We start from the raw sequence: 56,039 nt of genomic DNA on the forward strand, positions 1-56,039 counted from the left end.
CACCGCCCAGCCGTCCTTCCAGGTCAAGCACCTCGCCGCGCAGGCGGGGGTGATCGCGGAGGAGGCGGCCAAGCTGACCGCCCGGCTGCGGGCCCGGCAGGGCGAAGGCGTGGTCGACCTCACCGAGGAGTTCACCACCCTCACCCTCGGCGTGCTGGGCCGCACGCTGCTGGACGCGGACCTGTCCGCGTACGGATCGGTCGGTCACGCCTTCGAGGCGGTGCAGGACCAGGCCATGTTCGAGATGGTCACCCAGGGCATGGTGCCGCTGTGGGCGCCGCTGCCCAAACAGCGGAGGTTCCGGCGGGCCCGCGCGGAACTCCAGGAGACCGTGGAGCGGCTCGTCCGCGACCGCGGCGCCACCGCCGACGGGCTGCTGGCCCGGCTGATCGAATCCGCCGGGCGGGAACCCGACACCGGCCTCGCCCGGCAGCGGCTGCGCGACGACCTGGTGACCCTCCTGCTCACCGGACACGAGACCACCGCCAGCTCACTGGGCTGGACCTTCCACCTCCTGGACCGGAACCCGGAGGCCGCCGCGCTGGTACGCGCCGAGGCGGAGCAGGTGCTGGGGGACCGCGACCCGGTGTACGAGGACCTCACCCGGCTGCGCTACACCGCGATGGTGGTCCACGAGGCCATGCGGCTGTACCCACCGGTGTGGATCCTCACCCGCCGGGCGGTGAACGCCGACGAGGTCGGCGGATACCACGTGCCGGCCGGCGCGGACGTCCTCGTCTGCCCCTACACGCTGCACCGCCATCCCCGGTTCTGGGACGACCCGGAGCGCTTCGACCCGGAGCGCTTCGACCCCGGACGCCCGGTGGACCGGCCCCGGTACGCCTACATCCCGTTCGGTGCCGGGCCGCGGTTCTGCATCGGCAACAACCTCGGGCTGATGGAGGCCGTGTTCGTGACCGCAATGGTCACCCGTGAGCTGACGCTCAGCACGCCGCCGGGGCACCGGGTGGTCCCCGAGGCGATGCTTTCGCTGCGGGTCAAGGGCGGGCTGCCGGTCCGGGTGCGGGCCGCCGGCGGGTGATCGCGCGAGCGCGAACGCGACCGCGAATGCGACCGGGAACGCGACCGGGAACGCGACCGCGAAGGTGAGCACAACGCCCGGAGGGCGGGGACCCGAGGTCCGCGCCCCCCGGGCGTTCCCGGTGTCAGCCGGCCACGCGCGTCAGCGCGTTCAATCTCATGTCCAGCAGCGCCAGCAGCACGGGGGGATCGAGCGCGCGCATCGCGCGCAGCCGCACGTCCGCCGGCTTGAGAAGCGTGTTCGAGCCCACCGTCACCGGCCCGTAGGTGCCGATGGAGGGAGCGCCGTCCGAGCGGATGCCGTCCAGCTCCTCCATCCCGTACGGGACCGACTGCATGAGGACGTACCAGGTGCCCTCGGGGACGTCCTCCAGGACGTAGGGCCCCGGCCGGTCGAGGACCGCGCAGCGCACCGGCTGCCCCTGCGGGATGCACTCGGGGAACAGGCCGATGAAGACGTGGCCCGCCTCGCCGTCCTCCGGGGGCAGTACGGTGCCGCGCAGCGACACCGGGCGGGTCCGGCCGCCGGGGGGAGGCCCGGCGGGCTGGATCTCCTCGGTGAAGCCGCCCAGCCGACGGTATGCGGACGGGGCCATTCCCACGGAATTCTTGAAGCGTGAACTGAAGGTGCCCACGCTCTGGTAGCCGACCAGGTTGCTGATGTCGGCGATGTTGAGCTCCGTGGTCACCAGCAGGTGCTTCGCGCGCTCCAGCCGCAGCGCCGAAAGGAAGCGCCCGGGAGTGATCCCGGTGGCGTTCTTGAATATTCGGGTGAAGTGGAACTTGCTGAATAGCGCGGTCTTGGCCATCTCATCGATGGTGAGTTCCTGCCCGAGGTTTTCCTGCATGCTGCTGATGACCCGGGTGACGGCGCGTTCGATGGTGGTTTCCATATCCCCTCCGTGTTCGGCCCTGTAGTGGTATGCGGTTCCCCCTGTGCGTCAATGCCCCTTCGGCCGCTCCACCTCCCTGGCGATCTGCTGCCAGACCTCCGCGCATTTCCTGGCGAGCGCGGCGACGCTGTCCGTGCAGTGCGCGGGAAGCGCGTCGAGCTGGTGGTGCCAGTCATCGGTCAGAACAGGCTGGGTGTGCAGCCAGCGCAGCAGCTGCCGGCCGGCCTCCGTGCTGCGCAGCGACGGGTCCCGGCTGAGGCTGCGCAGCACCTCCGGGAAGGCCCGGCAGGGCAGCGCCGGCGCGGGCCCGGGTGCGGACGGCGCCGGTGGCGCGCATAACTCCTGCGCCGCGGGCGGGACGGCCGGTACGGGCGTCTCTCCGCGCCGGATCCGGCCGCGGATGCTGTGCGCGGTCCCCACCGAGACGCCCGCGTCCCGGGCGATCTCCCGCAGTGGCGCGTCCGGCCGTTCGGCGATGAGCTGCACGGCGCGCAGCCGGCCCCGGGTGCCGTCCAGCGGGTAGCGCCGGCCGTCGGCGCCGATCCGGCTGTTCAGGTGCGCGGATTCCGCGCCTGAAAGCCTGCGCACGGCGGCCACGGTCTTGCCGGACAGCCCGACGCACGCCGCGACCGCCCGGTCGGAGAGCTGCGGGTCGGCGGCCAGGATGCGCCGGGCCGCCGCCTTGCGGTCGGGCAGCGACAGCGGCAGGCCGTGTGCGATGTTCTCCTGCACGCCCCGCCGGAAGGCTTCGTCCTGGCTGCCGTCGAAGAACAGGGCCTCGATGTCGTGACGGCCGCGCAGGACGGCCGCGTGCAGGCGGTGCATGCCGTCGATGACGCGCATGGTGGCGCGGTGCACCAGGATCGGCGGGAGGGTGTCGGGCGTCTCCGTCAGCCGGCGGATGTGTTCGGTGTCGATTCCGGCCAGCCGCGGGGAGTCGGCGGGCCGCAGCCGTGCCACGGGGACCCGGTCGGTCCGCGGCGGCGGGACGGTGTGGAGACGGTACGCAGCACGCGGCGGATCAGCGCTTGTCACTGGGGAACCCCCGAAGGCATATGCGATGGAACGTCGGTATGGCAGGACCGAAACGTAAGCAGTTGTGCCGTGTTCGTGGTTGTTCTGTGACTTGTCGGGAGCGTAACGGTCCGGCGGTCTATGGCCAAGACTTACCGAGGTTTTTCTTCGGAGGGGTTCGCAACCTGTGAGTTGCTTGACAGGACTAACTGCTCATAAGTTATTGAAGCCTAAAACTAAATGAGCTGGCGGGAGGAACTGCCGTGGAACCGGAAGGCGATCTCAGGACATCCCGGACGCCGACACTGGAGGCTTATGCAGACACGATTGTTCCCGGTGAAAAGCGCTGGCCCGGCGATGCGGCGATCGCCGGCGCGGCCGACGGTGGCGGAGCCGTCGCGGCCGGTGCGATCGAACTGATGGAGTGGGACGCCACCGGTCTGACCGAGGGCCTGGACGAACTCGCCGATCTCCTCAACCGGCACGCGCGCACATACGCGGACGGGTGCGGACTCGCTCTGGACACGACACTCCCGCCGTTTGTCGCCCTGGATTTCGGGCAGAGGACAGCCTTGGTGGCGGAGCTGACAGCGCCGGGCCACCCCGAGAAGGAATTCTGGGTGCTCCTGACCCTCTTCAGCAATATGGCTTACGACTCCGCGGCGCATATGCACACCGCAGATGCGATCGCCCAGGGCCACCCGGGCCTGGCCGCGATGGGCGTCGTACCGCCCGGCCCGGACCGCCTCTGGCGCTATGACCAGCACTCCTACGGCCGACGGCTGGCCCGTGTCCACCCCGACACCACCCCCTCAGGGAGCCCGGCATGAACAGTGCGGAGCAGACCGACGTCCTCGTGATCGGCAGCGGATTCGGCGGCGCGATCGCCGCCTACCACCTCGCCGCCGGCGGGGCCGCGGTGACCGTGCTCGAACGCGGCCCCTGGCTCACCGCCGAGGACGCCGAGCACGACTACAAGCTCGGCTCCTCCTACACGCGGGGCTTCGACTTCACCGTCGGCGACGGCATGAGCATCCTCGGCGGCAACTGCGTGGGCGGCGGCAGCGTCGTCTACTTCGCCTCCATGCCCAGAGCCCCCCGCTTCGTCTTCGAACGCCGCGGCAGCATCGGCCGCCGGATGTGGCCGGCCGCCATCAGCCGCGACACCCTGGACCCCTGGTACGACCGGGTCGCCGAGGCTCTGCCCGTCACCCCGCAGGACTGGCACGACGTCACCTACGCCGGCGGGCTGTGGGCCGCCGCCTGCGACCACGCCGGCCGGACCGCCAACCCGCTGCCCGTCGCCATCGACACCGCCGCCTGCGTCAACTGCAACTGGATGATGGCCGGCTGCCGCTTCGACGCCAAGCGGTCCCTGCTCCTGAACTACCTGCCCGCCGCCGTCGCCCACGGCGCCGTGATCCGCCCGCTGCACGAGGTGCAGTCCATCTCCCGTACGGACGGCGGCGGTTACCGCATCCACTACAACGTCATCGACGACGAGGACTACCGGATCACCACCGGATCCGGCGTGATCGACGCCAAGATCGTCGTCCTGGCCGCCGGGGCCGGCGCCACCCCCGTCATCCTCCAGCGCAGCGAGGCCGGCCTCGGCCCCATGCCGCACGCCGTCGGCCGGTACTTCTCCGGCAACGGCGAACGGCTCAACACCGCGGTCATCAACGAGGACCGGGTCGCCGAAGTCCTCGGCCTGTCCCGCGGCGACGGCGCACCCGCCTACGGCGCCAACCCGATCGGCCGCGGCCCCACCGTTGCCAGCTGGGACCGCCTCGACGGCTCGCTGCCCGAGTACTCCCGCTACTCCCTGGAACAGCTCTACTTCCCGCCCGGCCTCGGCACCATCCTCGCCCAGGCCCCGGACGCCACCGACGGACCCACCTGGTTCGGCCGGGACAAGAAGCGGATGCTCTCCCGCTGGAACTCCTGGCTGACCATCTTCACGATGAGCGAGGACGACAACGAGGGCGTGTTCGGTCCGCCGCCCGCCACCGGAAACGCCATGCGCATCTCCCAGCAGATGCTCGGCCGCGGCAACCTGAGATACCAGCCCACGGCCAACACCCGGCACGGCTGGGCCGCCTCCGACGCCGAGGTCAAGGACATCCTCGAACGCGACGGCATCGCCCGGGTCCGGCCCTGGACCAACGACGTCGTCGGCGCCTACACCGTGCACCCCCTCGCGTCCTGCCGGATGGGCGACGACCCCGCCACCTCCGCCCTCGACGACCGCAACGAACTCCGCGGCCACCCGGGCATCTTCGTCACCGACGGCTCCGCCGTCCCCGGCGCCCTCACCGTCAACCCCGCCATGACCATCGCGGCGGTCGCCGAACGCGCCGTGCCCGGCATCGTCCGGGCCGCCCGGGAACGCGGCGTGACCGTCCGCTACGGGGCACCGGCCCCGGACGGCGCCACCAGCGGACGACGGGGCGTGCTGCCCCTGATCCGCACGTGAACCACCGCACCGGGCTCGACCTGCTCCCCGTACGACGGCTCGTCCGCACCGCGCTGCGCGGGGCCCTGGACCGGACCCGGTACGTCGCCGTGGTCCGGCCGGAGCACGCCGAGGGCACCGTGGCCGCCGTCTACGCCCAGGCGGAACGCGACTTCGGCGTGCTCGCCCCGCCCATCGCCCTGCACGCGGCGGCCCCCGACATCCTGGCCGCCGCCTGGGCACTGCTGCGCGAGACGCTGCTCGTGCCCGCCGGGGTGGACCGGGCGGCCAAGGAAGCGGTGGCCAACGCCGTGTCCGAGGCCAACGCCTGCCCGTACTGCGTGGAAGTGCACGGGGCGATGGTGCGCGGCCTGACGAGTCGTGAGGGACGGCCCGGCGGCGCAGGCGGCGCCGCCGGCCCGGACGGGCGGATCGGGCGCTGGGTGCGGGGGAGCGGCGGCGGCCACCCGGCCGGCCCGCCCGGGACCCCGGAGGAACTCCCCGAGTACGCCGGGGTCGCGGTCACCTTCCACTACCTCAACCGGATGGTGAGCGTCTTCCTCGACGACTCGCCGCTGCCGGCGGCGACCCCGGCGGCCGCCCGCGGCACCGTCATGCGCCTGGTCACCGGGGCGATGCGGCCCCGCGACCCGGCCGGCCCGCCGCCCGGCGCCGCCCTGGAGCTGCTGCCGGCCGCGCCGCTGCCCGCGGATCTGGCCTGGGCGGCCGGAAACCCGTCCATCGGCGGCGCGTTCGCCCGCGCCGCGGCGGTCATCGAGGCCGGCGGCGCCCGGGCGCTGCCGCCGGACACCCGCGAGCTGGTGCGCGCCCGGCTGGCCGTGGCGGACAGCACTGACCCGGGCCCGAGCCGGGCCTGGGCCGAGGCCGCCGTACGCACCCTGCCCGCTGCGGACCGCCCGGCCGCCCGGCTGGCCCTGCTCACGGGGCTGGCCGCCTACCAGGTCGTACCGGACGACATCACGGCGTTCCGGGCGGCGGCGGACCCGGCCGACGACCGGGCGCTGATCGAACTCACCGCATGGGCCGCCCTCACCGCGGCCCGCCACGCCGGCCGACGCCTGACCTGCTCCGCAACGGACGAGAAGACACCGCGGTCCCCGTGACCCAGGCTGGACCGGGCCGCCCCACTCACAGCAGAGAGCGAGAAAAACGCATGTCCGATCTGCAGAACGTGCTCAAGGACCTGACCACCGCGGCCGACGACACCGAACGGATGGTGGCCGACCTCACCGAGGAGCAGTGGGCGCTGCCGACCCCGGCGACCGGCTGGACGGTTGCCGACCAGGTCGCCCACATGTCCTTCATCTTCCGCCTCGCCGGCACGGCGGCCTCGGACCCGGCGGCCTTCGCCGCCATGACCGAACAGGCCAAGGGCGACTTCAACGGCGCCGTCAACGCCGCCCTGCACGCCTACCCCCGCCACGACCCCGCCGCGCTGCTGACGCGCTGGCGGGCGGAACGCACCGCCTGCATCGACGCGCTCGCGGTCGTCCCGCCGGGCCAGGTCGTGCCCTGGCTGGTCAACCCGCTGCCCCCGGTCGTGCTCGCCTGCGCCGGGATCATGGAGACCTTCGCGCACGGGCAGGACATCGCGGACGCCCTCCACATCCGCCGGGAGCCCGCCGAGTGGCTGCGCCACCTCGTCGGATTCGCCGTGCTCACCCGGGACTTCGGCTACCAGGCGCGCGGCCTGACGCCGCCCGCCGAGCCGTTCCGGTTCGAGATCACCGGGCCGTCGGGCGAGCTGTGGGAGCACGGCCCGGCCGACGCCGCCGAGCGGGTCTCCGGCCCGGCCCACGACTTCTGTCTGCTGGTCACCCGCCGCCGGCACCGCGCCGACCTGGCGGTGACCGCCGCCGGCTCGGCCGCCGAGCACTGGCTGGACATCGCCCAGGCGTACCGCGGCCCGGCGGGCGAGGGCCGGGTGCCCGGCCAGTTCGCCGGCCTCCCCGCCTGAGCTGCCGGACACCGCCGAGGCGAGAGCCGCGGACAGCGTCGAGGGGCCGAGCCCGGTGGGCTCGGCCCCTCAACGTTCCACGGACAGGGACGCCCCCCGCGGGGGCTTCAGTGGGCGCCCCTGCCGGTCGTGAGCCCGGTCAGGACGGCAGGTTGACCGGGCTGTTCTGGTAGGCCGCGATGAACCACTGGCCGTCCTGCTTGGCCAGCACCCAGGTCGCCCGGATCTCGCGTTCCGGGGCCACGGTCGTCTCGCCGGGCGCGAGCACCCCGCCCTGAGTGATCAGCACCGCCGTGTCGGCCCCCACGAAGCGGAGGTCCTTCGGCGCCCCGAACACCCTGGTGCCCTTGAACGGCCCCGCGTATCCGAAGGCCATGAACCCCTCGACCTCGGCGCGGCCCTTCTTGTAGACGTCCCCGGGGAGGATCATCGTGGCGTCCTCTGTGAACAGGGCGGCGACGGCCGCCGCGTCCTGCGCGGCCCAGGCCGCCATCATCCGCTCCGGGACCTCCGCGATGGCCGCCAGGTCCTTGTCCCTGTTCATGTCCGTCATGCTGTCCTCCGCCTCAGTCCGACACTGCCAGTTCGATGATCGAGAGGTATCCGGCCGGGTGTACGCCACGTACCGCGAGCCCGGCCCGCTCGCCCAGTACGCGGATCTCGGCCAGGCCGCGCTCCTTGCCGCTGTTGTAGGCGAGCATGCGCAGATCCATGGCGGTGTTCGGCGACTCGCCGTCCCGGCCGATCGCCTCGATGACAAGGACGGCGCCCTTGTCGCCGGCGGCCTCGGCGCACCGGCGCAGCAGGGCAGTGGCCGGGTCGTCGCTCCAGTCGTGGAGGATCGCGGACAGCACGTATCCGCCCGCTCCGGCGGGCAGCGGCTCGAAGAAGCTGCCCGGTGCCACATCCGCCCGGCCGGACAGGCCCCGGTCCGCGAACAGCCGCCGCGCGGCAGCCGCGGGCCCGGGCAGGTCGACGACCGTGCCCCGCAGCTCCGGATGCGCGGCCAGCAGGGTCGCGAGCAACCCGCCGCTGCCGCCCCCGACATCCACCACGTGCCCCAGCGCGGCCCAGCCGTACGCCTGTGGGAGCCGCGCGTGCTCCAGGGTGATGTGATGGCTCATCAGGAAGTCGAAGGAAGCGGACCGTTCCGGGTCGGCGGCCAGGTCCTCCCACAACGCGGCGCCGTACCGTACCGGATAGGCCGGTTCGCCCGTGCGCACCGAGTGCAGCAGCTCCACGAAGCTCAGGTCCCCCCGGCCGATCGCCCCGTTCAGGTCGAGCCACCGCCGTTTCCCGGAGGGATGGTCGTCGCGCAGCTGCTGCCCGAGCTCGGTCAGGCCGTACCGGCCGGAGCCGGAGCCGGAGCCGGTGTCCCGGGTGAACAGTCCGACGCTCACCAGATGCCGCAACAGGCGGTCCAGGGCGTCCGGGTGGGCCTGGACGGCCGCCGCCAGCTCCGCCGAGGTCCGCCGCCCGGCCACGAGGTGATCCGCCACCCTGAGCGTGGCCGCCACCCGCACTGCCATGGGTGTGGCCAGATCTGCCAGCGTCGTCAGCCCCATGTGCCCTCCCTTCGGCCTTCGTGAGCTTAGGGCGAAAGCCGACGGTGGATTTATTCCGGAATGCTGAGGCCGACCGGGACCACCCTGCCCGTCCCGTCACGGCGGCATTCTCTGCCCCATGGACGAACCCGTCGTGCTCGATCTCCGCCACCCGCCCCGGACGCCACAGCTGCCCTCGTGCTGGCTGGTCGCGGCCGATGCCCAGCCGATCGCCGAACTCCTCGCGCCGCGCACCCTGGACGCCACCGAACAGCGGACGGCCGCCGCCTTCCGCAGCGAACAGGAGGGCCTGGAGTACATGACCGCACACGTCGGCCTGCGCATCCTGCTCGGTGCCGCACTCGGCCGGGCGCCCGGGGCGATCAGGCTGGTGCGCCGGCCCTGCCCGGACTGCGGCGGCCCGCACGGCCGCCCCGCCGTCGGCGGCAGCGCCATCCACTTCTCCCTGTCCCACACCGGCGGCCTGGCGCTGATCGCCCTCGCCGACCGCCCGGTCGGCGTCGACATCGAGCGGATCCCCGACCCGGACACCGCCGAGCGCCTCGCCTCCGAGCTGCACCCCCGGGAGCGGCGCGAGCTGGCCACCCTTCCGGCCGGCTCCCGCCCCGCCGCCGTGGCCCGGATCTGGGTCCGCAAGGAGGCGCACTCCAAGGGCCTGGGGCTCGGGCTGGCCCGCGCCCTGGACCTGGACTACGTGGGCGCCGGCCCCCCGCCACGCCTCGCGGAATGGCAGCTCCACGACCTCGCGGCACCCGCCGGCAACCGCGCCGCCCTGGCCCTGGCCACGCCGTGACGCCGTCCCGGGCGAAGCGGACCGGAGCCCGCAACCGGCTGGGCCTTGGACAGCCCCACCACGTCGGGCCGCAGCAGGCGCACCTGCCGGTCCATGCGGAAGCCGTCGGCGAGCGCACGTCCGTGTTCGGTCTGCGGCAGGAACGTCCTGCGCATCACCGCATCGAGGAACAGCCGGCCGCGCCGGTGGTTCGGGGAGTCGTCCGCGACGAGCCGGATCTCCCGCGGGTCCGTTACCCGGACGGCGTCGAGTCGGCTGCAGAAGACGGCGACGCTGCCGCACACGCAGGACGGCTGCGTGGCCGGGGTGGCGAACGGCTCGGCGACCTGCCGGAACACGGACTCCAGCACCTCTTCGCCGAGCTTGGCCCGCGCTCGGCACAACGAGGACCGGTTCACCCGCGCGAGGCCCCGGCTGCCCGGGACACCGCTGGTCAGGACCCGTAGAAGCTCCTCGTACGACTCCCGGGCAAAGGGGCATGGGGCCAGGACGCAGTACACGACCAGCCGATCCGGCAGGAGTCGGCGGCGCCGCTCGGCTCGGTCGTGCTCGGCCATCGCCGTGTCGACCCGGTTCGACGGTGAACACCTTCGCCAGCCGATCCGCACCCGCTGTCCCGCACCTCACCCGTCATACGCGGGGCAACGATCTACGCAGCTCAAAAGCATGCGCACCATGTTCAAGTCCCACATCTGACATCCGGACGTTTCCACAGGTCAGCGGCGCGGCATCGGGGTTTTGGTCAGCAATCGGTCAGCATCAGCCCCTGGGGTCGTTCATGGCGACACACCAGTCGGCGGTGGGCATGCTGCCGGCGCCAGGGGGCTTGTCGGCGCGCCGTGACGGCCTGTGCCACGCGTGGTTCGACGTCGGTGAGGCCGTGCCCGGCCTCACCCAGGTGCGCTGCGCCCCCGCCCGCCAGAAGCGCGCCGGCTTCCCAGTCGGGCGAAGCGGCGCACGGACGTCCTGCGTGAGTATGAGGAATTCGAATCCGGTCGCCGCGGGGGATTGTCCTCCGGTGCTGTGGCCGTTCTTGGCTCCGGACCCGGACCGGGACCACCTGTGGCGGGTTCAGCAGGGAGCCGTTACCCCCTGCCACAGCTGACGCTGACGAGCCGGTCAAGACACCGTAAGGATTCCGTCATCGGGCCGCTGTGGATGCCGGGCCGCTCAGGAGGGTTGAATCGAGGGGGAACGAGGACGCACGGATGAAGGGCTGTCGTGGTGGCAGGCAAGGGGAAGTGGCGGAGGCCGGTGCTCGGCGCGGTACTGGCGGCGGCGGTCGTGCTGGTGGGCGCCGGGCTGTACTGGTTCCAGCCGTGGAAGATCTGGACGGACCAGAAGGTCGACGAAGCGTTGCCCACCGCGACGCCCCGTCCGGCCGCACCTGCGGCCGCGCCTCCGGCGGCAGCACCTCGCACCGTGGCCGAGGGCGTGCTGATCAGCCACGAGCACACCACCACGGGCAAGGCCAGGGTCATCGAGCTGCCCGACGGGTCCCGCACGCTCCGGCTGGAGAACCTTGACACCAGCAACGGTCCGGACCTGCGGGTCTGGCTGACCGACGCGCCGGTGAAGGAAGGCGTAGCGGGCTGGCGGGTGTTCGACGACGGGAAGTACGTCAGCCTCGGCAAGCTCAAGGGCAACAAGGGTGACCAGAACTACCCGATCCCCGGAGACCTCCGACTGGCCGACTACACGAGTGTGACGATCTGGTGCGACCGCTTCGACGTCTCCTTCGGAGCCGCGACACTCGGCCGCGCCTGACCTACCGCCTGGCGCGCATCCACCACGAGCCGGCGGCCGTCGACCCGGGCGACCCCGCCCACCGCTGTACCCTTCAGCCGGCGGTCATCGGTGCGAGGCTGCTGGGGTGGCCCGAGGGGTGACGGTTCGGACCGGGGCCGACGTCAGGTCACCACTGGGTGATGAGCGGTGCTTCCGGTTCGTGCTGACGCCAGGCTTCGGTGAGGCGGACGAGGCGGGCGGGGGCGGCGATGCCGCGCACGGTCGAGATCCGGCCGCCGGTGACGTCGAAGGTCACGGCGCCGATGACCTGGTCTCCGAGCACGAAGAGGATGGCGGGGGAGCCGTTGACGAGCGCGTAGTGGACGGCCGGCGCGCCGCCGGCGAGCCGCCGCTTCGCCGGGGTGGGTTTGAAGCCGGCCCGTGCGACGGCGGCGACGCGCTGCGGAGTGTTGTACCGCAGCAGCTTCGCGGCCAGGCCGGCGCCGTCGGAGATCGCGATCACGTCGTCGGTGAGCAGTGCCACCAGCTTTTCGGTGCGGCCCGAGGAGGCGGCGGCGAGGAACTCCTCGACGATCCTGCGGGCGGATGCCGCGTCGACCTCGCCGCCGCGGCGCTGCCCGGCGGTGATGCGCCGCCGTGCCCGGTGGAGGTGTTGCTGGCTCGCCGACTCGGTGATGTCGAGGATCTCGGCGATCTCGGCGTGGCTGTAGGAGAACGCTTCGCGCAGGACGTAGACGGCCCGCTCGTGGGGTGACAGGCGTTCCATGAGGGTCAGTACGGCCAGGGAGACTGATTCGCGCCGCTCGAAGGTGTCGGCCGGGCCGAGCATCGGGTCGCCGTCGAGGAGCGGTTCGGGCAGCCAGGCCCCGGCGGTCCGTTCGCGGCGGACTTGCGCCGAGCGGAGCCGGTCGAGGCACAGGTTGGTGACGACCTTGGTCAGCCATGCTTCCGGCACGTTGATCCGCTGCCGGTCGGCGGCCTGCCAGTGCAGGAACGCCTCCTGCACGGTGTCCTCGGCGTCGGCGGCGGAGCCCAGCAGCCGGTACGCCAGCGAGGCCAGCCGGTTCCGGCCGGCCTCGAACCGGCTGGTGTCGAAGCGGTCGACGGCGGTGTTGTCCACGTGGGTCACCCTAGGCGGATGCTGATCGCCTACGCGACCGCCTTCTCCGCACCCACGGGCGGCACGGCGGTCAGGCGGTGCTTGCGCCTGGGCAGCCCGAAGGTCGGGTGCGAGGTGGTCCACAGCGACATCCTGAGGATGCCCGCCTTGATCCGCGCGGCGTTCCGGCCGCCCAGGTGCTTCGGCTTCGCCTGTGCTTCGCCGTCGACCATCTGCAGGATTCCGTCCCGCCGCCCGAGACTGATGTGGTTGCCCACGTATTCCAGCTTGGTGTTCCGGATCTCGTGGCCGGTCAGGCGTCCCACGATCGCGGTCGTGGCCTGCATTGCGGTGTAGCCGGCCGAAGCGCAGGACATGGGCAGGGGCCGTCCGTTGTCGCCGATGGCGTGGGCGCTGTCGCCGACGGCGTAGACGTTCGGGTGCGAGACCGACCGCATGGTGCGGTCGACGACGATCCGGCCGTCCTCGGTGGCCTCCAGCCCGCTCGCGGCCGCTATGGGGCTGACCGCGAACCCGGCCGTCCACACGGTCGCGTCGGAGGCCAGGGCGGTGCCGTCCGTGCACAGCACCCGCGTCGCTTCGACGGCTTCGACCTCGGTGTGCTCCCGGATGGTGATGCCCAGCCGGTCACAGGCCCGGCGCAGGTGGCCGCGGGCTCCGGCGGAGAGCGGGGCGCCCAGCTCGCCGCGGGCGATCAGCGTCACCGACAGGCCGGGCCGGGACTCGGCGATCTCGGTGGCGGTCTCGATCCCGGTCAGCCCGTCGCCGACGACCAGCACGCTCCCGCCTCCGTCCCGCTCGCTCAGGCCGTCCAGGCGCTCGCGCAGGCGCAGCGCCGAGGGCCGGCCGGCGACGTCGAAGGCGTACTCGGCCACGCCGGGGACGCCCTGGACGGCGCCGTGGCTGCCGAGCGCGTAGAGCAGCGTGTCGTAGCCGAGCTCGCCGCCGCCCTCGCCGCCGCCCTCGCCGCCGCCCTCGGCGTCGGCCACGGCGACGACCTGGCGCTCGGGGTCGACGGCGGTGACGCGGGCCAGGCGCAGCCGTACCGCCGTGCCCGCGAACACGTCGGCGAGCTGCGGAGCCTCGATCTCCTGGCCGGCTGCGAGCTGGTGCAGCCGCAGCCGCTGGACGAAGTCCGGCACGGCGTTGACCACGGTGATCTGGGTGTCCGCGGAGGACAGCCGGCGCGCCAGGGTGCCGGCCGCGTAGGCCCCGGCATAGCCGGCGCCGAGGACGACGATGCGGTGCTTCATGAGGTGCTCCCGTCGGTCGGTTCGCTTGCTCTCGGTGACCTGAGCGGAACAGGGCTCCGATTCCTGACGGGAACTGGATGTGATGTGGGTCACAGTGTCATCGGCGGGGTGCAATCGGCGAGGACTCATGACGGAACCCTTACGGCACGGTGCGGGAACGGCCGCCGTCGGACCGGATTCCGTAGCGTGCCGGACATGCGAGTACTCGTCACAGGAGGAGCCGGGTTCATCGGCTCGCAGGTGGTCGCCATGCTGGCGGCCGGAGGGCATACGCCGGTGGTGCTCGACGCGCTGCTGCCGGCCGCGCATCCCCATGCTCCGCAACTGCCGGATGCCGAGTTCGTCCACGGCGACGTCCGGGACGCGGAGGCGGTGCGTGGCGCCCTGCGCGGTGTGGACGCGGTCTGCCACCAGGCCGCGATGGTCGGCCTGGGGAAGGACTTCGCGGACGCACCGGACTACGTCGCCTGCAACGACCTGGGGACCGTGGTGCTCCTCGCCGCCATGGCCGAAGCCGGGGTGCGCCGGTTCGTGCAGGCGGGGTCGATGGTGGTGTACGGCGAGGGGCACTACGAGTGCGGCGAGCACGGGGCGGTGCGGCCGGGCCCGCGGACGGTGGCGGATCTGGAGGCCGGTCGGTTCGAGCCGCGCTGTCCGCGCTGCGGGGCCGAGCTGGTGCCGGGGCTGGTGAGTGAGGACGCGCCGGCCGACCCGCGGAACGTCTACGCGACGACGAAGCTGGCGCAGGAGCACCTGGCCGCAGCCTGGGCGAGGAGTGTCGGGGGCACGGCGGTGTCGCTGCGGTACCACAACGTGTACGGGCCCGGGATGCCGCGGGACACCCCGTACGCGGGCGTGGCCTCGTTCTTCCGGTCGGCACTGGCCAGGGGTGAAGCTCCGCGGGTGTTCGAGGACGGCGCGCAGCGACGGGACTTCGTCCACGTGCGCGATGTCGCCGGGGCGAACGCCGCCGTGCTGGCGGGCGTCGAGGACCGGCCGACCGGCGGCCACACGGCGTACAACGTGGGCAGCGGCGACCCGCATACCGTGGGGGCGATGGCCGCCGCGCTCGCGGCCGAGCACGGCGGTCCGGCTCCCGTGGTGACGGGGGAGTTCCGCCTGGGCGACGTCCGGCACATCACGGCGGACTCGTCCCGGCTGCGGCGCGAGCTGGGCTGGCGTCCCGAGGTCGGTTTCGCCGAGGGCATGGCCGAGTTCGCCCGCGCCGGGCAGCGGGCCTCGGCCGGGGTGGGGTAACCGGCCGCCGGGCGTGCACGCGCCGGCTTGCCTGCCGCGGCCGACCGCGGACCGGAGCCGACCGGCCCGGCCCGTGCCGTGCCGGCGTGCGGGCAGCGGCCCGTCAGGCGTTCGTACCCGCGAGCGGCAGGGTCACTTCGAAGCGGCAGCCGCCGGGCACGTTGTCCACCCGTGCCCGCCCGGCGTGGGCCTCGACGATGCCCCGTACGATCGCCAGCCCGAGGCCGGCGCCGGCGGGGGGTGTGCGGGCGGGGTTGCCGCGCCAGCCGGTGTCGAAGACCTTGGGCAGGTCCTCCTCGGGGATGCCGCCGCAGCCGTCGGTGACGGACAGGACGGCGCTGTTCTCGCGCCGGTCGACGCGTACGGCGACGGTGCCGTCGGCCGGGGTGTGGCGGATGGCGTTGACCAGGAGGTTGGCCAGGACGCGGGTCATCTCCTTGCCGTCCACGTCGACCGGCGCGTGGGCGACGTCGTCGGCGCGCAGTCGTACGCCGCGTTCGCGGGCGAGCGGGTCGGCGCCCAGGAGGGCGTCGGCCGCCAGGTCCTGGAGGGCGACGCGGCCGGTGGTCAGTTCGAGGGCGCCGGCGTGGATGCGGGAGAGCTCGAAGAGGTCGCCGACCATGGTGTCGAGGCGCTCGACCTCGGTGCGGATCTGCCGGTGGTAGCGGGCGGGGTCGGCGGCCACCCCGTCCTCCAGGGCCTCGGCCATGGCGCGCAGCCCGGCGAGCGGGGTGCGCAGGTCGTGGGAGATCCAGGCGACGAGCTCGCGGCGGGAGGCCTCCAGGGCGCGTTCGCGCTCCCGGGAAGCGGCGAGCTTGGCGCTGGTGGCGGCCAGTTCGCGGGTGACGGCCGTCAGTTCCGCGGTGGCCCTGCCGGGCGGCGCGGCGAAGATGCCGCCCTCGCCGAAGTCCCGGGCCGCACGGGCGAGATCGCGGCCGCGTGCCACGACCCACCGTCCGAGCACGAGCGCGGTGGCGAGCGAGACGACGGCGGCCATGGCGGCCACGAGCGTGACGACGGTCAGGTCGTGCGGGGACAGGAACATCGCCCGGGCGACGGCGAGGGTTCCGGTGAGCATCGCGGTGACGGTGACCGCGGCGACGACGGTCAGGGAGACGGCGACCGACCGGTGCCGCAGCAGGCGCAGCGCGACCGCACCGAGCGCGCCGGTGCAGGCCGCACCGGCGAGGGCGAAGGCGGCGATCAGCAGGAGGTCCTTCATCGGGAACCCTCCGGTCCGGTCGGTTCGAATCGGTAGCCCACGCCCCAGACGGTCTGGATCAGGCGGGGAGAAGCCGGGTCGTCCTCGATCTTGGCGCGCAGGCGGCGTACGTGGACGGTGACGGTGGACAGGTCGCCGAACTCCCAGCCCCACACGTCCCGCATCAGCTCCTCGCGGCCGTGCGCACGGCCGGGGTGGGTGAGGAAGTGCGTGAGGAGGTCGAACTCCCGCAGGGTGAGGGCGAGGTCCCGGCCGTCCTTGGTGGCCCGGCGCGTCTCGGGATGGACGCGGATTCCGGCCGCGCTCAGCACCGTCGTGGCGGTGGTGGCGGGGACCGCCGTGCGGCTGCGCCGCAGTACGGACTCCACGCGCAGGACCAGCTCGCGCGGGCTGAACGGCTTGGTGACGTAGTCGTCCGCCCCCAGCTCCAGGCCCGCGATCCGGTCGTCCTCGTCGCCGCGCGCCGTCAGCATGATCACCGGTACCGGTCGTTCGGCGCGCAGCCTGCGGCACACTTCCAGACCGTCCATACCGGGGAGCATCAGGTCGAGGACGACCAGGTCGGGTTGATCGCGGACGGCGGATACGAGGGCGGCGGGGCCGTCGGCGGCGTGCTCGACGGTGTGGCCGGCCCGGCGCAGGTAGCCCGTGACGACCTCGGCGACGGTCGGATCGTCGTCCACGACGAGAACCCGGGCGGACTGCGATGGCGTACTCATGGGCCCAGCCTCGCACTCCCCGGGCTCCGCACTCCCCGACGGGGATGCCTCGTACGGCCGACGTCCGCGTTTCGTAAGGAGTCGATGTCCGCTTTTGCCCCCGCCGTGTTCCTACGGTGGCTGCCGTGAGCCAACACACCGTGGACGTCGTCCTTCCCTGCCTCAACGAGGCCGAGGCCCTTCCCTGGGTACTCTCCCGCATCCCCGCCGGCTGGCGGGCCCTGGTCGTGGACAACGGGTCCACCGACGGATCCGCCCACATCGCGCGCGACCTCGGCGCCACGGTGGTCCCCGAGCCGCGGCGGGGCTTCGGGGCCGCCTGCCACGCCGGGCTGCTGGCGGCCGAGGCCGAGTTCGTCTGCTTCTGCGACTGCGACGCCTCCCTCGACCCGGCCCTGCTGGCCGGCTTCGTGCGGACGGTCGCGGCCGACGAGGCCGACCTGGTGCTGGGCCGGCGGCGACCGCAGAGCCGGGGAGCCTGGCCCCTGCACGCCCGCGCCGGGAACCTGGCCCTGTCCCGGATGCTGCACCGCCGCACCGGCCTGCGCCTGAACGACCTCGGCCCGCTGCGGGCGATGCGCCGCGCGGACCTGCTCCGCCTCGACCTCACCGACCGGCGCTCCGGCTACCCCCTCCAGATGGTCGTGCGGGCCGCCGACGCCGGCTGGCGGGTACGGGAGGAGGACGTGCCCTATCTGCCCCGGACCGGGAAGTCCAAGGTCACCGGCACCTGGCGGGGTACCTGGCAGGCAGTCGGGGACATGCGCGCGGTGCTGGCCGAGCCACCGCACGCCACGGCCCTCGGAGGCGCGCGGTGACCAGTCTGCTCGTGATCGCCAAGGAACCCGTACCGGGCAGGGTCAAGACCCGCCTCACCCCGCCGTTCACCCCTGCGGAGGCGGCGGCCCTGGCCGAGGCCGCCCTCGCCGACACCCTGGCGGCCGCTGCGGCCACCCCCGCCGACCGGCACGTCCTCGTCCTGGACGGAACCCCGGGCCCCTGGCTGCCGGCCGGCTTCGAGGTCGTTCCCCAGTCCGGCGGGGGGCTTGACGAGCGCCTCGCGGCCGCGTTCGCCGCCTGCGCCGGCCCGGCGCTGCTGATCGGCATGGACACCCCGCACGTCACCCCCGAACTCCTGGCGCCCGCCCTGGACTTCGACACCTGCGACGCCTGGTTCGGCCCCGCCGTGGACGGCGGATTCTGGGCCCTGGGCCTGGCGGACCCGGACCCGGCCCTGCTGCTCGGCGTACCCATGTCCGTACCGGAGACCGGTGCGGTGCAGTACGAGCGGCTGCGAGCGGCCGGGCTGCGTACCCGCCTGCTGCCGCGCCTGCGGGACGTGGACACCGCCGCCGACGCCGCCGCGGTGGCCGCCCTGGCACCGGCCGGCCGGTTCGCCACACGTCACCGGCGGCTCAGCAACCGGGCACCGGTGGCACGATGACCGCCCGCGCCACCTCCCGGCTGCGCAGCACGACGGCACCGGCGTGGCGGGCCGACCCGTACGCCCTGGCCCTGCGCGCCGGTCGAGGTCCCCTCTTCCTGCACCGGTCGGACGGCTGGCTGCTGCCGCTGGACGTCGAACGCTGGTGCGCCGGGACCGACGCCGCCGACGAAAGCGTGCTGACCCGCTGCCGCGGGGCCGTGCTCGACATCGGCTGCGGTCCCGGCCGCCTCGTCGCGGCCCTGGCCGAACGCGGCCGACGCGCCCTCGGCATCGACATTTCCCCGGCCGCGGTGGCACAGACGGTGCGCCGCGGCGGAACGGCCCTGTGCCGCTCGGTGTTCGAACCCCTTCCCGGTGAACGCCGCTGGAACACGGCTCTGCTGATGGACGGCAACATCGGTATCGGCGGTGATCCCGCGGCCCTTCTGGAGCGCATCGCGGGGCTGCTGGCCGCCGGGGGGCGCCTGCTCGTCGAGGCCGCGCCCGTCGAGGTGGACGAGCGGTGCGAGGTGCGCCTCGACGACGGCCGCGGCACCCTCGGCACCCCCTTCCCGTGGGCCCGGGCCGGCCGCGGCGCTCTGCTGCGCCACGCCGAGACCACCGGCTGGCGGAGCGTCCGCAGCTGGACGGTCACCGGACGGCACTTCGCCGAACTCGTCCCCGCCACACCGCCCACCACCGCTTCCGCCGGAGCGCCCTCCTCCCCCGGAGTCGCGCCGTGACGCGACGGCAGGCGACTCCCACGTTCCGGGCCACCACCCTCACCGCCGCCCTCGTGGCGGCTCTGGTCGCGGTTCTCGTCCTCACCGTCCGCAAGGACGGCTACTTCACGGACCCGGCGGGCCTGTCCTGGCTGTACGCCGCGTGCTGGGCCCTGTTCGCGGCGGCCGCCTGGTCCCTGCGCCGGGTACCCGCCCGGCACGCCGCAGCCCTCGTCCTCGCCGGCGGTGTCGCCGTCGCCGCGACCGGTCTGGTGGCCGCGCCCCGCACCAGCACCGACTCATTCCGCTACGCCTGGGACGGCCGCGTCCAGGCGGCGGGCATCTCGCCCTACGACCACGCCCCGGCCGACGCCGCCCTCCTGCCGCACCGCGACAGCTGGCTGTTCCCCACCGGGCCGGCGTGCGGCGCACCGGACCTCGCCGCCGTGTCCGAGGGAGTCTGCACCCGGATCAACCGTCCCGCCGTCCACACGATCTACCCCCCGGCCGGCGAACTGTACTTCCTCCTCGTGCACGCCCTCTCACCCGACGACGTCCGCCACAAGGCCCTCCAGGTGGGCGGCGCCGTCCTCGCCACGGCCACCACACCGGTGCTGTTGAGGATCCTGCGCCGCAGAAGGGACCCCCGCACCGCGGCCTACTGGGCCTGGTGCCCGGCCGTCCCCGTCGAAGCCGTCAACAACGCCCACGCCGACGTCCTCGCCGTCCTGCTGTCCGTCGCAGCCCTTGGCCTGACGGTCCGCCACCGGGGGTGGGGTGGCGCCCTGCTCGGCCTGGCCACCGCGGTCAAACTCCTGCCCGCCGTCCTCATCCCCGGCGCCCTGTCCGGGGTACGCCGCGCCCGCGACGCGGCAGCCGTCCTGCTCCCGGCCGCAGCGGTCCTCACCACCCTCTACATCCCGTACGTGCTGCTCTCCCACTCCTCCGTCCTCGGCTACCTCGGCGGCTACGCCGACGAGGAGGGCTACCAGGACGCCTCCTCCGGAAACCGCTACGCCCTCCTGCGCCTGCTGCTCCCCGACTCCTGGGCCCAGCCCGCCGTGATCGCCGGCATGCTCGCCGTCAGCCTGTACGTGATCCGGCGGGGTGACCCCGAACGGCCGTGGAGCGGCGCCCTCCTGGTCACCGGGACCGCGTTCCTCCTGACCACTCCCGGCTACTCCTGGTACGCCCTCCTCCTGATCGCCCTCGTGGCGCTCGACGGCCGCTGGGAGTGGCTGGGCGTACCGGTCGCGGGCGCGGCGGCCTACCTGACCAGCCGCGCGTTCGCCGGCGCGGGCACGGTGATGTACGCCGTCGCAGCCCTGGCCGTCGTGTGCGGCTGGGCGGCCCGCAGACGATCCGACGGGCCCCACGACGCGGGCGCGGACCGTGCGGCCGGGCGACTCCCGGGCCGCGTGCCACGAGCCTTCCCGTACCTGCGGAAGGCCACGCCCTCCTCGGCGGGGGAGCCCCGATGAACCCTGGAATGCGGAAAGCGCGGAGGCGCCCCATGGACGAGAACGCAGACGAGAACGCAAACGAGAAGCCCGCACCCGGTGGCCCGACGCCGGCGCGCGCGGGAAAGGAACCGGAAGGCGGCAGCCGGACGAGGCGGGTCCGGCTGCGGTCGGCCCTGGCGTCCGCCGGAGCGGCCGGCCCGCCGCCGGGTCCATCCCGCCCGGAGTTCTGGCGCAGCCCGCTGCGCGGCCCGTGGCTGACCGCGGTGCTCGGGATCGTCCTGCTCTTCGGCATCACCATCCTCTTCGTGACCGGCCTGCTGTCGTACACCGCGTACAACCCGGACCTCGCCGCGGTCAACGACCAGACCCCGGACAAGGGATGGCTCGGCTTCCACCTCTTTTCCTGGCCCACCTCCCCGTACTGGCTCTACCGGGTCACCCAGGGCGTGCACGTCACGCTCGGCATCGTGCTCGTACCCGTGCTCCTGGCGAAGCTGTGGTCGGTGATCCCGAAGCTCTTCACCTGGCCGCCGGTGCGGTCCGCCGCCCAGGCCGTCGAGCGGATCTCCCTGATCCTGCTGGTGGGAGGCGCCGGCTTCGAGTTCGTCACCGGCATCCTCAACGTGCAGCTCCACTACGTCTTCCCCGGCTCCTTCTACACGCTCCACCTGTACGGGGCCTGGGTGTTCATCGGCGCCTTCACGGTCCACGTGGTGTTCCGGCTCGGGCGGGCCGCGCGGGCCCTGCGCGCCGGACCGCGGCAGCCGGCGCCCGACAGCGAGGAGGCGGCCGGCCTGGTCTCGCCCCGACCGGCCGCGCCCACGATCTCCCGGCGCGGCGCGCTGGGGATGGTGGGGCTGGGTTCGCTGGCGCTGTTCGTGGTGACCGCCGGGCAGAGCGTGGGCGGCTGGTGGCGGCGGACCGCGCTGCTCGCCCCGCACGGCCGGGAACCGGGCTCCGGGCCGAACGGCTTCCAGATCAACAAGACCGCTGCCTCAGTCGGAATCCGGCCCAGCGACATCGGCCCCGCCTGGCGGCTCACCGTACGGGGCGCGGGCCGCCAGACCGACCTCGGCTACGACCGGCTGCTGGCCCTGCCGCAGAACGAGGCGCTGCTGCCCATCGCCTGCGTGGAGGGCTGGTCGACCCCCGACCAGCACTGGAGCGGCGTCCGCCTCACCGACCTCGCCGCGCTCGTCGGCCTGGGCACGCGCACCCCGCAGGTCCTGGTCGAGTCCGTCCAGCGGGGCGGATCCTTCAGCTCGGTCGTCCTGAGCGGGGAACAGGTCCGGGACCCCCGCTCGCTCCTGGCCGTTCGGGTCAACGGGGCGGTCATCTCCCTCGACCACGGCTACCCGGCCCGGGTGATCATCCCCGGCGCCCCCGGCGTCCACAACACCAAATGGGTCACCCGCCTCACCTTCGGGGAACCGGCGTGATCCCTTCCACTCACGCGGCCACCACGGCCTTCCGCCGCCGCTACGGCGCCTCGCCCCTCCACCTGCTCCTCGCCCTCGCCTCCTTCGCCCTGGCCTGCTACGCCGGCCTGCGCCTCCTCAAGGGGGACGCGCTCGGCGTGGCGATGTGGTTCGTCGGGGCGGCGCTCCTGCACGACCTCGTCCTCCTGCCGCTGTACGCGGTCACGGATCGGGCCGTCCAACGGGTCCTGGGACAGCAGCCGGGGGAGGGCGGGGGCAGACCGCGGTTCGGTGTCAACCACGTCCGTGTCCCGGCCTTCGTCTCCGGCGTCCTGCTGCTCGTGTACTGGCCCCTGATCCTCCGCCAAGTCGGCCATTACACGATCTATACCGGCCTGCCGGCGGATGTCTTCCTGGGACGGTGGCTGCTGATCACCGCCTGCCTCTTCGCTGCCTCCGCTGCCGTCCTCGCAGCACGGCTCTGGATCGGCGGCAAGGACGCGCGGAAAGCCCGGGCCCGTGTCCGCGCGCAGGCCAGGGCCCGGGCGCGGGAGCGCCGAGGCGGGGAGTGACGGCACGCGTCGAAGAGGCGTGAAGATTGCCGACAGCCGGCCGCGACCGGTGAAGACGGTCGGGTCGAACGGGCGAGCGGCGGATCTCCGCGGTGACGGGAAGCGAAGCGCTCACGGCCCCGGGGACGCGGCGAGACGGGCTTACCTCGCCGCCATGCGATCCGGGCCGTCCGTCTCCACCTCGCCCGGGGCGCTGGAGCTCATGGCTCTGACCGGGAGCCCGTGGCAGGTTCGCGCCGGTAGATGTCGGGGATGCCGTCGGCGTCGGCGTCCAGCGTCTCCTCCTCGTAGAGGCGCTTGTACACCTTGTTGCGGCGGCGGAGGAAGAAGGCGGCGAGTGCGGCGGCCGTGACGGAGCCGATGAGGACGGCGGCCTTGATCTGCTCGGTGACGGCCTGGCCGGGGAAGGCGAGTTCGCCGATGAGCAGGGCGACGGTGAAGCCGATTCCGGCGAGGACGGACAGTCCGAAGACGTCGGCCCAGGCGAGGTCGGGGTTGAGGCGGGCACGGGTGAAGCGGGCTGCGAGGTAGGTGCCGCCGAACACGCCGAGGATTTTGCCGGCGACCAGGCCGATGACGACGCCCAGCGGCTCGGGCCGGGTGAACACGTCCGCGAGGGCAGCTCCTGAGACGGTGACGCCGGCGGCGAAGAGGGCGAAGAGCGGGACGGCCACGCCGGCGGAGAAGGGATGGATGACCTGGGAGACCCGGGCGCCGGGGGAGGTGTCCTCGCCCGTGTCGAGGGTGGTGCGCAGGATCAGGCCCATCGCGACGCCGGCGACGGTGGCGTGGATACCGCTGTTGTACATCAGCGCCCAGACGGCGATGCCGAGGGGGACGTACCACCACCAGCCGCGTACCCGGAACCGCTGGAGCGTATAGAAGACCGCCAGCCCGGCGAAGGCGCTGCCCAGAGCCCAGAAGTTCAGGTCGCCGGTGAAGAAGATCGCGATGATCAGGATCGCACCGAGATCGTCGACCACGGCCAGGGTGAGGAGGAAGGCGCGCAGGGCGGCGGGCAGGTGCGTGCTGATGACCGCGAGGACGGCGAGTGCGAAGGCGATGTCGGTGGCCATGGGTACGGCCCAGCCGTCGAGGCTGCCGCCGCCGAGGCTAGCGGTCAGCGCGTAGAGGGCGGCGGGGACGGCCATGCCGCAGAGGGCGGCGACCACGGGCAGGGCAGCAGTGGCGGGGGTGCGGAGTTCGCCGACGACGAGTTCGCGCTTGAGTTCGATGCCCGCGACGAGGAAGAAGACGGCGAGGAGGCCGTCGGCGGTCCAGTGGCCGACGGAGAGGTCGAGGCCCAGGGCGGGTATGCCGAAGCGGAAGTCGCGTATCTGCTGGTAGACGTCCCCGAGGGGGCTGTTGGCCCAGATCAGCGCGATGACAGCGGCGGCCAGGAGCACGAGTCCGCCGATGGTCTCGGTGCGCAGGGCCTCGGCGATCGCACGCCGCTCGGGCCACGGCAGGAGGCCGAGGAACGGTGAGCGCTCGGGCGGCGGGACAGCGGTCATGGCGGCGAACCTCCGGGGCGTCGGCAGCAGTGCGGGCACACAGCCCCAAGGACGCCGACCAGACTTCCCGGCACACCCCGCGTCCGCTCATCGGTGCGATGAGCGTATTAACGCGTTCTTTACATCCTATCGGGAGGGTGGGGATGTCGCCAGAGGGGCTTTGACGTGCGGTGATGGTGTTCCGGGGCAAGGGAGAAGGCCCGTACCCGCCCAAGGCGCGAGGGTGGGTACGGGCCCTCAAGGAGCCGGGCCGCCAGGGGGACGGTCAGACGGCGGTCTTCACCGGCTCCCGGTCTTCGTCCTCGTCGGCCTCGATGTCCTGGCCGGCGTCGCGGCGGCGGACGAAGTCGAGGAAGGAGTCCAGCTCCCGCTTGACGACGGGGGCCGGCAGGCACACGCCGGTGACGTCGATTGATGTGTGTCGTTGGCTGATGCCCAGTGGGCGAGGATCGAGCCTGATGAGGAGCTTGAGCACCGGCTTCACCCGAGCCGGAAGAGCTCTCCGGAACGTGGATGTGGCGGCTCGGTGCCGAGGCAAGGCCGGACGAAAGCGGGAACGAGGGGCCTGCACGTGATCGACACCAGCAACATCGACGTCTTCCTCAGCCTGGACGTCGGCAAGGCCGAACACCGCGCCACCGCCGTCACACCGGCCGGGAAGAAGACGTTCGACAATCGGTGCCCTGCCTCTGGCGGTCGCCCGGGACGGGCCTTCTTCCTCTCCGCCGACCTTCGACAAGCCTCATCTTCCCAGCTCAGAAGGCACTTTAGTATTTTCGATCAAGATCCGGACGCTGCGGCAGGCAAAACGCGCAGGCTAATCGTCGGCGTCGCTCCAGGGCCCGGGCGCACTCATCTCCCAGTGCATCCCCGAGTGGCCGCGGGGCAGTGAGCAGTCGGAGCCGCCTTGCGGGAGTAGGGTCCAGCTGTCCGGCCCCGGGCGCCGACAGGCAGGGATCGGTTCCCCGTCCGGTCCCGTCAGGCGGGTGGCGAGAAGGTCGATCACGATTTCCGTGGTGTCCTGGGGGTAATTGCTGTGTGCCCTGATGAAGTTGGCGATCTGGGTGAGGCGGCAGGGCCATGCCTCCGGGCTCCCTCTCCAGGAGAGGTTGCAGGTGCATTGCCACTGCCCCTCGGGCGGCTTGGGACACGGTTTGGCAAGTTTCGCTATCGCGGCAAGTCTCAGCTCGGCGTCCATGTACGCATCCTCCTCATACAGCATGCTTCGAGACGAACCGTCAGTAGATCACGACCGCTGGCCACTTCGCCCGTGGGCCGAAAGGGGACCCGGCTCGACAAGGAGGACTCGACCACCCCGGTCGACACCACCGACTACACCTTCACCCCGGTCGGCGACGTGACGTCCGCCCGCACGGCCCAGGGCGCAGCACGCGACACCCAGTGCTTCACCTACGACCACGGGCGCCGGCTCACCACGGTCTGGACGGACACCGGCACCACGACCACCGAGCCCGGCCCCTCGGTCCCGGGCATCGGCGGCTGCACGGCCACCGCGCCCCAGGCGGGCAGGATCGGAGGCCGGCCTCGTACCACCAGTCCTTCACCTACGACGTGACCGGCAATCGCACCTCGTCCACGGACCACGACCCGGCCGGTGACCCGGCCAAGACGACCACCACCAACACCTTCCCGGCGGCGGGAGCCACCCGCCCGCACGCCCCGACCTCGACGAGCCGGAAGACGGGCACAGGTCCGGCCGCCATCGCGAACCTCACCTATGACGCGATGGGGAACACGCTCACCCGCCCGGATGCCGCGGGCAAGAGCCAGACCCTGACCTGGACCGCGGAACGCCAGCTCGGCTCCGCCACCACCACGGCCGGTACCTCGGGGTACGTCTACGACGCGGCCGGCAACCGGCTGCTCCGCAGGGACCCCGGAAGAGCATCCTCTACCTCGGCTCGACGGAGCTCACCCTCAACACCGCCGCTGGCACGGTCACCGGAACCCGCTACTACGCGACCCCGGGCGGCACCACCATCAGGCTCAGGTCAGCACGCGCATCGCGGGTACGGAGCCGTCTTGATGGTCGGTGCCGACGAAGTCGATGCCGTGGAGCTGTACGTACGGTACTGCGCGGTTGCCGTGCCGTCTCCGGAGAAGGCCGTCAGGCCGGCGGCGGCGGTTCGGGCGAGGACGCGCCGGAACCACGGATAGTGCTCGGGCTGGACGTGGAACCCCGGCTCGGGCGCCGACGGTTTGTCTCCTTCGCGGGGCCGTTGGATTCCCGGGTAGATGTTCTCGTCGTCGACGGGTTGATCGAGGTGGTTGTCGGGGGTGTCCGGTGCGCCGTTCAGCCGGCCGCCGGTTCCCCGTGTCTGCAGGGCGTGCACCGTGAGGGGGCCCTCGGCCGGAAGCTCCGTGCTGAATACCAGGACCGGCGTCTCGTTCCACGCGCCGATGTGGACTGCCTCGACATGGGCGGAGGCGGCCGCCAGCTGGGCGTGCGACGCGGCGGCGTTGCTGTGGTTCCCCCTTGCAGGCGATCGGGATGGCCAACGACGGCTCGCCGGGCTTCCAGAGGGCGGGTGGTGTCCCGCTACGTGACCCGGCGGTGGTCGAAGCCGAACGCTGCTCTGTATAAGCGCTGTACCGAGCAGCGGGTCTGGCGCGGCGCTGGGCTCAGGCGGCGTCGCTTGCGACGGACGGATGCCTTCGCGGGCCGAACGCGGTGTTGAAGGCGCGGCAGTGCGTCGTGGGTACGAGCAAGTACGGCGCGCCCGAGCCGGTTCGGACCGAGTTGTCGAACACGTAGTAGAGGGGCAGCCTGGTCCACGCGACGAGCTGGAGGTGCGCGTCGACCGCGGCGCTCTCGATCGCGTGGCGGTGCGTCGCCCGACTGGTCATGCTGCTCTTGCAGTCGATCATTGCGACATGGCCCTCTTTGGCGGCAAGGAGGTCGGGAGTCCACCGAAGGGAGCTGTCGGTCTTTCGGAGTGCGGCTTGAACGGGCTGGGTGAGGACTCCCTGCCCCCACGGGTTGACCGCCCATCCGCGCGCGGTCAGTTCCTGGGCGATGCGCTGCTCGTGGGCGTCCCCCACGGCTTTCCTCTGCTGAAAGCTCGGCATGACGTGAAGTGTTCCGCGGCACGCTCCCGTCAAAACGAGAGGCAGACGCAGACCGGCCAGGTAGAACGCCGCAGAAGCCGTCTCACTGCGTCCGGCTGTGTCTCACTGCGTCCGGACAACAAGGGCCGGAATTCATCCACGTCTGGCCCTCTTCGCCCACAGAGCTGTTGGCGCCCGGCAGGGCCCGGTGGCCCGTGTATCCACGCGTTGACCGTTGAGGGCTTCGGGGGGCTGTCCGGCTCCCCGAAGGCCTGACAGGAGTGGGGATCAGCGAAGGCGGAGACGGCGCAGGGCCATGACGGTGCCGTCGGGGTGGATGGAGACGGGACCGCGCCACTTGGCGTCCCAGGGCTCGGTGAGCCAGGTGTCGCGGAGGGCGTGGGCCTCGTGGCGGTACTGGTCGACCCTGCCGTCCCGGAGGTGGTCGAAGAGGTTCTCCGCCAGACCGGAGAAGGCCTCCACCCGGACGCCGTTGAGGCGGAAGACATGATCGGTGCCCACGAACTTCCTGCCGTGGATGATATGGGTGACGTCTTGGACGATGCCGGTGCCGGCGTGGGTGAACGTCTCGAAGTGGCCTTTGCCCTGGCGCTTGGTGAGGTACCGGGCGGTGGGTTCACCACCTCCGGTGAAGGCCATCAGGCCGGCGGCATCCGCCTGGGCGAGGACCCGGCCGAACCAGCCGCACTCCTCGGGACGCACGTGGTAGCCGACCGGTGGTTCCTCGTTCGGTTCGGTCGGGGCGTCGATGCCGGGCCGGATGCTGCGGTCCTCGACGGGAGGGTCGAGATGGAGGTCCTTCGCATCCGCCAGGGTGCCGTCGCCCGGAGCGTGGAGCAGGTAGAGCGTGATGCTCTCGCTCTTCTTGGGGAGCGTGGTGCCGAAGACGAAGGCCGGTGTCTCGTTGTACACGCCGATGTGGATGCCTTCCACGTCGGCGGAGGCGGTGGCCAGCTGCTTGTGGACCTGGGCGGCGTTTCCGTGTGTGCCCTTGCAGGTGACCGGGATGACCCGGGACGGCTCGCCCGGCTTCCACACTTCCAGGAAGAAGCCCGGCCGGCGCGGGGCACTGCTGCGTCCCGCTTCCCTGCCGGTCAGCTCCCAGCCGGCACGCATGGCTATCTCGGCGTCGATGACCGAGACCGCGTGCTCCGGGTACTGAGCGGCGAGTACGCGCCGGGCGAGGGCCAGGGCGAAACCGATGCCGAGCTCGCCCGACTGTGTGGCCGCGTAGTGGCGCCTGGGGTTACGGCCCTCGGTGGACAGAGCCATGTAGCGACCGTCGTTGCCGGTGAGGGCCTGGCAGTACTTCAGGCTGGCCCAGTGCTCGGCAAGTCCTCGCCCCGCGCCTTGGCGGGCGAGGACGTTGGCCCGCCCCAGAGCGTGGAGTACGTCCCAGGGAGTCAGTTGGAGCGACAGACCGAGTGACTTCACGGGCAGCGGCCGAAGCTCTGGTTTGCGGCGCAGAGGGGCCTGGTTCTTCTCCCGCTTGGCCTTGTCGTCCGCGGTCGCAGCCTTGGCGACACTGCCCGCGAGGTCCGATGTCGAGTGAACGACCGCGTTCCACGGCTGCGCGAGATCCCTCAGCACGTCTGCTCGCTTCAAGCTGCTTCCCCCTACGTTCGTACGGGTGGTACAGGCCGACGTCGCAAGCTACGTGGGGGAGCAGGGGCGCATGAAGGGCGTAAGCGCGCACATCGTCGGAGTCGGCCCCACCCTGGCACGGGGGCCAGCCAGTCAGGCGTTGACCTCCGCCATGCCAGCGTCCGTGCTGCTGTCGCACAGGGCGGCGAGGCAGCGCTCGGCGTCCAGGACCGCTGCGCAGCCTGAGCCGGCTGCGGTGATGGCTTGGCGGTGGGTGTGGTCGACGATGTCGCTGGCGGCGAAGATGCCAGGGATGTTCGTACGGGTGGAGGGGGAGGCAGGCACAGGGACCGGTCCTGCGGGCCCTTACGGTCGGCCGCTGGGGGATCGGCACATCTGCATGATGTGCCGTCAGATAAGTCAGCATCTGGTCAGCATCAGTCCCCCCACGTTCCGAAGAGGCTGGCCGATGCGAAGCCTGGTCGGCAGCATCGCAACGGCCTGGTGTACACGGAAGTGCAGGCCAGGAGCCTTCTCGTCCGAGACGATGGATTTTCCTTTTGATCTCCGACCCGACGCCTGCCGATGTAGAGTGCAGAACGCCCTTGACCTGCAGAAGCAGGCAGGGAGCCGTCTTCTAGGAGCTCACATTGCTTCGCACCATGTTCAAGTCCGACATCTGACATCTGGACGTTTCCGCAGGTCAGCGGCGTGGCAACGGGGCTTTGGTCAGCAAACAGTCAGTATCAGCCCCTTGTGTTGTTCACGGAGATGCACCCGCCGGCGGTGGCGCATGCAGCTGGCGCAGGGGCCTGGTTGGCGCCCCGTGACCGTCTCTGCCACGTGTAGCCCGACATCCTTGAGGTCTGCCCGGTCTTGCCCGCCGATGACACGGGTGCAGTCATCCACTCGATAACGCGGGTCTGGAGCAAGGCTGCGGCAACTTCCTCCCCTTCCTTCAGGGGAAGGGAGCGCTATTTCTGCGGCAGTCCGATCTCAAGGTTCCTGGCGTCGGCGGCGGTGTTTCGCTGGTCGAGAGGATCTGGGACGTGGCCGAGCCTGACGTAGGTGTGAGCCCACCCGCTGTAGCGCGCCGGCTTCCTGGCCGGGCGAAGCGGCGCACGGCCGTCCTGCGCGAGTACGAGAAGTTCAACTCCGATCGCCGCAGGGGGATTCCTCCGGTGCTGTGGCCGTTCCTCGCACCGGACCCGGACCGGTATTACCGATGGCGGGTTCAGCTGGATTGCGCTTGCATCAAGGAGCTGCTGACACCGGGTGACGGCATCCCGCCGAGCGAGAGGTCTTGATGGACGGAGACCGGGCCGTCCCACTTCGAGTCCCATCCGAGAAGGGGCCATGTCTTGCGGTGGGCGTGGACCTCGGTGTGGTACCGCTCCAGCTGCCCTTTCTCAAGATGGTGGAAGAGGTCCTTCGCGATTCCGGAGAATGCCTCGACCCGGGTCCTGTTGAGACGGAAGACGTGATCGGTGCCGACGAAGTCGATGCCGTGGAGCTGTGCGTGGGCGTCTTGGACGCTGTCGGTGGCGGCATGGATCAGGCCCGTGAAGTGGCGCTGTCCCTGCCTCTTGGTCTGGTACTGCGCGGTGGCCGTGCCATCTCCGGCGAAGGCCGTTAGGCCGGCGGCTGAGGTTCGGGCGAGGACCCGTCGAAACCACGGATAGTACTCGGTCTGGACGTGGAACCCCGGCTCGGGCGCTGGCGGTTCGTCGCCCTCGTGGGGCCGCTGGATTCCCGGGTAGATGTTCTCGTCGTCGACGGGTTGTTCGAGGTGGTTGTCGGGGGTATCCAGCGCGCTGTTCAGCCAGCCGCCGGTTCCGGCGCCTGCAAGGCGTGCACCGTGAGGGGGCCCTCGGTCGGAAGTTCCGTGCTGAAGACCAGGACCGGCGTCTGGTTCCATGCGCCGATGTGGACTGCCTCGACATGGGCGGAGGCGGACGCGAGCTGGGTGTGCGACGTGGCGGCGTTGCTGTGGTTGCCCTTGCAGGCGATGGGGATGGCCAACGACGGCTCGCCGGGCTTCCAGACCTCGGCGAAGAACTGCGGCCGGTAGCGGTAGCCGGATCGCGGCCCGGAGTCACGGCTGGTGAGAGCCCAGCCGGCCCGCAGGGCGGTGTCGGCGGGGACGATCGAGATCGAGTGATCCGGGTATCGGCGGCCGAGGAGCTGTCGGGCGAGAGTCAGGGCGAAGCCGGTGCCGAGTTCCCCGGACTGGATCGCTTTGTAGTAGTCCGCGGTCTCCCGGCCCTCTGCCGAGAGCGTCATGAAGGACTCGGTGCCGCCGGTCAGAGCCTGGCTGTACTTCAGGCATCCCCAGTGTTCCGCGAGCCCGCGGCCGGCTCCTCGCCGCGACAGGGCGATGGCCTGGCCGAGGGTGTGCAAGACGTCCCAGGGCGTGAGCTGGACTGTCCGGTCCAGCTCCTTCGTCGGTATGGGGCGGAGGGCGGGCTTGCGCCGGAGCTCTTCGAGCTCCTTCTCCTCGCGGGCCTTGTCGTCCTCGGCGGCGGCCTCATCGACCTTGCCGACCAGCCCGGTGCTGGAATGAGCGGAGATGTCGGACGGCTGGACGAGCTCCTTCAGTACGTCAGCGGCTGGCTTCAACCTGTTCCCCTTACGGCTCGCTCGGGTGTGACAGACCAACATCGCAAGCTATGCACCGGAAGAGGGGCGCGCACAGGGCGTATGCACGCACGGCGCTACGTCGCGGGGCCTGCTGCTGAGAGAGCGAGCCATGGTCAACAGGCGCTGAACGGCTACCAGTTGCCGTAATGGGCGACTGGCCGTTCAGCGCGCCAGAAGGGTCCGGAGCGCCTCGGCGATCTCGGCGGGGGCCTCCTCGGCCATGAAGTGGCCGCAGGTGACGGTCCTGTGCTGAAGGTCGGTGGCCCAGGCGCGCCACAGGGCGGCCGCGTCGAAGCCGAGGGCGGCGCCCCAGTCTTGCTGGAGTACGGTGACGGGCATCTTCAGCTGATGCCCGGCCGCCCGGTCCACCCGGTCGTGTTCCACGTCGATCCCCGCGGACGCGCGGTAGTCGGCCACGATCGAGACAACGGCCTTCCGGCAGGCGGCCAGGTACGCATCGCGCACATCGGCGGGGATCGCCTGCGGGTCGTTGGTCCACGTGTCGAGGAAGTGCCCGAAGAACGCGTCCGGACTGGCCGAGATCATCTGCTCGGGCAGGCCGGGGGGGCTGTGCCATCAGGTAGAGGTGGAAGCCGACGGCCGCCGTGACGCCGTGCATGACGTCCCACATGTCCAGGGTGGGCAGCACGTCGAGGGCGGCGAGATGACTGATCCTGTCAGGGTGATCGAGTCCGGCACGGAAGGCCACCAGGGCGCCGCGGTCATGCCCGGCCAGGGCGAAACGCTCGTGGCCCAGGGCTTCGGCCACCACCACGACGTCGGCTGCCATCGTGCGCTTGGAGTAGATCGAGGCATCGGTTTCGGCGGGCTTGTCGCTGTCGCCGTAACCGCGCAGGTCGGGGCAGATCACGGTGTGGTCGGTGGCGAGGTCGGCGGCCACGTGCCGCCACATCAGATGGGTCTGCGGGAAACCGTGCAGCAGCACGATCGGGGTGCCCGAGCCGGCGACGGCCACGTTGAGTCGGACACCGTCCGCTACGGGGATCCGGTGATGGTCGAAGGTGACGGGGGTGACGGGAGTGGGCGTCATGAGCCGGCTTCTTTCGTGTGGACGAGCAGGTGTTCCTACCCTGGCAGCGGTGGATGAGCACTGAATGAGCACGGCGTGCGCGCGCTGTAGCGTGGCTCCAGAGCGTGAGAGAAAGGCCGGTCAGGGGCGTGGACGTCAGCTTCGGGGTGCTCGGGCCGGTGACGGCCTGGGACGACGGCGGCGGCCCGATCGCCTTGAAGGGGCCTCGGCACCGCGCGGTGCTGGCCCGGTTGATCGTCGCCCGGGGGCGCGTCGTACCCGTGAACCGCCTGGTCGAGGACCTGTGGGCAGAGCCCCCCACAGGCGCGGTCGGGGCCGTGCGCACCTTCGTGGCGGCGCTGCGGCGAGCTCTGGAACCGCAGCGCCGACCCCGCACGCCGTCGCGGCTGCTCGTCACCGAGGGGCCGGGGTACGCGCTGCACGCCGCGGACGGTCCCGCCGGCAGCGCCGTCGACGCCTGGCGTTTCGAACGCGCGGTGGCCGCTGCCGGCGCCCTGCCGCCCGCGCGGGCTCTCTCCACCCTGGAGGAGGCCCTGGGGCGTTGGCGCGGTCCCGCCTATGCCGACTTCGCCGAGGAATCATGGGCCCGCACGGAACGCTCCCGCCTCACCGGGCTGCGGCTGCACGCTGTGGAACGACGGGCCGAAGCCCGCCTGGCACTCGGCCGGGCCGCGGAGGCGGCCGCGGACCTGGAGGCGCACGCCGCCGAACATCCGTGGCGTGAGGACGCCTGGCGGCTCCTGGCCCTCGCGCTGTACCGCACCGGCCGCCAGGGCGACGCGCTCGCCGTGCTCCGCAGGGCGCGAGCGCTCCTCGTCGACCAGCTGGGGGTCGATCCCGGCCCCGCCCTGCGCCGCCTCGAAGCCGACGTCCTGGCCCAGGCCCCTCGGCTCGATCCGGAAACCGGACCCGGTACCTCGGCCGACCGGGTGTGGGCGGAGGCCGCAGCCGACTACGACCGTACCCTCGCCTCCGGCGCCCGCGCCCGGCTGGAGTCGACGGTGGGCCTGCTCCGCAACCTCGCCGTCACGGGAGGCGCCGGTCTGGAGGTGGCACGCCGGCACCGCTCGGCCACCATCCTGGCGGCCGAGGAACTGGGGGACCCGGAGCTGACCGCCCGGGTGATCGGCGCGTACGACGTCCCGGCGATCTGGACGCGTGCCGACGACCCGGACCACGCGGCGGGTGTCGTGGCCGCGGCGGAGCGCACCTTGAAGATCCTCCGGCCGGACGGTCACGAAGCCGCGCGAGCCCGGCTCCTGGCCACGATCGCCCTGGAGTCACGCGAGACGCGCTCCGCACGAGGACTCCAGGCGGCCCGTCAGGCCGAAGAGATCGCCCGCGAACTGGACGACCCCGCGCTCCTGGCATTCGCCCTCAACGGTGTGTTCATGCAGACCTTCCACCGGGCGGGACTGGCACCACGCCGAGACGGGATCGGCGCGGAGCTGATCGCCCTGGCCACGCGACACGGGCTGGTCACCTACGAAGTGCTGGGTCATCTGATGCGACTTCAGGCACGCAGCGCCCTCGCCGACTTCGCCGGAGCCGACCGGCACGCCGCTGCGGTGGACCGCCTCGCCGAGCGCAACGAACTGCCGCTGGCGGGTGTGTTCACCCAGTGGTACGGGGCCCTGCGCGTCGCGGCGACCGGCCGTGCGCCGGAGGCGGAGGCGGCCTTCCGGAAGGCCGCGGCCGGGCTCCGAGGCGCCGGCATGCCCGGCGTCGAACGCGGACTGCTGCCCCTGGCCCTGCTGTGCCTGCGCGTGCGGCACGGGCAGCCCGCCCGGCCCGACCAGACCGCCGAGGACACCGACTGGGGCCCCCACGAGCCGTGGACCACCCCTCTGGTCCTCATCGCGCAGGGACGCCACACCGAGGTCCCGGCCCTGCTGCACCGGCTGCCCGACCCGCCTCCCGGTCTCTTGTACGAGGCTCTGTGGTGTCTTGCGGCGCGCGCGGCGATCTCCGTGTCCGATCGCAGGACGATGGAACGCGCTTACTCCGCGCTCACACCCGCGGCGGCGGAGCTGGCCGGCGCCGGAAGCGGTCTGCTCACCGCGGGTCCCGTCGCCGCGTACCTCGACGACCTCGCCACCGCTCTGGGGCGTCCGATCGCGCGTCGCTGAAACGGGCACGCGCGGGAACCGAGCAGGAAAGTGACCTGGAAGGTGAGCACTCGTCCGACGGAAAGTGAGGCAACTTCCCAGACACAAGGAGTTCCAGTGGCCAACGTAGTGATCATCGGAGCAGGCCCCGTCGGCCTCACCGCCGCGATGCTGCTCGCGGCGGACGGGCACCGCATCACCGTCCTCGACCGGGATCCCGCCGCCGCGCGAACCGAGCAGGCGGCGGCCGGCGGCGACTGGCGGCGGCCGGGCGTCAAGCAGTTCGGGCAGACGCACATCCTCATGCCGGGGGGCTTCCGCCTGCTGGAGAGGGAACTGCCGGGCGCCGTCCAGCGGATACGCGCGGCAGGCGGCAACACGTACAACATGATCACCGGGGCCTGGGGAGTGGGTCGTACCGGTCCGCGGCGGGCTGGGGACGAGCGCTTCGAGACCGTCACGGCCCGGCGCCCGGTGCTGGAGGCCGCGTTGCTCGCCACCGCGGCCGAGACGCCCGGGGTGCGCGTCCTGAGCGGCGCCAGGGTGGTGTCCCTGCTGGTCGGAGAGTCCCGTACGTCGGGCCGCCCGCACATCGCCGGGGTGAGGACCGAGGCCGGGGACCGCTTCGAGGCGGACCTCGTCGTCGACGCGTCCGGACGGCGCACCGAGGTTCCCGACCTGCTGGCGCAGGTGGGCGCCGTTCCTGAGGTACTGCGCGAGGAAGCGGGATTCCGTTACTACACGCGCTACTTCCGCGCCGACGAGCGGGGTGTGCCGGCCGCCCGGTCCTGGCCGCTGACCCACCACGACAGCCTCTCCATCGTCACCGCTCCGGGAGACGGCGACACCTGGTCGACCACCCTGGTCACCTCCGACCGCGACCAGGAACTGCGCTCCCTGAGCCGCCCGGAGGTGTGGAACCGGGTCCTCGCCCTGTATCCCCACGCCGCCCACTGGAACGACGGCATCGCGCTGACCGAAGTCAACGTCCTGGGTGGAACCCACAACACCCGGCGTCGCCTCGTCGTCGACGGGACCCCCGTCGCCACCGGAATCGTGGCCGTCGGTGACGCGCGGATGACCACCAACCCCCAGTTCGGCGCGGGCATGACCACCGGCATGCGGCACGCGGCGCTGCTGCGCGAGGTGTTGCGGATGCTCGGCACGGACGACGCGGTCGAACTCTCCCTGCGCGTCGACCGGGAGATCGAGGATACGTACGGGCCGTTGTGGCAGGACGACGCCGATTGGAACCGGCACCGGGTCGCCGAGATCGATGCCGAGATCCGCGGCGAGCACTACCGCACCGACGACCCGGTATGGGCGCTGCGCGCAGCGGTGGAGGCCGTCCTCCTGGAGGACGCCGACATCCTGCGTGCCTGGGCCGACGTCGGTTCCCTGCTCGCCTCCGCCGAGGAGGCCGTCGTCAAGGAGGGCCTGGTGGAGCGGATCATGACGCTCGGCGCCGACGCTCCCCGCTACGGGGAGGCGGGACCGGTCAGGGAGGAACTCCTCGCCGCGGCGAACGAGGGCGAGTGAGCCCTCGTTCGCGCCTGCCCGGCCTCGTGCGTTCGAGGCCGGGCCCGGACCGTTCCCGCTCACACCGGCCACGGGGCCGCTCGGTTCAGGCGCTGCGCAACTCGCCGGCCCGTGTGCTCGTGCGGAGGAACAGCAGGGCGACCAGCGTGACGACCACGGTCGCCGCGAGTGCCGTGCCGGCGAGCAGCGCCACCTGGTCCCATGGAGTGTGCACGCTGACGGGTACCTTCTCCGCGCTGACCCGGACGCTGTGCGCCAGGGAGTACGCCCCGTCCTCGCACGCGGCGGCGCCGTCACCCGGCAGCGGTACGCAACGCCAGGTCTCCATGGTCATGGAGTCGGCGGGTGCGGGGACGGCGAAGCGGGGCAGCAGCACACCGGCCAGCACCGCGAGCCCCACGGCAGGGGTTACCGGGGCGAGCGTCTGCCAGCCGATCATGCGGGCCAGTACGCCCCGGGGCGTACCGGTGGCGATCAGCGAGGCGAGCGCTCGCCGCTGGGCGAGGACGGTGTCGGCGAGGGCCACCAGGAGTCCCGCGGCTGCGATCACCAGGGCCACCAGTGACGCGTACCCCACGAGTTCGTACGCCCGCTCGTACAGCCCCGTGCCGGCAGGTCGGTACGGCTCGCCGACCAGTGCGGCGAAGCGGCGGGTGTTCTCCTGCTGTGCCGAGACGGACGCCACCGTGAGCGCGGCGAGACCGGCCGCGGCCGAACCGATGACCAGGGCGACCAGCATGGCGGAGAAGGTGCGGCTGCCCGACCAGGGGTCCGCCATCATGCGGCGGCCTGCCAGCAGCCCCGCGGGCCCCCGCGCATGGCGCTGGAGGAGACGGCCGATGGTGTGGGTGATCCAGCCCGTGCCCGTGACGACGCCGATGCCGACGGCGAGCACGCCGATGAGCACCAGCCCGCCCGTGACCAGCGACGGCACGTCGCCGGCCCGCGGGTGGCGGGTGAAGTACACGTGGACGGGCGCGACCAGAGCGCACGCGCCGAGCCCGACCACGATGAGCACGCCGGGCGTGGGGCGGGGGCGGGCGCGCCGCGTGCGGCGGACGACACCGAACGGGGTGAGGGCCGCCCTGCGCAGGGTGAGGACCGTCAACGCGGCGACGGCCAGCGGCACTCCGAGGACGATCCCGGCCGTGGCGGCGGCGTGTGGCAGCACATCCGTGGGCAGCGAGCGGCGGCCCTGGGAATCGGGGGCGTCGAGCAGAGCGCGTGCGACGAGGAACACTGCGAAGCCCGCCAGGACCCCGGGAACGGACGCGAGCCCCGTCTCCACCGACACGACGCGAACAACCTGCCGGGGTGTCGCCCCCGCCATCCTGATCGCGGCCAGCCGCTGCTCGCGGGCGGGCGCTCCCAGCCGGCTGCACTGGGCGACCAGCGTCAACGCCGGTACGGACAGCAGCAGCATCGCCAGGGAGACCCCCGGACGCAGTCCGCTCTCGTTGAGCAGGTCGTTGGTGTAGCGCACCGCCCGGGAGGGCGGTACCGCGATCACCGTGGCGGCGCAGAGCAGCGCGACCGTGCACAAAGCCGCACTGATTGCGGTCAGCGCGATGCGCACGCGGTCCGATCGGCTGCCCGCCAGCGAAAGGCGCAGCGTGGTCAGCGGGCTCATCGGGCGGCCTTCGCCACGGCAGATCCGAGGTGCTCGCCGTCCACCATGCCGTCGCGCAGCCGGATCTCGCGATCCGCGTGGGCCGCGACGGTCGCGTCGTGGGTGACCAGCACCACGCTGGTGCCCTGCGTACGGGCCGCGCGGACCATCAGCCCCATCACCCGCTCCCCGGAGAGGGTGTCCAGCGCACCGGTGGGTTCGTCGGCGAAGAGCACCTTGGGGCCCGATACCAGGGCGCGGGCGAGTGCCACCCGCTGCTGTTGGCCGCCGGACATCTCCCCGGGCAGCTGCTGTGCCAGCTCGGGTACGCCGAGCCGGTCGAGCCACTCGACGGCCTGCGCGGTGGCCTGTCGTCGGCCGGATCCGCCGAGCAGGAGCGGCAGGGCGACGTTCTCCACCGCGGGCAGTTCCGCCACGAGCTGACCGAACTGGAACAGCACCCCGAAGTCGGTGCGCCGCAGCAGCGATCGCTTCGCCTCGCTCAGGTCGTCGATGCGGGCACCGTGATGGCGGACCTCGCCGCCGTCGGGGCGCAGGATGCCGGCCATGACGTGCAGGAGGGTCGACTTGCCGCAGCCGCTGGGCCCGGTGACGGCGACGATCTCCCCCTGCTCCACGGTGAGCGAGACGCCTCGCAGGGCCGGACTCGGTCCGTACGACTTCGTCACGGTGTGTGTTTCGATCACCATCGAGGCACCCTTCAGGCACAGTTCGGCGACGCGGCCCATGGAGGTCCGCGTCCACCGTGGGTCGGTGTCCGGCTCCGGGCCCCGGGGGAAGGGCACCGGAGCCGGCAGCCGGGCGAGGAGGGGCCTTGCCCGGCGCACGTTCTACGGGCAGGGGCGGCGCCCGGTTCAGCCGAGTGGTGGCGGCGTCCTACGCCGCCCTCCTACGCCGCCCTCCTACGCCGCCGCCAGGTCGCGGGCGGTGCTCCGATCCGGTGTCCGGCCGGCCCGGGGTGGCCGGAGTCTGACCTCCTGCGCGCCGGGCCCTGCTACTCGGCGGTAGCTTTAAGGGGTGCGGGTTGGGTGAGGGGGAGCGTGTGGGTATGAGCGGGCGCGGCGGGCTGGGGGAAGCGCTGGAGGCTGCGCGGGACCGGGGGTTCGTGGGCCGGGCCGCGGAAGTGGCCTTGTTCCGGGCCGCGTTGGCGGCGGAGCGGGGGGCGTGTCCGGTGCAGTTCCTGCACGGGCCCGGCGGGATAGGCAAGTCGACCCTCCTCCGTCGGCTGGCGAGCGAGGCGCGGCGCGCGGGACGCCGGGTGGTGGAGGTGGACGGCCGGACGGTGGTACCGACGCCCCAGGGCTTCGCCGAGGCCGTGGGGGAGTTGGGCGGCGATGACGGGTTGGTGTTGCTGGTGGACACCTTCGAACGCTGTCAGGGGCTGGAGAGCTGGCTGTGCGAGCAGTTCCTGCTGGACCTGCCGGTGGGCAGCGTGGTGGTGATCGCCGGGCGTCGGGCGCCGGACGCGCGCTGGACCTCGGACCCGGGATGGGCGGACCTGCTGCGGGTCACGGCCCTGCGGAACCTGCCTCCCGAGGACGCCGCCCGGCTGCTGAGCGCACGTGGCCTGCGGCCGGAGGCGCACCGGGCGGTGCTGGCGTTCACCGGGGGCAATCCGCTGGCGCTGACGCTGGCGGCGGCCGTCGCGGCCACGGAGGAGAAGGTCAGGGACGGCTGGAAGCCGAGTCAGGACGTGATCTCCACCTTGCTGTCGGAGTTGTTGGGCGACATTCCCGGTCCCGCGTACCGCAGGGCCTTGGAGATCTGCGCGCATACGCACGTCACCTCGGAGTCGCTGCTTCGCGTCCTGATGGGTGACCAGGCGCCCGAGCTGTTCGCCTGGCTGCGCCGGCAGCCCTTCATCGAGTCGACCGAGGCCGGGCTCTTCCCGCACGACGTGGTCCGTGAAGCGCTCGAAGCGGATCTGCGCTGGCGGGATCCCGAGGGGTTCGCCGACATGCACCGGACGGTGCACCGGCACCTCGTCGAGCGCGTCCGCACCGTGGCGGAAGCACAACTCCTCCCGGCCACCAGCGACCTCCTCTTCCTCTACCGCAGGGAAGCCGCGGTGAACTTCCACAAATGGCGTACCGGTGACCACGTCAAGGACGAACCGTACGCCGCGGCGGACCGAGACCGTGTGCTCCAGCTGGCCGAGACCGCGGAGGGCGGGGAATCCGCGGACATCTGCCGGTTCTGGCTCGATCACCGGCCCGAGGCGTTTCGCGTCTACCGCTCCATGCAGACCGGGGAGGTCGTCGCGTTCTTCGCCTGGCTGCGACTACGAGAGCCGCTGGGCACCGACATCGACCCGATCGTCGACGCGGCCTGGACGCACGTACGGGCGACGGCGCCCCTCCGGCCCGGGGACCACATGGCCCTCGCCCGCTTCCACGTCCATCCACCGCGGTACCAGCGCACCTCGGCGCCGATGGACCTGATGCACTGGCGCGGGCTCGGCGAGATCTTCCGGGCCGACCGGCTGGGCTGGACGTTCGTCGTCAAGCGTGACGACGGGCACTGGGACGACTACATGCGCCACTTCGCCATGCCGCCCCTCGACCCGCGGCCTCGCGTCGGCCGGCACGACCACGTCCTGTTCGGCCACGACTGGCGGGCGCAGCCCGTCGGCCCATGGCTGGAGGAGAGGTCGAACACGATCCTGTCCCGCAGCCCGGAACCCCCCACACCGTCCCACGGCGGTGCACACGAGAGGCTCGTGGTGCTCTCCAAGCCGGAGTTCGACACCGCGGTCCGCGACGCCCTGCGCGCCCTCCGGCGTCCCGACACGCTCGCAGGTAATCCCCTCAACCACAGCCGGGTGGTCACCGAAAGCGCCAAGACCCTCCCGGAGCTGCTCGTCGGTGCCATCGGCATGCTGCGCGAAGGGCGCTCCGGCGACAAACACCACCGCGCCCTCACCACGACCTACCTTTCGGGCGTCCCGACCCAGGAAGCGGCCGCCGAACGCCTCGGACTCCCCTTCAGTACCTACCGCAGGCACCTCACCAGTGGGGTCGACCGCCTCAGTGACATCCTCTGGCGTGGCGAACTGGGCGGAGGCGGCCTCTCGTGAACCGATCGCGCCTGGTCAGCGGGTTCCCGCGGCGCGGTCCGCGACCAACGGAACGGTCGGCTCGGGCAGGCCACTTCGGCCTGGAGCTCGCGCATGACCGGTCACGGGCGGACGACTCCATGTGCGTGGAGGATGTCGCGCAGGGCGCGCAGGGCGTAGTAGCTGCGTGACTTGACCGTTCCCGGAGGGATGCCGAGGACGTCGGCGGCTTCGGAGACGGAGTGGCCGCGGAAGTACACGAGGGTGATCACGTCTCGGTGGGTGGGGGGCAACCGGTTGAGGGCGTCGAGGACGATCTGGCCGGTGAGGATGTGTTCCACCGCGTCGTCGACGGAGAGGTCGAGGTCATCGACGGTCTGGACTTCCACCGGTCGTACCAGCCGGGCACGGTGGTGGTCGATGGCGAGGTTGCGTACGACCGTGAACAGCCAGGGGCGGACGGAGACGGGGTCGGCGGTGGCGGGGGCGAAGTGTTTCCACGCGCGGGCCGTGGCCTCCTGGAGGACGTCTTCGGCTTTGTGCCAGTCGCCGCCCAGGAGGCGGGCCGCGTAGCGCAGCAGGTGCGTGGCGTGGTGATGGTAGACGGCGCGTACGAATTCCTCGCAGTCGTCGGACCGCGGAGGCACGGCACGCGCGCGGGCGCTCGCATGCTCACGCGCACTGGTACCGGCACCGGCTATCACGGTTCCGGCTTCCGAGGTCCGCCTCATGCGCTGACACCCTTGGCTCGATCCGTGGACCGGTCGTGTGCGAGCAGCTCGACGAGCTCGGCGCGGGACGGGCCCGTCCGGGTGCAGGCCGCGGCCTCGGCGGCCATGGCGGAGAACCGGACCGGCAGGTCGCGGGCGAGCGCGGCCGCTGTCGCGTCCAGTCCGGTCGGCGCCCGATCAGGAGCCTCCGCCACGGGCGGGGGATGCGCGCAGGAGCCGCTCGCTCCCGACTGCAGGTCTTCCTCCCAGTCGGTGATCCGATGGTGGAGCGGGGACAGGAGGCCTTCGGTGAGGACGTCGAAGTGGACGGCGGCCTCCTCGGCACCGCCCTGTCGCAAGGCGTTCCGCAGCAGGACGGCATGCAGCAATCCGATTGACGGCCCCAGACCGAGCAGGGGATTGGTCGCCGACCACGCGTCGCCGACGCTCGCCGTGCCGGTCGCCACCGGCCGGCCGTCGACGACGAACCGTCGGTAGCTGCTCTCCAGGCGGGGAGTGACCCAGACGCCGGGGCGGGGGGTGCCGGTGAGGGGCGGCAGCAGGGGCCCGTAGAGCGCTGCCGCCCTGCTCCACGCGGTCGGTCCGGCGAGAGGGTACAGCTGGGTGTCCTCGTCGCTGGTGCACAGGGTCATCGACCAGCTGCCCCGGCCCGCCGATGACACTTCGACCGCGATGCCGTCGAAGTGGTGGAGAGACCATCTCGCCCGCCCGGTACGGGCCTTCGGCACGGCGAAACGGCGTGTGTAGAGGCGGAAGCCGACGTCCTGGTGTTCTTCCAGGGGCCGGGGAGCACCCACTTCGCCCAGCAGTTTGACCATCTGCGAGTCACGCCCGGCCGCGTCGACCATCAGGTCGGCGAGAACGGCCTTGCCGGAGTCCGTCAGAACCCCCTGAACGTGCGGTCTGCCGGCGAGGCGCTCCTTTCCGGTCAGCAGCGCGGCGACGCGTACTCCCCGTTCGATCCTGATCCCCTCGGTCCGCGACAACTCCTCGTCCAGAGCCCGGGAGACGAGGGCTCGGTGTACGAGGAAACGCGTGCCGTCTTCAGCGACGGCGCCCGCCGCGGCGAGTCGCCGGGCGACGCCGGGCAGCTCCCCCGACACCAGGTCCACGGCCTGGGGGAGCAGCGCGAGGGGCGGTCCCCCGGCATCGGGCCCGGGGCCGGGACGGGGGTCGACCACCGTCACCTGATGTCCCTCGCTCGCCAGCAGCAGGGCGACCACCGCGCCCACCGCGTCCGCACCGCACACCACAACATGCATTCCTCAGCCCTCCGCCGAATCCGACGGCATGAGCATGTGGGTGCTCGTTGCTCACTTCCCAGATCGTTTTCCTGCTCAAAAACGCGGCGCTCGGCGGCTGTCGTGGGTCAGTTGTGGTCTGCCGCCGCCTGGCGAGCAGCTCGTACGGCTCGCTCGGGGTCGGGAGTCGGCACGCCGTCCACCTCGTAGGGCATCACCGAGGTGAGCAGGGAGAGCAAGCCCCGCAGCTCCTCCTGCTCGGAACGGCACGGCGCGCACTGGTCCAGATGCATGCCCAGACCCTCGCGTTCTGGTTCCTCAAGGCTGCCGAGCCCCTGCACGGCAAGGGCCATACGGGCGGATTCGCATTCCACAGGACTCTCCGAAACCGATCGGTCCAGCCGTCGCCGCTCACTGTATGGGCTGTCCGTGCGGCAACGGAACGACTTCGGCACGGCCAGTGGACAGGGCGCTACCCCGACAACGCCCCGCCGCGCAGCCGCCCGGTCAGCGACAACAGGCAATCGACGAGGACCTCGTACTGCTCCGCCGAGTCGCCCGGTGTCCCGCCGGCCGCTTCCCACCCGACGCGCACCCGGTCGCGCAGGCAGTCCCCGCCTCGTGTGCTGGCTACCAGCACCTGGCGTCCGTCGCCTCCGCTGCGCCGTCGGTCGACCGTTCCCTTGTCCGCCAGGCGCTGCAGGAGGGGCGAGAGCGTGCCGGAGTCCAGACCGAGCGTTTCCCCCAACTCCTTGACGGTGAGGGGCCCTCGTGTCCAGAGCACCAGCATCACCAAGTACTGGGGATAGGTCAGGCCGAGCTCGGTCAGCAGCGGACGGTAGTGGCGGGCCAAGGCGCGTGCCGCCACGTACAGGGCGAACGAGACCTCCTCCTGGAGGCGTGCGACGTGAGCCTCGTCGGCCGACGACGGTGGCCGGGGCGGTGTCATGAGCGTTCCCTTCCCTTCGGGTGCCCCACTGTTGCGGGCCCGAAGCGCTCTACGACACCGAGCGGCAGCCGGTTCAGTACGACAGCTCGGTGCCCTGGAGCTCGTGACGCCACAGAAGATCGCTCATGCGGTCGATCGCGGAGGTGAGGTGCCGCCGGTAGGTGCTGAAGGGCAGCCCCAGACGTTCCGCCGCGGCCTCCTGGGTGGGCGCACCCCGGAAGTACGTCGCGGTGACCGCGCGATGACGCCTGTCGCCGTTCCGCTCGTCGAGCAGGCGCTCGGCCGCAGCGGCCAGAACCTCGGCAAGGCCGTGCCCGCCATCGAGGACCAAGCGGCTGCGGTTGAGTGGATTGCCCGCGAACGCCTCGGGTTTGCGCAGCGTGCGCAGCGCTTCGCGGACCGCCGCGTCGAACTCGGGCCGTGACAGTACGGTCAGCCCACCGCGCGCAGCCGCCGACGGGGGGACCATGGGAGCACCCGACAGCATCGCGACCGTCTTCTCCCGCAGCCAGGGGCCGGCGGGCTGCGCACGCCAGTCGTGGCCGAACAGCGCGTAGCGGTGACCGTCGACCGCGGGGCGTTCGTCGGCCGGGAGCATGTTGATGTCCCGCAGGTGGGCGTCCCAGGAGCCGTTGTCCCGCATCACGACGTACGACCACGCGAGCCGGTCGGCCCGGACCATCTCCCCGGTGGCGCGCCACTGCATGTGCGTCATCGGCGCCGACGGGAGCTGGTACGCGTCGGGGTACACCGAGAAGCGAGCCAGTGCCATGTACTCGCCCGGCCTCAGAGGGCTGGTGGCCCGCGTGTGCCGCCAGGCCGCGGCGACCACCGGATCCGCCTCCAGGCCCTCCGGCTGATCGAGGCACAGCCAGGCGGAGAACGCGAGGACCTCACCGGTACGGGTCGAGCGGTACACGCGGAACGCCTCGGGCCGGCGGTCCAGCCAGTATGCGGCGATCGCCGCGGATGCCGCGCCTTCGGCCACGCGCGCCAGTTCCAGGACGTGCTCGCGATGGGCGGGTAGGTACGGCTGGTCCTGGACCAGGCCCACTTCGGCCCAGCCGTTGAATTCCGACATGTGGCCGTCGCCGCGGAAGAGGTAGATCAGTGCGCCGGTGGCCTGGAGCATCCGGGCTTCGGGTGCGGTGCGGAGCTGGGAGAGGAAGTACTCGCGCATCTGCTCGTGCATCGTGGCGAACCCGTCGGCGTCCCGCCACCGCAGGTCCGCCTCCAACGACTCCCGGACGACGTCGTGCGGGAAGAGCCCGGCGTCGGAGGTCTCGATGTACGGCTGGACGCGCAGCCAGGAGAACAGTTCCGCCGCGTTGTCGCCCATGAGCGCGCGCAACAGGGACTCGGAGGTGACATGAGCGTGGGCGCAGATTTCGAGCGCCCGACGGTGCAGAGGGCTCGGTGTGTCCCCGATGAGCTGGGGGAGGAGGACGGCGACGGCATCCTGATCGGGGCGCCAACCGGTCCTGGCCGCCGCGTCGTCGACGGGCAGAGCGGCTGCCAGCGCCAGCGCGAGCGGGTTGCCGCCGGTGAACGACAGCACGGTCGCGTGGTCCCGGAGCGGCACTCCTCGCGCGGTGAGGAACGCCGTGGCGTCCGAGGGCGCGAGGTTGCGCAGCGAGGTGACCTGGAGCAGGCCGATCCACCCCGGATCGGTCGCCCAGCGGGGGTCGGGGGCGTTCCGCCCCGCCACCACCACGACCGCGCCGGCGGGCAGTTGTGGCAGGTAGCGTTCCCACAGCCAGCCCTCGAGTCCCTGACAGCGCTCGAACGTGTCCACGAGCAGTACCACTCCCGGGGTTCGCACCGCCGGCCCGGCCGCGGCGGCGAAGCCCTCCGGCGTCGGGTCGACGGTCCGGCCGTCCACCTCGACGACGGTCCGGCCGGCTCGGTGGGCCTCCCTGGCGAAACGGCGCAGCAGCGTCGACTTGCCGATACCGCCCGGACCGAACAGGTAGTGGATGGGGCACGCGCGGGCATCACCTGCCAACGTTACTTTGAACAACGAGAGTTCGGCCTGTCGCCCGACGAAGGCGCGATCTCGCCCGGCTGTGAGACTGTCTTCGATGACGCCTTCGCCCTTGCCCATCGAACCGTGATCCTTTCTCCCTTAGCCGCAGCCGCAGCCGCAGCCGCAGCCGCAGCCGCAACCACGAGGGCGCCTGCCACGGATGCTCCGTGACGGGCGCCCACTCGCTGTCCTGGCCGGATGACGCCCGGCTGGGTGTGCCCCTACTTGGCCAGGAAGGTGAGGAGAGCGGTGTTGACCTCGTCGGCGTGCGTCCAGAGGAGGCCGTGAGGGGCTCCTTCGACGACGACGTAGTCGGCCTGGGGGAGTGCCTTGTGGAAGGGCTCGGCGGTGGCTTCGATGGGGAGGATGCGGTCCTCGGTGCCGTGGAGGATGAGGGTGGGGACGTCGATCTTGGGTATGTCGTTGCGGAAGTCGGTCGTCCACGTGGGGACGGCGGCGCGGGAGGCGTAGGAGGAGGCGCCCGCGGCGGTGGCCCAGTTGGCGCGGACGACGTCTTCGCTGATGCGCGTGCCGAGGTTCTGGTCGAGGTTGTAGAAGGCCTGGTAGAAGTCGGTGAAGTAGGCGTAGCGGTCGTTCGTGACGGCGGTGAGGATGCCGTCGAAGACGCTGCCGTCGACGCCCGTGGGGTTGTCGTCGGTCTTGAGGAGGTAGGGCTCCAGTCCGGCGAGGAATACGGCCTTGGCGACGCGTGCAGAGCCGTGGGTGCCGAGGTAGCGGCCGACTTCGCCCGTGCCCATGGAGAAGCCGACCAGGACAGTGTCGGTGAGGTCCAGGGTCTCCATCAGGGTGTGGAGGTCGGCGGCGAAGGTGTCGTAGTCGTAGCCGGTGGTGGGCTGGCTCGACCGGCCGAAACCGCGGCGGTCGTAGGTGATGACGCGGTAGCCGGCGTCGAGGAGCGCGGGGAGCTGCTTCTCCCAGGAGTGCCCGTCCAGGGGGTAGCCGTGGATGAGGACGACGGGCTGTCCGGTGCCGTGGTCCTCGTAGTAGAGGTCGATGTCGGTGGTGTTCTCCTGGCCGACGGTGATGAACGGCATGGTGGTGCTCTCCTGTGGTCGTGGGGTTGAACGGTCTTGGCCGGGGTGTGGTCTGGTGCCGGGCGGCGCGGGTCAGGCCGTCTCCGAAAGAGAAGGCCTAGCGGGTGACGTCGGCTGCGAACTGGCGCCGGAACTTGTCCGCCTTGATGGTGAGGTCGTTGCCGGTGGCGCCGTCGGGGAGGGTGTAGGGGGTGGCTTCGATGACGTCGCCGAGGGTGCTGCCGGGGAACTTGTTCGACAGACCGAGGGAGGTCTCGCCGGAGTCGGGGAGGAAAGCGGCGATGTAGACCAGGGCCTTGACCTTGTCCTCGTGGCCGGCGGCGGCGTCGCTGATGACGGCGCCGCCGTAGGAGTGGCCGACCAGGACCACGGGTCCTTCGACGCGGCTCAGGACGCCTCGCAGGTAGGCGGCGTCGTTGGCGGGTCCGCGCAGCGGGTTGGCCGCGGCGACCACCGGGTAGTCGGCCTTCTTCAGCCGTGCGACGACACCGTCCCAGCTTGAGGAGTCCGCGAACGCGCCGTGCTCCAGCACGATCGTCGGCTTCGGCCCCGACGGACCGTCAGCCGCACCCGCCATACCCGCGGCGTCGGCGCTACCCGGCAGGACGAGAGTGCCGAGCACCCCCGCCACACCGCCAGCGGCGGCGGCCGGATAGCCGAACCGCCGGTAGGAAGGGCGCGAGGACGACGTGCGGAGCATGTGCGTGTTTCCTTTGCTCGACGTGAGTACGGGGCCCGCTCGGCCGCGGACGACGCGGCGACTCGGGTGCCCTCGTGCAGCGAAACGATAGGAGCCGGCCGCGGCCGTCCCTTGCCCCTCAGCGCCCGCCGTCTTGCCTGAGAGGGACCAGTCCCGTGTTCGACGGAAAGTGAAGCCGCGCAACCCGGTACGTGCTCCTTTCAGGTGCACAGGGAGTCGTTGGCGGCCTGTCAATCACGGGGAGGCGGACCGTAGGCAGCGCGGAAGGCCCCCTGAAGTGCGCGGGTCTCTGGGAGGCCCACCGACAGGCATCGATTCAGCCGGATGCGGCGGGCCGCCGCCGCGGTCGGCCGCGTACATCCGGCAGAGCAGACCTCCGTCGTGTGAACTGCGGTGAACCGGCATGCCCACGAACCCGTAGTGCCCTTCGCCGACCGCCACCAGCGGAGGCTTCTCCACCCACAGGAGTTCACATGACCACCAGTAGCCATCGGGCTGCGCACAAGGTCGCTCTCGGCAAGCTGCTCAACGAGCTCCCGGGCAGTGACGACTTCTTCTTCTGGCACATCATCGAGACGGCCGGCTACCGACGGCCCGCGAAGACCATGATGGTCGTCGAACCGTACAGTGACGGGTCCGTGATGCGCCGCCTGCGCACCGGCATCGAGGAACTCGCCCGTGAGGCCGGCGACGAGAACACCGTCGACGACCTGTGCGCGCTGCTCTCCGACCTGTTCGCCGGCCCCGGCCCGGACCCCGCGCTCGTCCCCTACCTGAACCAGTACATGGGCGACATCAGCTCCGCACCGTGGCACGCGGAGGTCTGGCTGGAGGACCTCGGCATCGCCGTTCGTGGGCTCTCCGCCCCGAAGGACATGCTCGCGCTGCGCCGCAAGTGGACGAAGACGCCCGCCGCGCGAGCACAGCCCGGCCGTCCCGGCTGAGTTCCCCCGGGCCCGGACCACCCGGCTGCCCACCCCGACCCTTTGTCGCCTCCCGGAGGAGAAGGATTCTCAATGACAGCAGTCTTCGTGCACGGCGTACCCGAGACCAGCGATCTGTGGGATCGGCTGCGGGCCCGCCTCGGCACCGACTCGGTCGCCCTGCGGTTGCCGGGCTTCGGGGCGCCCCTCCCCGATGGATTCCGCTCGACCATGGACGAGTACGTCGAGTGGATCGAGCGCGAACTGCGCACGCTCGACGGCCCGATCGACCTCGTCGGGCACGACTGGGGAGCGCTCCTGGCGGCACGCGTCGCCACCAGGTGCCGGGTCCCGCTGCGTAGTTGGGCCGTGGACGTCGCCGGCATCCTCCACCCCGACTACGTATGGCATGACCTCGCACGGCTCTGGCAGACACCGGATGCGGGGGAGGAGTGGGTGACCTCCACGCTGGGAGCGACGGATCCCCGCAGCCCCCTCAGCGCCGCTGGTCAGCTACGTGCGGCAGGCGTTCCCGAGGGCGACGCCCTGGCGATGGGCGACCACTTCGACCAGGCGATGGCCTCGTGCGTCCTCGACCTGTACAGGTCCGCGACCCCCAATCCGTACGCGCACTGGGGCGCGGAGCTGACGTTCGCGCCCAAGGCTCCGGGCCTGGTCTTGCACCCGACGCTCGACCCGTTCGACGATGCCGGCTCAGCGGTGGTGGCCGGCACCCTCGGCGCGCGGTACGAATCCCTCGAGGGGCTGGGCCACTGGTGGATGCTCCAGGACCCCGCGAAGGCGGCCACCGTCCTGGAGAAGTTCTGGGCGGATCTCGACGCCTGACCCGCCGGCCCACGCGCCTGTCCGGCTTGGAACAGCCGACGGTGAGCTGCCCGCACCTCGTTCGTCACGGCGAACCGGTCGGGGCGCCACCCAGTTCCTGGGACCACAGGGAATCACAGATGCGGTCGACAGCCGTCTTCAGGTGTCGACGGTAGGTGCTGTACGGCAGCCCCAGCCGGCGGGCGGCCGCTTCCTGGGTGGGCGCGGCCCCGGTGTACTCCGCCCTCGCGGCGCGGCGGTACTTCTCTCCGTTGCGGCCGTTCGCCAGCCCGTCGATCGAGTCCAGCAGGACCTCGTGCAGGCCTCGGCCCGTCTCGCGGACGATGCGGCTGCGCTGCAGGGGATCTGCGGAGAGACCGTCCGTGGTGCGCAAGGCGGACAACGCGCCGCGCACCGCGGCATCGAACTCGGAGCGGGAGAAGAGCCGCACACCGCCGGACGGTGGCGACTCGCCCGGCGAGGCGCTCGTCCCGCCGCCGGAACCGGTGAGCATCTGCTCCGACTTGTCGGTCAGCCAGGACGTCACCGGCTGTGTGCGCCAGTCGTGCGAGAACAGCCGGTAGGGGTGCCCGTCGACCAGGGGCGCGACATCGCCCGGTGCCATGTCGCAGTGGAGCAGGTGATCGTCCCAGAAGCCGTCGTCGCGCATCACGATGAAGGACCAGCCGAGCCGGTCGGCTCGGATGATCTCTCCCAGCATGCGCCACAGGACGAGGTCCATGACCGATGAGGGTCGCTGATACGAAGGCGGATAGACGTGGAACCGTGCGAGGGCGATGTGCTCGCCCGGGCGCAGGGCGCCGTGGGCTCGTACGTGGGCCCATGCCGCCGACGCCACCGGATCGACGCCGTCCCCGTCCTCCCCCGTGAGCCTGAGCCACGCGGAGCACCCGACGACGCGGTTGCTCTGCAGCGAGCGCTGGACTCGAAAGCACTCGGGCCGATGGGCCAGCCAGTAACGGGCGATCTCGGCCGACTCGGCCCCTTCGCTCGCGCCGACCAACTCGACGACACGCTCCTCGTCGGCCGGGGTGCACGGTTGGTCCACCACCAGGGATTCCGCGTACCACCGGTGGAAGTCCGTCATGTACCCGTCGGTCCGGTAGAGGTACTGGAGGGCACCGACGGCGTGGAGCATCTGCGCGGCCGGTACCTCGCGTACGCGGCGCAGCAGATGACGGTGCATCAGATGATGGAGCTCGGCGGAGCCCTCCGGGTCCCGCCAGCGGAGATCGGATTCCAGGGCGTCGCGGACCACGTCGTGCGGATACAGCCCCGCCGCCGTGGATTCGACGTACGGCTGTGCTCGCAGCCAGTCGAACAGGTCGTCGGCCGACTCCCCGAGGACGGCACGCATGAGTTCCTCACTCGTGAGGTGCGCTCGGGCGCACACCTCGAGTGCACTGCGATGCGCCGGACTTGGCGGATCGCCCACCAGCTGCGCGAGAAGGGCGGCGATCACGCCGGGGCCCGGGGGCCAGCCCGGGCTCAGCGGCAGCTGTCCGGCCTCCTCCTTCTCCTCTGCCTTGGTGACGACCGCGGCGGCGAGGGCCAGTGCCAACGGGTTTCCGCCGGTGAAGGCCAGTACCGCGTCGTGCGCGGGGACGTCGACGCCGCGAAGCCGCAGAAGGGCCGCGGCCTCGTCACGTGGCAGCTCCCGCAAGGGCAGGACCTGAAGCCGCCGCGACCACACCTCGGCCGCGGACCAGCACGGGCCGGGAGCGGAGCGCCCTGCGATGACCACCACCGACTCCCCGGGCAGGCGCCCCAGTTCGCCGCACAGCCAGCCCTCTATGCCTTGGAACCGTTCGAAAGTATCGAAAAGGAGCACCGCTCCGGGCTCGTTCACCACCGCGGCGACGCTGCGCTCCATGCCTGCCGGCTCCGGCGAGACCGTACGGCCGCTCACTTCGACCACGGTGCGGCCCGCCGCCCTGGCCTCGGAGGCGAATCTCCTCAGCAACGCCGACTTGCCGATCCCGCCAGGACCGTGCAGGAAGAGAACGGAAGCGGTGTGCCGGTCCCCCGCGAGCGCCGAGCGGAACACTTGCTGCTCGGCGGTGCGCCCCACGAACGCCCGGTCACGGGCCGCGCTCACGCTGCGGCCCAGCCGGTTTTCCCGGTTAATGATCATGAAGGACATCCTTCAGCCCGACGAGCATCCGGTCAACGGAGCTCGTGGCGGCCGGACACCGAGCCGCGACCTCAAGGCGCCCTTCCGGCCGTGCGCCGTTCCACACGTACCCCTGCCCACTCACGCTCTTCAGAACGCAAAGGCGGAAAGAGAATGACCACCTCCATCATTATCGGCGGCAGCGGCGGACTCGGCCGCGTCATCGCACAGCGGTTCGTGGACCGCGGCGACACGGTCGTCATCACCAGTCGCGACGCCGCGCGAGCGGAAGCGGCGGCAGCGGAGATCGGTCCCACGGCCCAGGGACTCGCCCTCGACCTCGCGCAGCCGGAGACGATCGCGGCAGCGCTGGGGAGCGTCACCACGGTCGACCACCTGGTCATCACGGCCATGGACCCCGTGCCGAACACGCTCGCCGCCTTCAACACCACGGACGCCATCCGCGTCGTGACCATCAAACTGGTCGGCTACGCCGAGGCCGTCCGCGTGCTGAGCGGCCGGTTCACGCCGACCGCCTCGGTCGTGGTCTTCGGCGGCCTCGCCAAGGAACGGCCCTACCCGGGCTCGACCATGGTGACCACCTTCAACGCGGGCCTCTCCGGACTGGTGAAGACCCTCGCCGCCGAACTGGCCCCCCACCGGGTCAACGCACTGCACCCGGCGCTCATCGGAGACAGCCCCAAGTGGCGTCAGGTCGCCGATCATCCGCACGCCTCACGCACCCCCATCGGACGCCTCGTGACCATGGACGAGATAGCCGACGCCACCGAGTTCCTGCTGCGCAACACCGGCATGAACGCCCACGACCTCCACGTCGACGGCGGCATCCTCATCACCTGAGGAGTCGACCGACCCGGCCGCAGGAAGGGGAGCACCTCCGCGTCACTCCCCGTGAACCGGGTCGCCTGGGGCTCCGAGTCCTCGTCGCGGGCGGTACCCGCATTCGCATGGTCCAAGAATCGACGTCAAGAGGTGTTCGTAGTGCAACGAAGACCCGAACCGCCCTTTCCGGAGTCGCCGCGTCAGCCGTGGCGGCACTGGGTCTGATCGGTGGAGCCGGTCCCGCGCAGGCCGCCGGCAGTTACAACATCATGGTCCGCGCGGGAGGTACGGCCTTCGTCGCCGACTACTGCCTGCTGACGACCACCAGTGGGGGTGGACACGCCCAGTGCAGCGGGAACAAGGGGGCGAACAGCACCTTCCGGATGGGCGTGGTCCACACGCCGGGTGACCGGGTGTGGACGGACGTCAACATCGTCGGTGGCGAGGACCGGCAGGGCATCGACCTTCTGGGCAAGCATTACATCAGGGTTCACGGAGACCTCGGATCCGTGTCCGTCTGCGGGTGGAAGAGCTACGACTCGTACAAGGCGGGCAACAGGGGAGCCGCCCTGCACGGTGCCGCGCACCGTTGCGACACGTCCGGTGGAGGAGAGTGAAGTAGACGCGGAGCCCACGCCCGGCCGGGCGTGGGCTCCGTCCGCTCCGGCGCATCACGGATGACCGTGGGCCGTGCGCCATTCGCGGGGTGACGCGCCGTAGGCGGTGCGGAAGGCGCGGCTGAAGTGGGACGGGCTGGTGAAGCCGAAGCGCTGCGCGACGGCCGTCACCGCGGGAGCGTTTCGACCGGGACGGGCGAGTTCGCGCCGGCAGGCCTCCAGTCGGCGGTGTTGGATCCAGCGGCCGACGGTGGTGTCCTCGTCCTGGAAGAGCCGGTGCACGTGGCGTACGGAGACATGGTGCGCGGCGGCGATGGTCTGCGGCGACAGGTCGGGATCGGCGAGGTGGCGGTCGACGAAGGCTTTGATCCGCAGCCGCAGCGCGGTGCGAGCGGCATCGGTGCCGGTGTCGGGATCCTCGCCCTCCAGGCGCTCGGCGAGGAGGGTGGCCACCAGGTCCGCGGCGTTGCGGGCGAGCAGTTCGCCGATGTGCGGCGAATGACTTCCCGCCTGGGTGGCGAGCAGGGCGAGGAAGGGGATGACCAGCGCCGAGGTCTGGGTGTCGGCGTGGATGGGAACCGACGCGATGCGCCGCAGGTCGGCCTCGCGGACACCCAGCATCCACCGCGGTATCTGGAACACGTGCATGAGGAAGGCGGCGGGGAGGGTGCTGGTGTAGGGGCGGGTGGTGTCGAAGAGGGTGAGGGAGCCGGGTGGCAGCAGCGCCTGGCCGCCGTTCTGGTCGATCACCAGCCGGCCACGCTCCACCAGGCACACGTTGACGTGGTCCTCGTCCGCCCCGGCCACCCCCCGTGTGCTCTGCCGGACCTGTACGGGGTCGGATTCCGTCGTGGCCACTCCCATGGAGCCGACCTGGGCGGCTGTCAGCATGCCCTGGAACGGTTCGTCGGTCGGCGTGGAGATGTCCAGCCGCACCGACGCCAGCTCGCCGTAGGTCTGACTGATCACCTCATGCCAGTAGGCCAGCCGGTCCTCGGCGGGCACCGATGCGGTCGACAGCACGCTGCTCAATATGGTCCTCCTCGTCGTGATTGCTCCTGCGATCCGTACGACGAGCAGGGAGGTGAGTCGGTTCAGACCATGAGGCACTCGGTGTCAAGTCCTCTGGCACGGAGGGTCAACCAGGCCCTTGCCGCTCCCGTAGCTTCGTCCTCAAGCGGTCGGTCTACACGCGAAGAGAACGGAATCGAAGACTTGCACCTCAACGGACAGTTACCGCAGTTGCGTCGGCGCAGCGTGCTGCGCGGTGCTGCAGCCGCAGCCGCAGGTATCACCGTGGGCGCGGGTGGCGTGCTCACCGGCGCGTCGCCGGCGCTGGCGGCGGGGCCCGCCGGGATGCCGACGTACCGCTATCTGCGGGACGCCCTGACCCTCCCGAACAGCCCCACCGGTGAGTACATCTTCCCCTGCATCCGTGGGGTGTACGACAAGATCAGTGGCGCGCGAGCGAAGTACTACCTCTACTACGCGCCGCACGAGAACCCGGGCGGCATCTCCGTGGCGTTCTCGGACTCCCTCGCCGGGCCGTTCACCGAGTACTCCGGCAACCCCCTCATCGACAGGTTCCTGCCGGGCACCACGGTCAGCCACGTCTCGTCCCCACACGTCATCTGGGACGCGGCCACCCGGCAGTTCTTCTGCTACTTCCACGGCGAGAACACCGTGACGCGCGTGGCGCGGTCGAGCGACGGTCTCCACTTCACCGACGAGACCCCGATCCTGAGCACCCGTCTGGTGCCCGGCACCTCGGAGACCTCCTACGCGCGGGTCTTCGAGCACACCCTGCCGGGGCGCGGCAACAAGTACGTCATGGTGTTCATGGGCATCAGAAGCGGTCGGCGGATCTTCTACGGCTGGTCCCCCAACGGCTGGGACAACTGGCAGTTCAGCCCGACCCCGCTGGTCAGCCCTGAGCCGGACGGCCTCACGGACATCTCGGGGCCCCACCTGGTCAAGCGCAACGGCACCAGCTACGTCGCCTACCACGGCAACGACGGCCGGATGCGGATCACCGAGATCGGAAACGCCTTCGACAAGGAGAACCACCTCGGCGTCTTCCACAGCCCCGTCGGCTCCGACAACGGACGCGTGGCGGCGCCGTCCTTCGGCAGCGAAAACGGGGTCGACTACATGTTCTACGAGGCCGGAGAGCGCCTCGGCGCACGCATCTGTATCGCCCGCGCGGTCGGTCCGGCATGAGGGAAACCCGCGTGGCCATGACGGACAACGCCCGCTGGAGGCATCACATGAACGGTACGAAGAGCAGGACGGCGGCGCGTGCCGCCATGGTCGGTCTGGCCGCCGCACTGCTGGCGGGGACCCAGACCGGCGCCGCATCGGCCGAACCCTGGGTCGCGGACAAGGTGCGGATCAGGGCCGGCAACGACCTGAACGAATGCCTCACCGCGTTTGAGCGGTCCACCGATCCCCTCGTGATCAACCGGTGCGACACCGACAACCTCCGGGGCAACTGGCGCATCATCCCCTGGAACGAGCACGGCTACTTCATGGCCAAGAACTGGGCCTCGGGGGAGTGCCTGGACGCCGGAGCGCAGCCCTCGGAGAAGGTGTTCACCTCGCCCTGCGACCGCTCCGACAGCGGTCAGAGGTGGGTCTTCGACTGCCGCACCGGCCACTTGGCGAGCGCCGGCCCGACGACGGTGCTGACCTTCTGGAACGACAAGAAGGTCAGCATGCGGTTCTCCTCGGGCGAGCTGAGGGCGAAGCAGACCTGGGACATCGTTCCGAGGCCGGGTGACTGCCCGGTCGGCGGCTGACGCGCCGCAGGAGTCGCCGCCAGGAGTCGTAGCCGGGCGGCAACCACCGTTCCACCAGAAGTTTCTCAACCCCACCAAGGAGATCGACAGAGATGATCAACACTACGCAGGTCAGGCGCGTACTGATGGGAGCGGCGGCCACCACCGCCCTGCTGGCGGGGGTGTCCACGCCCGCCGCTGCCGCGGAGTTTCCCGAGGGCGTGAAGTTCAGGATCCAGAACTACCAGACCAAGGGCTGTGTCTCGGCCAGTGTGGGATTGGGTCAGGTCCAAGCCCAGGTCATCCCCGAAGTCGACCTCTGCACGGCCGAGCACGCCGTATGGGTG

Annotated in this window: 53 protein-coding genes and 3 pseudogenes (2 of these 56 only partly in view); 28 read left to right on the forward strand and 28 right to left on the reverse strand. The window is 71.6% G+C overall.

Annotated elements, in window-relative coordinates; translation table 11 throughout:
- Window positions 1-1,042 carry the 3' portion of a cytochrome P450 gene (locus tag ACIQUT_RS04045; RefSeq protein WP_403558907.1) on the forward strand. Its footprint begins 314 nt before the window's first position, so 1,042 of the gene's 1,356 nt are visible here — the last part of the coding sequence; its start codon lies beyond the left edge, outside the window; it ends in the stop codon at window positions 1,040-1,042.
- A gap of 124 nt (window positions 1,043-1,166) precedes the next feature.
- Here the strand turns inward: ACIQUT_RS04045 and ACIQUT_RS04050 are convergent, their stop codons facing one another.
- A complete protein-coding gene (locus ACIQUT_RS04050; protein WP_403558909.1) occupies window positions 1,167-1,934 on the reverse strand; it encodes an AraC family transcriptional regulator in 768 nt (255 codons plus the stop codon).
- Window positions 1,935-1,982: 48 nt separating this feature from the next.
- Entirely contained in the window at window positions 1,983-2,969 is a 987-nt protein-coding gene (locus tag ACIQUT_RS04055) for a ParB N-terminal domain-containing protein (protein WP_403558912.1), read from the reverse strand.
- Window positions 2,970-3,211: 242 nt separating this feature from the next.
- On the opposite strand from ACIQUT_RS04055, the gene ACIQUT_RS04060 reads away from it, so the two are divergent.
- From ACIQUT_RS04060 to ACIQUT_RS04075, 4 genes are read left to right on the forward strand one after another with little or no spacing between them, the layout of a single operon-like run.
- Window positions 3,212-3,778 (forward strand): DUF5987 family protein, encoded by a 567-nt coding sequence (locus tag ACIQUT_RS04060; RefSeq protein ID WP_403558915.1) that lies wholly within the window; start codon window positions 3,212-3,214, stop codon window positions 3,776-3,778.
- Complete coding sequence (locus ACIQUT_RS04065; protein WP_403558918.1) at window positions 3,775-5,424, forward strand: FAD-dependent oxidoreductase; 1,650 nt, start codon at window positions 3,775-3,777, stop codon at window positions 5,422-5,424. The genes ACIQUT_RS04060 and ACIQUT_RS04065 overlap by 4 nt, the downstream gene beginning before the upstream one ends.
- Window positions 5,421-6,527, forward strand: a complete 1,107-nt coding sequence (locus tag ACIQUT_RS04070; RefSeq protein WP_403558921.1) for a carboxymuconolactone decarboxylase — start codon at window positions 5,421-5,423, stop codon at window positions 6,525-6,527. Before ACIQUT_RS04065 ends, ACIQUT_RS04070 begins: the two co-directional genes overlap by 4 nt.
- Window positions 6,528-6,577: 50 nt before the next feature.
- On the forward strand, window positions 6,578-7,381 hold the full coding sequence (locus tag ACIQUT_RS04075) for a TIGR03084 family metal-binding protein (RefSeq protein WP_403558924.1): 804 nt from the start codon (window positions 6,578-6,580) through the stop codon (window positions 7,379-7,381).
- 139 nt (window positions 7,382-7,520) lie between these two features.
- Here the strand turns inward: ACIQUT_RS04075 and ACIQUT_RS04080 are convergent, their stop codons facing one another.
- On the reverse strand, window positions 7,521-7,925 hold the full coding sequence (locus tag ACIQUT_RS04080) for an SgcJ/EcaC family oxidoreductase (protein WP_403558927.1): 405 nt from the start codon (window positions 7,923-7,925) through the stop codon (window positions 7,521-7,523).
- A gap of 22 nt (window positions 7,926-7,947) precedes the next feature.
- Window positions 7,948-8,946 (reverse strand): methyltransferase, encoded by a 999-nt coding sequence (locus ACIQUT_RS04085; RefSeq protein ID WP_403558930.1) that lies wholly within the window; start codon window positions 8,944-8,946, stop codon window positions 7,948-7,950.
- A 118-nt stretch (window positions 8,947-9,064) separates the two neighbouring features.
- Between ACIQUT_RS04085 and ACIQUT_RS04090 the strand changes: the two genes are divergently transcribed.
- Window positions 9,065-9,739 carry a 4'-phosphopantetheinyl transferase family protein gene (locus ACIQUT_RS04090; protein WP_403558933.1) on the forward strand — a complete coding sequence of 225 codons (675 nt, stop codon included), beginning with the start codon at window positions 9,065-9,067 and terminating at the stop codon, window positions 9,737-9,739.
- Here ACIQUT_RS04090 and ACIQUT_RS04095 read toward each other — a convergent pair.
- Entirely contained in the window at window positions 9,637-10,347 is a 711-nt protein-coding gene (locus ACIQUT_RS04095) for a transposase domain-containing protein (RefSeq protein WP_403558935.1), read from the reverse strand. The two genes, ACIQUT_RS04090 and ACIQUT_RS04095, sit on opposite strands and share 103 nt — an antisense overlap.
- A gap of 613 nt (window positions 10,348-10,960) precedes the next feature.
- Here ACIQUT_RS04095 and ACIQUT_RS04100 point away from each other — a divergent pair.
- Window positions 10,961-11,506 carry a DM13 domain-containing protein gene (locus ACIQUT_RS04100; protein WP_403558938.1) on the forward strand — a complete coding sequence of 182 codons (546 nt, stop codon included), beginning with the start codon at window positions 10,961-10,963 and terminating at the stop codon, window positions 11,504-11,506.
- Window positions 11,503-11,628 (forward strand): annotated as a pseudogene (locus ACIQUT_RS04105) (PucR family transcriptional regulator); the annotation flags it as partial. The gene ACIQUT_RS04100 and the pseudogene ACIQUT_RS04105, both read left to right, overlap by 4 nt.
- Before the next feature lie 26 nt (window positions 11,629-11,654).
- Here the strand turns inward: ACIQUT_RS04105 and ACIQUT_RS04110 are convergent.
- Both ACIQUT_RS04110 and ACIQUT_RS04115 read right to left on the reverse strand, forming a co-directional pair.
- Window positions 11,655-12,608 carry a sigma-70 family RNA polymerase sigma factor gene (locus ACIQUT_RS04110; protein ID WP_403558940.1) on the reverse strand — a complete coding sequence of 318 codons (954 nt, stop codon included), beginning with the start codon at window positions 12,606-12,608 and terminating at the stop codon, window positions 11,655-11,657.
- A 29-nt stretch (window positions 12,609-12,637) separates the two neighbouring features.
- Complete coding sequence (locus ACIQUT_RS04115) at window positions 12,638-13,861, reverse strand: NAD(P)/FAD-dependent oxidoreductase (RefSeq protein WP_403558943.1); 1,224 nt, start codon at window positions 13,859-13,861, stop codon at window positions 12,638-12,640.
- 195 nt (window positions 13,862-14,056) lie between these two features.
- Between ACIQUT_RS04115 and ACIQUT_RS04120 the strand changes: the two genes are divergently transcribed.
- On the forward strand, window positions 14,057-15,118 hold the full coding sequence (locus tag ACIQUT_RS04120; RefSeq protein ID WP_403558946.1) for an NAD-dependent epimerase/dehydratase family protein: 1,062 nt from the start codon (window positions 14,057-14,059) through the stop codon (window positions 15,116-15,118).
- Between the two features lie 103 nt (window positions 15,119-15,221).
- On the opposite strand, the gene ACIQUT_RS04125 is transcribed toward ACIQUT_RS04120, so the two are convergent.
- Window positions 15,222-16,340, reverse strand: coding sequence for a sensor histidine kinase (locus ACIQUT_RS04125; protein WP_403558949.1), 1,119 nt, complete (start codon window positions 16,338-16,340; stop codon window positions 15,222-15,224).
- A complete protein-coding gene (locus ACIQUT_RS04130) occupies window positions 16,337-17,059 on the reverse strand; it encodes a response regulator transcription factor (RefSeq protein ID WP_403558952.1) in 723 nt (240 codons plus the stop codon). Before ACIQUT_RS04130 ends, ACIQUT_RS04125 begins: the two co-directional genes overlap by 4 nt.
- Window positions 17,060-17,175: 116 nt before the next feature.
- Between ACIQUT_RS04130 and ACIQUT_RS04135 the strand changes: the two genes are divergently transcribed.
- Genes ACIQUT_RS04135 through ACIQUT_RS04160 form a run of 6 tightly spaced genes read left to right on the forward strand, consistent with a single transcriptional unit; the run spans window position 17,176 to window position 22,660 of the window.
- Window positions 17,176-17,877 carry a glycosyltransferase family 2 protein gene (locus ACIQUT_RS04135; RefSeq protein WP_403558955.1) on the forward strand — a complete coding sequence of 234 codons (702 nt, stop codon included), beginning with the start codon at window positions 17,176-17,178 and terminating at the stop codon, window positions 17,875-17,877.
- Entirely contained in the window at window positions 17,874-18,503 is a 630-nt protein-coding gene (locus ACIQUT_RS04140; protein ID WP_403558958.1) for a DUF2064 domain-containing protein, read from the forward strand. The genes ACIQUT_RS04135 and ACIQUT_RS04140 overlap by 4 nt, the downstream gene beginning before the upstream one ends.
- On the forward strand, window positions 18,500-19,228 hold the full coding sequence (locus ACIQUT_RS04145) for a class I SAM-dependent methyltransferase (RefSeq protein WP_403558960.1): 729 nt from the start codon (window positions 18,500-18,502) through the stop codon (window positions 19,226-19,228). The genes ACIQUT_RS04140 and ACIQUT_RS04145 overlap by 4 nt, the downstream gene beginning before the upstream one ends.
- Complete coding sequence (locus tag ACIQUT_RS04150) at window positions 19,225-20,688, forward strand: glycosyltransferase family 87 protein (RefSeq protein ID WP_403558963.1); 1,464 nt, start codon at window positions 19,225-19,227, stop codon at window positions 20,686-20,688. Before ACIQUT_RS04145 ends, ACIQUT_RS04150 begins: the two co-directional genes overlap by 4 nt.
- Window positions 20,689-20,720: 32 nt before the next feature.
- A complete protein-coding gene (locus ACIQUT_RS04155) occupies window positions 20,721-22,109 on the forward strand; it encodes a molybdopterin-dependent oxidoreductase (protein WP_403558966.1) in 1,389 nt (462 codons plus the stop codon).
- Window positions 22,073-22,660 (forward strand): hypothetical protein, encoded by a 588-nt coding sequence (locus ACIQUT_RS04160; protein ID WP_403558969.1) that lies wholly within the window; start codon window positions 22,073-22,075, stop codon window positions 22,658-22,660. Before ACIQUT_RS04155 ends, ACIQUT_RS04160 begins: the two co-directional genes overlap by 37 nt.
- Window positions 22,661-22,860: 200 nt before the next feature.
- On the opposite strand, the gene nhaA is transcribed toward ACIQUT_RS04160, so the two are convergent.
- Complete coding sequence (gene nhaA / locus ACIQUT_RS04165; protein WP_403558971.1) at window positions 22,861-24,174, reverse strand: Na+/H+ antiporter NhaA; 1,314 nt, start codon at window positions 24,172-24,174, stop codon at window positions 22,861-22,863.
- 265 nt (window positions 24,175-24,439) lie between these two features.
- Window positions 24,440-24,649: a hypothetical protein gene (locus ACIQUT_RS04170; RefSeq protein WP_403558974.1), complete on the reverse strand. Its 210-nt coding sequence runs from the start codon at window positions 24,647-24,649 to the stop codon at window positions 24,440-24,442.
- Between the two features lie 96 nt (window positions 24,650-24,745).
- On the opposite strand from ACIQUT_RS04170, the gene ACIQUT_RS04175 reads away from it, so the two are divergent.
- From ACIQUT_RS04175 to ACIQUT_RS04185, 3 genes are all read left to right on the forward strand, one after another.
- On the forward strand, window positions 24,746-25,066 hold the full coding sequence (locus tag ACIQUT_RS04175) for a hypothetical protein (protein WP_403558976.1): 321 nt from the start codon (window positions 24,746-24,748) through the stop codon (window positions 25,064-25,066).
- A gap of 378 nt (window positions 25,067-25,444) precedes the next feature.
- Window positions 25,445-25,750: a hypothetical protein gene (locus ACIQUT_RS04180; protein ID WP_403558979.1), complete on the forward strand. Its 306-nt coding sequence runs from the start codon at window positions 25,445-25,447 to the stop codon at window positions 25,748-25,750.
- A gap of 170 nt (window positions 25,751-25,920) precedes the next feature.
- A complete protein-coding gene (locus ACIQUT_RS04185; protein WP_403559336.1) occupies window positions 25,921-26,352 on the forward strand; it encodes a hypothetical protein in 432 nt (143 codons plus the stop codon).
- Between the two features lie 465 nt (window positions 26,353-26,817).
- Here the strand turns inward: ACIQUT_RS04185 and ACIQUT_RS04190 are convergent, their stop codons facing one another.
- From ACIQUT_RS04190 to ACIQUT_RS04215, 6 genes and pseudogenes are all read right to left on the reverse strand, one after another.
- On the reverse strand, window positions 26,818-27,264 hold the full coding sequence (locus ACIQUT_RS04190; RefSeq protein ID WP_403558982.1) for a hypothetical protein: 447 nt from the start codon (window positions 27,262-27,264) through the stop codon (window positions 26,818-26,820).
- Between the two features lie 267 nt (window positions 27,265-27,531).
- Window positions 27,532-28,869, reverse strand: coding sequence for a hypothetical protein (locus ACIQUT_RS04195; RefSeq protein ID WP_403558985.1), 1,338 nt, complete (start codon window positions 28,867-28,869; stop codon window positions 27,532-27,534).
- A gap of 132 nt (window positions 28,870-29,001) precedes the next feature.
- A pseudogene (locus tag ACIQUT_RS04200) lies at window positions 29,002-29,187 on the reverse strand (thioredoxin-disulfide reductase); the annotation flags it as partial.
- 895 nt (window positions 29,188-30,082) lie between these two features.
- Window positions 30,083-30,766, reverse strand: coding sequence for a hypothetical protein (locus tag ACIQUT_RS04205; protein ID WP_403558988.1), 684 nt, complete (start codon window positions 30,764-30,766; stop codon window positions 30,083-30,085).
- Window positions 30,667-31,467, reverse strand: a complete 801-nt coding sequence (locus ACIQUT_RS04210) for a hypothetical protein (RefSeq protein WP_403558991.1) — start codon at window positions 31,465-31,467, stop codon at window positions 30,667-30,669. The genes ACIQUT_RS04205 and ACIQUT_RS04210 overlap by 100 nt, the downstream gene beginning before the upstream one ends.
- 10 nt (window positions 31,468-31,477) lie before the next feature.
- A complete protein-coding gene (locus ACIQUT_RS04215) occupies window positions 31,478-32,539 on the reverse strand; it encodes an alpha/beta fold hydrolase (protein WP_403558994.1) in 1,062 nt (353 codons plus the stop codon).
- Window positions 32,540-32,667: 128 nt separating this feature from the next.
- Between ACIQUT_RS04215 and ACIQUT_RS04220 the strand changes: the two genes are divergently transcribed.
- Together ACIQUT_RS04220 and ACIQUT_RS04225 are read left to right on the forward strand one after the other, a co-directional pair.
- Window positions 32,668-34,668 carry a BTAD domain-containing putative transcriptional regulator gene (locus ACIQUT_RS04220; protein WP_403558997.1) on the forward strand — a complete coding sequence of 667 codons (2,001 nt, stop codon included), beginning with the start codon at window positions 32,668-32,670 and terminating at the stop codon, window positions 34,666-34,668.
- Window positions 34,669-34,710: 42 nt separating this feature from the next.
- Window positions 34,711-36,186 carry an FAD-dependent oxidoreductase gene (locus tag ACIQUT_RS04225; protein ID WP_403559000.1) on the forward strand — a complete coding sequence of 492 codons (1,476 nt, stop codon included), beginning with the start codon at window positions 34,711-34,713 and terminating at the stop codon, window positions 36,184-36,186.
- 85 nt (window positions 36,187-36,271) lie between these two features.
- Here ACIQUT_RS04225 and ACIQUT_RS04230 read toward each other — a convergent pair whose 3' ends face one another.
- On the reverse strand, window positions 36,272-37,816 hold the full coding sequence (locus ACIQUT_RS04230; RefSeq protein ID WP_403559003.1) for an FtsX-like permease family protein: 1,545 nt from the start codon (window positions 37,814-37,816) through the stop codon (window positions 36,272-36,274).
- Window positions 37,813-38,505, reverse strand: coding sequence for an ABC transporter ATP-binding protein (locus ACIQUT_RS04235; protein WP_403559005.1), 693 nt, complete (start codon window positions 38,503-38,505; stop codon window positions 37,813-37,815). Before ACIQUT_RS04235 ends, ACIQUT_RS04230 begins: the two co-directional genes overlap by 4 nt.
- 359 nt (window positions 38,506-38,864) lie before the next feature.
- Between ACIQUT_RS04235 and ACIQUT_RS04240 the strand changes: the two genes are divergently transcribed.
- Window positions 38,865-40,892, forward strand: a complete 2,028-nt coding sequence (locus ACIQUT_RS04240; protein WP_403559008.1) for an ATP-binding protein — start codon at window positions 38,865-38,867, stop codon at window positions 40,890-40,892.
- A gap of 101 nt (window positions 40,893-40,993) precedes the next feature.
- Here ACIQUT_RS04240 and ACIQUT_RS04245 read toward each other — a convergent pair whose 3' ends face one another.
- From ACIQUT_RS04245 to ACIQUT_RS04275, 7 genes and pseudogenes are all read right to left on the reverse strand, one after another.
- Window positions 40,994-41,602 (reverse strand): sigma-70 family RNA polymerase sigma factor, encoded by a 609-nt coding sequence (locus tag ACIQUT_RS04245; RefSeq protein WP_403559010.1) that lies wholly within the window; start codon window positions 41,600-41,602, stop codon window positions 40,994-40,996.
- Window positions 41,599-42,864, reverse strand: coding sequence for an FAD-dependent oxidoreductase (locus ACIQUT_RS04250; protein WP_403559013.1), 1,266 nt, complete (start codon window positions 42,862-42,864; stop codon window positions 41,599-41,601). Before ACIQUT_RS04250 ends, ACIQUT_RS04245 begins: the two co-directional genes overlap by 4 nt.
- Before the next feature lie 107 nt (window positions 42,865-42,971).
- Window positions 42,972-43,136 carry a hypothetical protein gene (locus ACIQUT_RS04255; RefSeq protein ID WP_403559015.1) on the reverse strand — a complete coding sequence of 55 codons (165 nt, stop codon included), beginning with the start codon at window positions 43,134-43,136 and terminating at the stop codon, window positions 42,972-42,974.
- A 179-nt stretch (window positions 43,137-43,315) separates the two neighbouring features.
- Entirely contained in the window at window positions 43,316-43,792 is a 477-nt protein-coding gene (locus ACIQUT_RS04260) for a MarR family winged helix-turn-helix transcriptional regulator (protein WP_403559018.1), read from the reverse strand.
- Window positions 43,793-43,865: 73 nt separating this feature from the next.
- Window positions 43,866-45,797 carry an ATP-binding protein gene (locus ACIQUT_RS04265; protein ID WP_403559021.1) on the reverse strand — a complete coding sequence of 644 codons (1,932 nt, stop codon included), beginning with the start codon at window positions 45,795-45,797 and terminating at the stop codon, window positions 43,866-43,868.
- A 242-nt stretch (window positions 45,798-46,039) separates the two neighbouring features.
- Complete coding sequence (locus tag ACIQUT_RS04270; RefSeq protein ID WP_403559024.1) at window positions 46,040-46,873, reverse strand: alpha/beta fold hydrolase; 834 nt, start codon at window positions 46,871-46,873, stop codon at window positions 46,040-46,042.
- A gap of 106 nt (window positions 46,874-46,979) precedes the next feature.
- Window positions 46,980-47,450: pseudogene (locus ACIQUT_RS04275) on the reverse strand (alpha/beta fold hydrolase); the annotation flags it as partial.
- A gap of 596 nt (window positions 47,451-48,046) precedes the next feature.
- Between ACIQUT_RS04275 and ACIQUT_RS04280 the strand changes: the two are divergent.
- Both ACIQUT_RS04280 and ACIQUT_RS04285 read left to right on the forward strand, forming a co-directional pair.
- A complete protein-coding gene (locus ACIQUT_RS04280; protein WP_403559027.1) occupies window positions 48,047-48,517 on the forward strand; it encodes a hypothetical protein in 471 nt (156 codons plus the stop codon).
- A 72-nt stretch (window positions 48,518-48,589) separates the two neighbouring features.
- The gene (locus ACIQUT_RS04285) at window positions 48,590-49,342 is read left to right on the forward strand and encodes an alpha/beta fold hydrolase (RefSeq protein ID WP_403559030.1); all 753 of its coding nucleotides are present in this window, start codon (window positions 48,590-48,592) and stop codon (window positions 49,340-49,342) included.
- Between the two features lie 64 nt (window positions 49,343-49,406).
- Here ACIQUT_RS04285 and ACIQUT_RS04290 read toward each other — a convergent pair whose 3' ends face one another.
- Window positions 49,407-51,476, reverse strand: coding sequence for an AAA family ATPase (locus ACIQUT_RS04290; RefSeq protein ID WP_403559033.1), 2,070 nt, complete (start codon window positions 51,474-51,476; stop codon window positions 49,407-49,409).
- 153 nt (window positions 51,477-51,629) lie between these two features.
- Between ACIQUT_RS04290 and ACIQUT_RS04295 the strand changes: the two genes are divergently transcribed.
- Window positions 51,630-52,316: an SDR family oxidoreductase gene (locus ACIQUT_RS04295; RefSeq protein ID WP_403559036.1), complete on the forward strand. Its 687-nt coding sequence runs from the start codon at window positions 51,630-51,632 to the stop codon at window positions 52,314-52,316.
- Window positions 52,317-52,504: 188 nt separating this feature from the next.
- Complete coding sequence (locus ACIQUT_RS04300) at window positions 52,505-52,915, forward strand: hypothetical protein (RefSeq protein WP_403559038.1); 411 nt, start codon at window positions 52,505-52,507, stop codon at window positions 52,913-52,915.
- Between the two features lie 54 nt (window positions 52,916-52,969).
- Here the strand turns inward: ACIQUT_RS04300 and ACIQUT_RS04305 are convergent, their stop codons facing one another.
- Entirely contained in the window at window positions 52,970-53,938 is a 969-nt protein-coding gene (locus ACIQUT_RS04305) for a helix-turn-helix domain-containing protein (protein WP_403559041.1), read from the reverse strand.
- A 192-nt stretch (window positions 53,939-54,130) separates the two neighbouring features.
- On the opposite strand from ACIQUT_RS04305, the gene ACIQUT_RS04310 reads away from it, so the two are divergent.
- From ACIQUT_RS04310 to ACIQUT_RS04320, 3 genes are all read left to right on the forward strand, one after another.
- Window positions 54,131-55,135 carry a hypothetical protein gene (locus ACIQUT_RS04310; RefSeq protein ID WP_403559044.1) on the forward strand — a complete coding sequence of 335 codons (1,005 nt, stop codon included), beginning with the start codon at window positions 54,131-54,133 and terminating at the stop codon, window positions 55,133-55,135.
- Between the two features lie 47 nt (window positions 55,136-55,182).
- On the forward strand, window positions 55,183-55,713 hold the full coding sequence (locus ACIQUT_RS04315) for a hypothetical protein (protein WP_403559047.1): 531 nt from the start codon (window positions 55,183-55,185) through the stop codon (window positions 55,711-55,713).
- Window positions 55,714-55,805: 92 nt separating this feature from the next.
- Window positions 55,806-56,039, forward strand: the beginning of a protein-coding gene (locus ACIQUT_RS04320; RefSeq protein ID WP_403559050.1) for a ricin-type beta-trefoil lectin domain protein. The gene runs 270 nt beyond the window's last position; 234 of the gene's 504 nt are visible here — the first part of the coding sequence; the start codon lies at window positions 55,806-55,808; its stop codon lies off the right edge, out of view.

This window comes from Streptomyces sp. NPDC090445, assembly GCF_044769385.1.
GTDB lineage: Bacteria > Actinomycetota > Actinomycetes > Streptomycetales > Streptomycetaceae > Streptomyces.

Excerpts from the sequence above, each read along its gene's own strand:
- ACIQUT_RS04065 (WP_403558918.1), top strand. The coding sequence starts at position 3,775 with ATGAACAGTGCGGAGCAGACCGACGTCCTCGTGATCGGCAGCGGATTC.
- ACIQUT_RS04085 (WP_403558930.1), bottom strand. The coding sequence starts at position 8,946 with ATGGGGCTGACGACGCTGGCAGATCTGGCCACACCCATGGCAGTGCGG.
- ACIQUT_RS04190 (WP_403558982.1), bottom strand. The coding sequence starts at position 27,264 with ATGCCGAGCTTTCAGCAGAGGAAAGCCGTGGGGGACGCCCACGAGCAG.
- ACIQUT_RS04235 (WP_403559005.1), bottom strand. The coding sequence starts at position 38,505 with ATGGTGATCGAAACACACACCGTGACGAAGTCGTACGGACCGAGTCCG.
- ACIQUT_RS04115 (WP_403558943.1), bottom strand. The coding sequence starts at position 13,861 with ATGAAGCACCGCATCGTCGTCCTCGGCGCCGGCTATGCCGGGGCCTAC.
- ACIQUT_RS04185 (WP_403559336.1), top strand. The coding sequence starts at position 25,921 with ATGGGGAACACGCTCACCCGCCCGGATGCCGCGGGCAAGAGCCAGACC.
- ACIQUT_RS04160 (WP_403558969.1), top strand. The coding sequence starts at position 22,073 with ATGGGTCACCCGCCTCACCTTCGGGGAACCGGCGTGATCCCTTCCACT.
- ACIQUT_RS04090 (WP_403558933.1), top strand. The coding sequence starts at position 9,065 with ATGGACGAACCCGTCGTGCTCGATCTCCGCCACCCGCCCCGGACGCCA.
- ACIQUT_RS04250 (WP_403559013.1), bottom strand. The coding sequence starts at position 42,864 with ATGCATGTTGTGGTGTGCGGTGCGGACGCGGTGGGCGCGGTGGTCGCC.
- ACIQUT_RS04270 (WP_403559024.1), bottom strand. The coding sequence starts at position 46,873 with ATGCCGTTCATCACCGTCGGCCAGGAGAACACCACCGACATCGACCTC.
- ACIQUT_RS04315 (WP_403559047.1), top strand. The coding sequence starts at position 55,183 with ATGAACGGTACGAAGAGCAGGACGGCGGCGCGTGCCGCCATGGTCGGT.
- ACIQUT_RS04130 (WP_403558952.1), bottom strand. The coding sequence starts at position 17,059 with ATGAGTACGCCATCGCAGTCCGCCCGGGTTCTCGTCGTGGACGACGAT.
- ACIQUT_RS04240 (WP_403559008.1), top strand. The coding sequence starts at position 38,865 with ATGAGCGGGCGCGGCGGGCTGGGGGAAGCGCTGGAGGCTGCGCGGGAC.
- ACIQUT_RS04205 (WP_403558988.1), bottom strand. The coding sequence starts at position 30,766 with ATGGAACCAGACGCCGGTCCTGGTCTTCAGCACGGAACTTCCGACCGA.
- ACIQUT_RS04290 (WP_403559033.1), bottom strand. The coding sequence starts at position 51,476 with ATGATCATTAACCGGGAAAACCGGCTGGGCCGCAGCGTGAGCGCGGCC.
- ACIQUT_RS04255 (WP_403559015.1), bottom strand. The coding sequence starts at position 43,136 with ATGCATCTGGACCAGTGCGCGCCGTGCCGTTCCGAGCAGGAGGAGCTG.
- ACIQUT_RS04050 (WP_403558909.1), bottom strand. The coding sequence starts at position 1,934 with ATGGAAACCACCATCGAACGCGCCGTCACCCGGGTCATCAGCAGCATG.
- ACIQUT_RS04125 (WP_403558949.1), bottom strand. The coding sequence starts at position 16,340 with ATGAAGGACCTCCTGCTGATCGCCGCCTTCGCCCTCGCCGGTGCGGCC.
- ACIQUT_RS04230 (WP_403559003.1), bottom strand. The coding sequence starts at position 37,816 with ATGAGCCCGCTGACCACGCTGCGCCTTTCGCTGGCGGGCAGCCGATCG.
- ACIQUT_RS04155 (WP_403558966.1), top strand. The coding sequence starts at position 20,721 with ATGGACGAGAACGCAGACGAGAACGCAAACGAGAAGCCCGCACCCGGT.
- ACIQUT_RS04285 (WP_403559030.1), top strand. The coding sequence starts at position 48,590 with ATGACAGCAGTCTTCGTGCACGGCGTACCCGAGACCAGCGATCTGTGG.
- ACIQUT_RS04080 (WP_403558927.1), bottom strand. The coding sequence starts at position 7,925 with ATGAACAGGGACAAGGACCTGGCGGCCATCGCGGAGGTCCCGGAGCGG.
- ACIQUT_RS04145 (WP_403558960.1), top strand. The coding sequence starts at position 18,500 with ATGACCGCCCGCGCCACCTCCCGGCTGCGCAGCACGACGGCACCGGCG.
- ACIQUT_RS04280 (WP_403559027.1), top strand. The coding sequence starts at position 48,047 with ATGACCACCAGTAGCCATCGGGCTGCGCACAAGGTCGCTCTCGGCAAG.
- ACIQUT_RS04120 (WP_403558946.1), top strand. The coding sequence starts at position 14,057 with ATGCGAGTACTCGTCACAGGAGGAGCCGGGTTCATCGGCTCGCAGGTG.
- nhaA (WP_403558971.1), bottom strand. The coding sequence starts at position 24,174 with ATGACCGCTGTCCCGCCGCCCGAGCGCTCACCGTTCCTCGGCCTCCTG.
- ACIQUT_RS04295 (WP_403559036.1), top strand. The coding sequence starts at position 51,630 with ATGACCACCTCCATCATTATCGGCGGCAGCGGCGGACTCGGCCGCGTC.
- ACIQUT_RS04075 (WP_403558924.1), top strand. The coding sequence starts at position 6,578 with ATGTCCGATCTGCAGAACGTGCTCAAGGACCTGACCACCGCGGCCGAC.
- ACIQUT_RS04245 (WP_403559010.1), bottom strand. The coding sequence starts at position 41,602 with ATGAGGCGGACCTCGGAAGCCGGAACCGTGATAGCCGGTGCCGGTACC.
- ACIQUT_RS04260 (WP_403559018.1), bottom strand. The coding sequence starts at position 43,792 with ATGACACCGCCCCGGCCACCGTCGTCGGCCGACGAGGCTCACGTCGCA.
- ACIQUT_RS04215 (WP_403558994.1), bottom strand. The coding sequence starts at position 32,539 with ATGACGCCCACTCCCGTCACCCCCGTCACCTTCGACCATCACCGGATC.